We start from the raw sequence: 56504 nt of genomic DNA, 5'->3' as shown, positions 1-56504 counted from the left end.
TCCACAGCATGCGCTTGTGCATCCAGTGGCTCTCCTCGTACTTGACGAAGAAGTTCCGCCAGAAGCCGCCGCGCACGAAGGGGCTCAGGGCGTCGGCGGGCGGGGCGTCCGCGTCGTGGGCGGCGGCGAGCTCGCCGAGCGCGTGCATGCGGCGCTGGGCGCCGAGCGGCAGGGCCCACTCCCCCATCTCCGTGTAGCTGGCCGTGGGCAGGTAGGCCGAGCCCAGGGGACCGCGCGCGTCGAGCGTCTCCGAGAAGCCGGCCAGCGTGACCTCGGGCGCGTCGGCCAGGGCAGCGAAGAGGGCGTCGAGATAGCCCTCCTCGTAGCAGAGCGCGTGGGTGCTGCTCCAGACGCCGAACTTCTCGCCGTCGTCCATGAGCACCGCCAGGTCGCGGCCGGCCAGCGCGTCCAGCGTGCGCAGGTGCGCGAGGATCTCGGGCACCGGGTGGAAGGGCACGAGATAGCGCAGGCGCATGGACACGGGGAAGACGGCCAGCCGGTGGCCCTCCTCCTCGGTCAGGTAGTACCCGCCCAGCGCCTCGTTCGCGAAGCCCGTGGCGAGGAAGTGGCTGTCGTCGAGGGCCACCCAGTCGAGGCCGTGCTCGGCGAGCAGCTTGGGCAGGTGCGGCTCCCAGATGCGCTCGGCGAGCCAGAGGCCCCGCGGCCGCCGTCCGAAGCGCCGCTCCAGTTCGCGGCACATCGTCTCCACCTGCTGATGGCGGTCGCGCTCGGGCAGCGTGGTGAGGATGGGCTCCCAGTAGCCGCCGCCGACCATCTCCACCTGGCCGCGCTCCACCAGGGCCCCCAGGCGATCGAGGTAATCCGGCGTCGCGCCGCGGTGCCATTCGAGCAGCGGGCCCGACACGTGGACCGCCATCTTGATCGACGGATGGCGCTCGAGCGTGTCGAGGAAGGGCCGGTAGGCGCGCTCGTGGGCGTCACGGATCACGTGATCGAAGTTGCCCACGGGCTGGTGGTCGTGGATGCCGAGGATGAGGGTCGCCATGGTTCTCCGCTCAGGCGTGGTCGCCGGCGAGCAGGCTGCGCAGGGTGCGCGCCGGCCCGCCCGGGAAGGGCTGGTGCAGGATCTCGACGCCGGCCGCGGCGAGGTCGTCGAGCCGGGCCAGGGTGGCCGCGCCGGCGCGCAGGTCCTCGGCGAGGGCGCGGCCGCCGGCCTCCCGCAGCCCGATGATGACGAGCCGCGCCACGGCAAGCCCCGACGCGAGGAGCCAGCGCGCGCCGCCCGGGGCGTCGGTCAGCCAGAAGTCCCCCGGCGCCGGCGCCGGCGGCGGCTCGCCGCCGGGCGCGAGGAAGCGAAGCGCCGCGTCCAGCTCGGCTCCCGCCTCGGCGTAGAGCGCGCGGCCGCGCGCGTCCGCCAGCGCGGGCGAGACCAGCAGCACCCGCGCGGGACGGAGCACGGGCGCCCAGCCGTGCAGGATGCGGCCGTGGAGGAGGCGGTCGTCCAGATGCAGGTCCACGGCGATCCTAGAGGCTGGGGGGCGTGAGCTCGCGGATCGCGTTCTGCCCCCGGTGGATGATGCCGCGCACCAGGGCCGGCGCGGGCAGCTCGTGGCGATGCGCCAGGTAGTAGAGCAGGGTGGGCAGGTTGACGCCGCTGATCAGGTGCAGGCCGGGGCGTCCGACGATCTGCGCCAGGCAGGCCGTCGCGCAGCTGCCGCCGAAGTAGTCCGTGAAGATGACGCCGCTCTCGCCCAGCGCGTCGACCCCCTCGGCCACCGCCGCGGCCAGCGCCGCCGCCGACAGCCCCGTGTTGGAGATCGCGCGCATCTGCGACGCATCCCCGTAGATGCCCGCGAGCGCCTCGAGGTAGGCCTCGCCGAGGTTGCCGTGACAGACGATGAGAGCGGGGATCATGCGGACTCCAGCGCGAGGGATCGCGGCGGATTGTCCGGCCCGGAGGCCGCCAAGTCAAGCGTCTTGCCGGCGGCGGGCCTCACTCCTCGTCGTGCTGGAGGTAGTGGAAGACGCGCGCTTCGTTCTGGCGGGCCAGGTCCTCCATGATCTGCCGGTTGAAGCGCTCGGCGGGGCTGAGCCCGTAGACCTTGAGCATGTGGTTCATGGCGATGGTCTCGGCGATCACGGTCACGTTCTTGCCCGGCACGATGGGCAGGATCACGTGGGGGATGTCCACGCCCAGCACCTGGCTCGTCTCGTACTCCAGCCCCACGCGGTCGTAGTGCTTGCCCCGCTCCCAGAGCTCGAGGCGGACCTCCACCTCGATGCGCTTCTGCACGCGGATCGCGCGGATGCCGAACATCTCGCGCACGTCCACCACGCCCACGCCGCGCACTTCCATGAAGTGCTTGAGGAAGTCGTTGCCGCGGCCGATCACCGTGGCGCCGCGGCGGATGAGCTGCACGACGTCGTCCGCCACCAGGCGATGGCCGCGCTCCACCAGGTCCAGCACGATCTCGCTCTTGCCGATGCCGCTGGGTCCCGTGAAGAGCAGGCCGACGCCGTAGACGTCGGCCAGCGAACCGTGGATGTTGCCGCGCGGCGAGAAGTAGTCCTCGAGGTAGCCGCCCAGCGCGCGCAGGAAGCCCGTGGTGCGCTGGCCCGTGCCCATGAGCGGCACGCCGCGGGCGTTGCAGAGCGTCACCAGCTCGGGCATGGGCTGCTGGCCGCGCGTCATGACGATGCAGGGGACCGGCGCGCAGAAGAGATGCTCGAGCGCGGCGGGCAGGTCCCCGGCGGGCAGCCGCTCGAGGTAGCTGAACTCGGCCCCGCCGAGGATCTGCACGCGCTCGGCCTGATAGCGCTCGACGAAGCCCGTCAGCACGAAGCCGGGGCGGTTGAGCTCGGGCACGGTGATGTCCGTGGCCGAGACCGCCGAGTCGCTGTACAGCTTGAGGTCCAGGAGCTCGGCGGTCTCGTGGAAGAGCTTCTCCACCGGCAGGCTGCGGTTGACGATCTCCACGCGGCGCTACTCCGCCGACCGGATCACGCCGTAGCCGCCTTCCTTGCGGCGATAGGCCACGGAGAGCAGGCCCGCCTCCGCGTCGGCGAAGACCCAGAACTCGTCGCCGTGCACTTCCATGCGGCTGATCGCCTGGCTCGGCGTGAGGCGATCCAGGTGGATGAACTTCTCCTTCACCACCGGGTAGTCGGCGCTGGTGTCGGGCTCGAGCGCGCCGAGGATGGTGATGGTGCCCACGTCGAGCATCTCCTCGCCGGCCTTCGCCACGCGGCGGCGGCTCAGGTTGCGCGTCTTGTACTTGCGCACCTGGCGCTCGAGCTTGTCGGAGAGGCCGTCGATGGCGGCGTAGAGATCCTCGTGGTCCTCCTTGCCGGTGAAGTCGGCGTGCTTGGCGTGCAGGGTGGCTTCCGCGATGGCGCGGTGCTTCTCCACGCGAAGGAGGATGTTGGCTTCCATGATGCCGTCCAGGAACTTCTCCAGGCGACCGATCTTGTCCTCGGCGTAGCTGCGGATGGCGGGAGTCAATTCCATCTTCTTGGCAGTGACGGCAATCTGCATCTTCACTCCTTTCCGAACACCACGAAAAAACCCGACAGCGAGGTCGGGCGGAATGGGGCATCGGGCACTGGCTGCGGGACCTTGCGGGCGCGGCGAGGGAACAAGTCCACCTCCGTGCGGGCCGGGCGGCGCGGGCCGCCGAGTGCCCCGAACATAGCAGCGCTTGCCCGAAGCGGCAAGCGCTAGAACTCCTTGCGCAGCCGGGCGGGCAGGACCCCCAGCTGCTCGCGATACTTGGCCACCGTGCGGCGGGCGATCTTGAGGCCCTCGTCCCGCAGGATGTCGGCGATCTTCTGGTCGCTGAGCGGCCGCTTGGCGTCCTCCTTGGAGACGATCTCCTGGATGCGGCTCTTGGCGGCCTTGGCGCTGACCTCGTCGCCGTCCTCCGTGCTCAGGGACGACGAGAAGAAGTACTTCAGACGGAAGATGCCCCGCGGGGTCTGCACCGTCTTGTTGTTGGTCACGCGGCTCACCGTGGACTCGTGCATGCCGATCTTGCTCGCCACCTGCTGCAGGGTGAGCGGCCTGAGCGCCTGCGGCCCCTTGTCGAAGAACTCGCGCTGCTCCTCGATGATCGCGGCCATCACCTTGACCATGGTCGCCCTGCGCTGCTCGACCGTGCGGATGAGCCACTGGGCCTGGTTCAGCTTGCCCTGCACGTAGTCCTTGGTCTCCTTGCTGTGCGAGCCGAGGTACTCCTTGTAGCTGTCGGCGATGCGCAGGCGGGGCAGGTGGCGATCGTTGAGGTAGATCACGTACTCGCCGTCGACCTCCTCCACCACCAGGTCGGGAATGATGTACTGCGGCTCGTCGCTCGAGAGCTCGAGGCCGGGCTTCGGGTCGAGCTCGCCGATCGCCCGCGCCGCGTCCTGCACCTCGTCGACGCCGAGCTTCAGCTTGCGCGCGATCTCCTGGTACTTGCGCTGCATGAGTTCCTGGAAGTGGTCGCGGATGATCTGCGCGACGAGGCTGTCGCCCTCGCCGCGGGCGGCCAGCTGCAGGAGCAGGCACTCGGAGAGGTCCCGCGCGCCGATGCCCGGCGGCTCGAGGCTCTGCACCAGCCGCAGCGCGGCGGCGGCGCGGCCGGGACTCACGCGGAAGACGTTCTGGATCTCGTCGAGGCCGATGGTGAGGAAGCCCCGGTCGTCCAGGCTGCCGATGATGTACTCGCCCATCTCCAGCAGCTGGGGGTCGGCCTCCATCATGCGCAGCTGCCGCAGCAGGTTCTCGCCCGCCGACTGCCGGCTCACGGGCACCCGCTCGACGAACTCCTCGGGCAGCTCCTCCTGCTCGCGGTACTGCATGTCGAAGCCATCGCTGAACATGTCGTCCCAGCTGTCCAGGTTCCCCGCCTGCGGCTCGCTGACGGTCTCGCGCTCGAGCCGATCCGGCTCCTCGTCCTCCTCGTCGAACTCCAGCAGCGGGTTCGTCTGCACCTCCGCCTTCAGTTCCTGCTCCAGCTCCAGGGTGGGCAGCTGGAGGAGCCGCAGCGCCTGCTGGAGGCGGGGCGTCATCACCAGCTGCTGCCGCTGGGCCAGTTTGAGTTGGATCTTCATCTCCATGATGCGGTTCCTTCGCTAGAGGTTGAAGCTCTGGCCGAGGTAGACCTGCCGCGCCGTCTCGTCCTGCACCAGCTCCTGGGCGGTGCCCGCGCGGATGATCTTGCCCTCGAACAGGATGTAGGCCCGATCCGTGATGGTCAGCGTCTCTCGCACGTTGTGGTCGGTGATGAGGATGCCCAGGCCCATCGTCTTCAGCTGGCTGACGATGGACTGCACGTCCCCCACCGCGATGGGATCGATCCCTGCGAAGGGTTCGTCCAGGAGAATGAAACGGGGGTCGGTGGTGAGCGCGCGCGCGATCTCAACGCGCCGCCGCTCGCCGCCGCTGAGCTGATGCCCGTAGCTGCGCCGCAGGTGCCCCACGCGCAACTCCTCGAGCAGTCGCTCCAGCCGGGCGCGCTGCTCCTGCTTGCCGATGTCGAGCGTCTCGAGAATGGCCTTGAGGTTGTCCTCCACCGTGAGACGCCGGAAGACCGAGGCCTCCTGGCTCAGGTAGCCCAGGCCCAGGCGCGCCCGCTTGTACATGGGCAGCGTGTGGATGACCTTGTCGTCCAGCGTCACTCGCCCGCGGTCGGGGCGGATCATGCCGACGATCATGTAGAAGGTCGTCGTCTTGCCCGCGCCGTTGGGACCCAGCAGCCCCACCACCTCGCCCTGCTTCAGCTCGAGCGACACGCCGTCGACGACGCGCCGCCGGCCGTAGCTCTTGACCAGGGAATCGCCGCTGAGGACGGCCGCTTGCCGGGTCTCAGTCAAGACCGTCCTCCCCGCGCTGGACGATGACGCCCTGGGGGTCTCGCTGGATGTGGAGGTGCTCGAGATTGCGGTCACACTCCATCTCGTAGCCGGTGTAGAGGTTCTCGCCGTGGCGCACCTCCACGTAGGCGTCGGTGTGAAAGATCTCGCGCTCGCGATCCCAGTGCAGGATCTCCGTGCGCAGTTCGTAGTCCTGAGCGCTCACCACGTGCACGTTGCCCAGCGCCGTCATCGCGCCCGTCTGCTGGTCGATGAGCCCGGAGTCGGCGGTGAGCGTCGAGTTCAGCGCGCCGGTCTCACCGTACATATCGACACTGATCCCGCGGGACTCAAGCCGCTTTGCCTTGCCGAAGAGCAGCGCCTGATCCGCCCGGAAGATCCAGGCCAGCCGCCCCGAATCCGAGTCCGTGGTGGTGAAGTCCCAGAGCACCTGGTCCGGCACCTCGCCCGGGGCCGACAAGGACGGTTGCTCCGTCTCCTCGTTGCAGCCCAGGCCCAGCGCCATCGCCAGCGCGGACAGCGCCAGCAGGCGGCGGAAACCCGGCCGGCGGTGGCCGGCGGAGCGGACGGAATCCCGGTTGGGCGCACGGGTGGCCATTCGGTCTATATCCTTTACTTGTAACAAGATACGGACAATAGCCGTCGCTTCTTCCGGGATATTATGATGGAGGTAGACCCTTGTCAAGCAATCCATATGCCAGGAATTACGGGAAGTTTCCGGAAATCCCGCACCCTCACGCGCCGCGATCGGGAGCCGGGCCGCGAGGGGCGAAACGATGTCAACGGGTTGGGAGACAGCGGCTTAGCTGAGGCCGGCGCGGAGAATGTCGTGCAGGTGGACCACGCCCACGGGACGGCGCCCGCCGTCCACCACCACGAGGCTGGTGATGGGCCCCGGCCGATTGCCCTCCATGAGGCGAAGCGCGTCGGCCGCCAGCACCTCCGGGCCCACCACGCGCGGGCTGCGCGAGGCGAAGCGGGCGACGGGCGCGTCGAGCAGCGTGTCCGGCGCGGGGCCGTCCCCGTCGACGAGGACGCGCTTGAGGTCGCCGTCGGTCAGCACGCCCAGCAGCGGGCCGCCGGGGGTCTCGAGCACGCAGGTCATGCCCAGGCCGCCGCGGATGATGACCAGCAGCGCCTCGCGCAGGGTGGTGCCGGCGTCCACCACGGGCAGGCGCTCGCCGGCGTGCATCAGGTCGGCCACGCGCAGGCTGAGGCGGCGGCCCAGCACTCCGCTCGGGTGCAGGCGCAGGAAGTCCTCGGCGCCGAACCCGCGACGGGCCAGCAGGGCCACGGCGAGGGCGTCGCCCAGCACCATGGCGGCGGTGCTGCTGGTCGTGGGCGCGAGCCCCAGCGGACAGGCCTCCTCGCTCACGCTGGCGTCGAGCAGCACGTCCGCCGCGCGGGCCAGCGGCGAGTCCGGGTTCCCGCAGATGGCCACCAGCGGACAGCCGCGCTCGCGCAGGAAGGGCAGCCAGCCCTGGAGTTCCTCCCCCGCGCCGCTCTTGGAGATCATCACGCAGACGTCCTCGTTCCGGAAGAACCCGAGATCGCCGTGCGTGGCCTCGGCCGCGTGCAGGAAGGCCGCGGGCGTGCCCGTGCTGCTCAGGGTGCTGGCCAGCTTGCGCGCCACGTGCCCGCTCTTCCCGATGCCGGTGACGACCACGCGCCCACGGCAGGCCAGCAACAGGTCCACGGCCGCGGCGAAGCGCGCGTCGAGGCGCGCGCGCAGGGCCGCGAGCGCGGCGAGCGCCGCGTCCACCACCTCGCGGCCGCGCTCCAGGTCGCTCACGCCCTCGCCGGCGTCCGGCCTGCGCCCCTCAGCCACGGGCGGCCTCCTCGTCGCCGGCGGGGCCACGCCCCTCGATGAAGGGCGCGACCAGCGCGTCCCACTCGCCCCGCGCGCGCAGAATGCCCTCGATCGCCTCGCGGACGGCGCCGTGGCCGCCCCGCGCGCTCAGCACCCAGTCGCAACGGGCGTGCAGCTCGGTCGCGGCGTCGGCAGGGCAGGCGCCCAGACCCGCCGCGCGCATGCCCGGCAGGTCGAAGAGGTCGTCGCCCACGAAGAGCGCCTCGCCTTGGGCGACGTCCAGCGCGTCCAGGAGCTCGCGGACCGCCGCGCCCTTGTCGATGCGGCCCAGGCGCAGCTGCGTCACGCCCAGGCGCTCGGCGCGCTCGCGGATCTCGGGGTGGTCGTTGCCGCTGCAGAGCGCGAGCGCGAGTCCGCCGCGGCGGGCGAGGTAGACGCCGAAGCCATCCTTCACGTTCCAGCGCCGGCTGCGCGGCTCGCCGCCGCCCAGGCTGCCGTCGGTGAGGACGCCGTCCACGTCGAGGATGAGCAGCCGCACGCGCGCGAGGCGGGCCTGCAGCGCGCCCGCGCTAGGGCCGGACATCGCCCGCCTCCATGGCCTGCCAGAGCCGCGCGAGCTCGCGCAGCAGCGCGCCCGCGCCCTCGAAGTCGAGCTGCGTGGCGGCGTCGCTCTTCGCGCGCGCGGGCTCCGGATGCACCTCGAGGAAGAGTCCGTCCACGCCCGCGGCCAGGGCCGCGCGCGCGAGGGTGCGCCCGAACTCGCGCGTGCCCCCCGACGAACCGCCGCCCGCGCCGGGCTGCTGCTGGCTGTGCGTGAGGTCGAAGATCACGGGATGTCCCGCGGCGGCCAGGCGCGGGAAGGCGCGGAAGTCCACCACCAGGTCGCGGTAGCCGAAGCTCGCGCCCCGCTCGGTGAGCAGCACGCGCTCGGCGCCCGCGCGGCTCACCTTCTCGGCCGAGTAGGCGAGGTCCTCGGGCGCCATGAACTGGCCCTTCTTGACGTTCACCGCCAGCCCCGTCGCGCCGGCCGCCTCGAGCAGCGGCGTCTGCCGGCAGAGGAAGGCCGGGATCTGCAGGCAGTCCACGTAGCGCGCCGCCAGGGCGGCCTCCTCGGGGTGATGGATGTCCGTGAGCGCGGGCAGCTTCGCCGCGCGGGCGGCCTCGGCGAGCAGGCCGAGCGCGTCTTCCGCGCCGAGGCTGCGGAAGCTGTCGGCGGCGAGGCGGTTGTCCTTGCTGTAGGAAGCCTTGAAGATCAGCGGCCAGCCGATCTCCGCGGCGAGCGCGGCCAGAAACTGCGCCGTCTCGCGCAGCATCGCCTCGCCCTCGACCACGCAGGGGCCGGCGATGAGCAGAGGCCGTGGCCCGCCCACCTCCGCGCCGCCGATGCTGAAGCGCTTCATGGTTCCTGGCGGGCGGGCACGTCGCCGAGGCGGCGCGCGCGCGCCGCGGCCACGAGCGAGCGGAAGAGCGGATGCGGACGGCCCGGCCGGCTCTTGAGCTCGGGGTGGAACTGGCAGGCCACGAAGAAGGGATGCTGGGGCAGTTCGATCATCTCGACGAGCTGCCCGTCGGGCGAGAGGCCGGAGAACACCAGCCCCGCGCGCTCGAGCTTCTCGCGGAAGCCGTTGTTCACCTCGTAGCGATGGCGGTGCCGCTCGCTGATCGAGGCCTCGCCCCCGTAGCACTCCGCCGCGCGGCTGCCCGGCTGGAGCTGACAGGGATAGGCGCCCAGGCGCATCGTGCCGCCCATCTTCACCATGCCCTTCTGCTCCTCCATCAGGCAGATCACGGGGGCCGTGCACTGCGGGTCGAACTCGGTGCTGTCGGCGCCGGGCATGCCCGCGGCGTGGCGCGCGTACTCGATCACCGCCGCCTGCAGGCCGAGGCAGATGCCGAGGAAGGGCAGGCCGCTCTCGCGCGCGAGGCGCACGGCGGCGATCTTGCCCTCGACGCCGCGGTGGCCGAAGCCGCCGGGGACCAGCAGGCCGTCCACGCCCTCCAGCGCCCCCTTGGCAGCGGCCGCGTCCAGGCGCTCGCTGTCGATCCAGCGGATCTTCACGTGCACGTCGTTGGCCTGGCCGGCGTGGATGAACGACTCGATGATGCTCTTGTAGCTGTCCAGGTGGTCGACGTACTTGCCCGCCACGCCGATCGTCACCGCGTCCGGCGCGCCGATCACCCCGTTGACGAAACGGTCCCACTCGGCGAGCTCCGGCTCGGCCGCCTCCAGCCCCAGCAGCTCCACCACGCGCTGATCCAGTCCCTCGGCGTGCAGGCGCAGCGGCACCTCGTAGATCGACTCCACGTCGCGCGCCTCGATGACGTCACGCGCGGCCACGTTGCAGAAGAGGCCGATCTTCTCCTTCACGTCCTCGTCCAGCGGCCGCTCCGTGCGGCAGATCAGCAGGTTGGGCTGGATGCCGATCTCGCGCAGGTCCTTCACGCTGTGCTGCGTGGGCTTGGTCTTGATCTCATGCGCCGCGCTGATGTAGGGCACCAGGGTGAGGTGCACGTAGAGGCAGTTCTCGCGGCCCTTGTCGAAGACGAACTGGCGGATGGCCTCCAGGAAGGGCAGGCCCTCGATGTCGCCCACCGTGCCGCCGATCTCCGTGATCACCACGTCGAGCTCGGGATCGCGCTCGGCCAGCAGCAGCACGCGGCTCTTGATCTCGTTGGTGACGTGCGGCACCACCTGCACCGTGCGGCCCAGGAAGTCGCCGCGGCGCTCCTTGGTCAGGATCGCGTCGTAGATCTGCCCCGCGGTGACGTTGTTCGGCCGGCCCAGGCTCTGATCCAGGAAGCGCTCGTAGTGGCCCAGGTCGAGGTCGGTCTCGGCGCCGTCGTCGGTGACGAAGACCTCGCCGTGCTGGAAGGGGCTCATGGTGCCCGGGTCGACGTTGAGGTAGGGATCGAACTTCAGCATGGTCACGCGCAGGCCGCGCTGCTTGAGCAGCAGCCCCAGCGACGAGGCCGCGATGCCCTTGCCCAGCGAGGAGACCACGCCGCCCATGACGAAGATGAACTTGGTCTTGTGACTTCGGCTCACGGTCCCCCCTGCGTCGTGAAATGGCCGGAAACAAAAAACCGGGCGTCACGCCCGGAAGCTCATCCTAGGCGCGCTCCAGGAGCTTTGCAACGACTTTCAGGTCCTCGGGCGTGTCGACGCCCGGCGCCCAGTGCTCGCCCGTCTCCACCCAGATCGGGATGCCCGCCTCGAGCGCCCGCAGCTGCTCCAGACGTTCCGCGATCTCGCGCGGCGAGGGCGGGAGCGCGACGAAGCGCGCGAGCGTCTCGGCGCGGTAGAGGTAGATGCCGGCGTGCAGGTGCAGCGTGCAGTCCGGCGGGGGCGGGCCGTCGAGCTGGCGGCGGAAGTCGCGGGCGAGACCGTCGGGCGCGCGCAGCACCTTCACGCGATCGGGCGCCTCGAGGTCCGTCGGGCGCAGCGGCACGCCCACCGTGCCCATGGCCAGGCTGTCGTCCGCCTCCAGGCGCGCGATCAGCGCTGTGACCGCGTGAGTATCGAAGAGCGGCTCATCGCCCTGGAGATTGAGGACGTGCCCGGTCCAGTCCGCCGCGGCCTCCGCCACGCGGTCGCTGCCGCTCGGATGCGCGCCGTCGGTGAGCCGGGCGTCGAAGCCGAGGGACTGGACGTGCGCGAGGATCTCCGGATGGTCGGTGGCGACGCGCAGCGCGGCGACGCCCGCGAGACCCGCCGCCCGCTCGCAGACGCGCTGGATCAGCGTTTTGCCCGCCAGCAGCGCGAGCGGCTTGCCGGGGAAGCGGCTCGAGCCCATGCGGGCCGGAATCACGGCGAGCGTGGCCACGTCCCTCCCAACGAAAAACGGCGGGCCGCCGGGCCCGCCGCCGAAACTGTCCGAACCCGCGGCCTAGGCGACCGGGGTGACGTTGACGACCTTGCGGTCCTTGCCCTTGCGGGCGAACTCGACGGTGCCGTCCACGAGGGCGAAGAGCGTGTCGTCGCTGCCGCGGCCCACGTTCGCGCCGGGCAGGAGGCGGGTGCCGCGCTGGCGGACCAGGATCGAGCCCGCGCTCACCAGCTGGCCCGCGAAACGCTTCACTCCCAAGAACTTGGGGGCGCTGTCTCGCCCGTTACGGGAGCTGCCGACGCCTTTCTTGTGTGCCATCTCGACTCTCCTTCCGCCGGCTAGGCGATCCCGGTGATCCGGATCTCGGTGTAGGGCTGACGATGGCCCTGGGTGCGGCGGTACTTCTTGCGCCGCTTCTTCTTGAAGACGCGGATCGTGCGCTCGCGGCCGTGGCCGACGATCTCGGCCTTCACGCTGGCCCCGTCCACGTAGGGGGTGCCCAGCTTCATGTCCGCGCCCTCGCCGACCGCCATAACCTGATCGAATTCAACGGTTTCCCCAACGGCCTGGCCGATCAGGGGCACCCGCAGCACCTGGTTGGTGCTCACCTTGAACTGCTTGCCGGCCATCTTGACGAGCGCGTACACGGCCGTTCCTCCTCAGAATAGGCGACCAAAGCGTTTTGAATACTAAACTTCCGGCCCCGTGTCAAGGGGGCTGCGGCCCTTTGCCGCGCTAGCGGCTCACCGCCGCCACCAGATCCCGGCCCGTCTCCAGGGCCGTGATCTCGTGCTGCTCCCGGTGGAGGCGCGGGTCGTCCAGCAGGTGCAGCTCCACCTTGTGCCCCTCCTGGATCTCGCTGAAGACGTCCAGGCGGCTCTGCCGGATGAAGTGCGCCAGCACCGGGTTCACCCGGATCTGGTACTTCCGCTCCCGGCAGCGCGTGGCGATGCGGCGGATCGTGGTCTCCAGCTTGTTGGTCAGGCTGTCCACCGACATGATGTGCCCCCGCCCCTCGCAGTAGGGGCAGTCCTCGCTGAAGATGTGCAGCAGCGCCGGGCGCACGCGCTTGCGGCTCATCTCCACCAGGCCCAGCGGGCTGATGTCGAAGACCTTCGTGCGCGCGCGGTCCTGCCGCACGGCCCGCTTCAGCTCGGCGACGACCTTCTTCTTGTCCTCGTCGCTCTCCATGTCGATGAAGTCGATGACGATGATCCCGCCGATGTCGCGCAGCCGCAGCTGGCGGGGAATCTCGCGGGCGGCCATGAGGTTGGTCTGCAGGATCGTCTCGGCCTGGTTGCGCTTGCCCACGTACTTGCCGGTGTTGATGTCGATGGCCACCAGCGCCTCGCTGTGGTCGAAGACCAGGTAGCCGCCGCGCTTCAGCCAGACCTGGCGCTGCAGGCTCTTCTCCAGCTCGGTGCGGATGCCGAAGGCGTCGAAGATCGGCAGCTCCTCGCGATAGTAGAGCACCCGGTTCTCGAGCTCGGGCGCAAAGGTGCGCACGTACTCCACCAGCTGGGCGTGCTCGCCCTCGTGGTCGATGAGCAGGCGCTTGACCTCCTCGTTGAAGACGTCGCGCACCAGCCCGATGACCAGTCCCACCTCCTCCCGCAGCCGCGCCGGCGCCTTCCGGCCACGGCCCCGCTCCACCAGCTCCTGATAGCGCTGATGCAGGGAGCGGATGTCCTCCTCCAGCTGCTCCTCCTCCACGCGCTCGCCCGCCGTGCGCACGATCACCGCGTGGCCCTTGGGTCGGCAGCGCTGCACGATCCGCTTCAGGCGCGTCCGCTCGTTGCGGTCGAGGATCTTGCGGCTCACGCCGATGTAGTCCATGCCCGGCATCAGCACGCAGAACTTCCCGGGCAGCGAGAGCTGCGCCGTGAGGCGGGGACCCTTGGTGCCGATGGGTTCCTTGGTGACCTGGACGACGACCTCGTCGCCCTTCTTCACCTTGCTCTCGATGGGCGGGTAGCTCGAGGGCTCGCGGCGACGGCTCCCGCCACCGCGGCTGCCGCGCTCGTCGTCGGCCTCGAGATCGCGCAGGCGCTCGCTGCCCGGCCCGTCGTCGCCCCAGGCGAGATCGGAGACGTGCAGGAAGCCCGCCTTCTCGTAGCCGATGTCCACGAACGCCGCCTGGATGCCGGGCAGCACGGCCTTGACGACGCCCTTGTAGACGTCGCCCACGATGTGCTTGCTGTCACCGCGCTCCACCAGGTACTCGACCAGCTCGTGGTTCTCCACGATGGCCACGCCCACCTCGGTGGCGCCCACGTGTACGAAGATCTCCCGTTGCATGCCATCCCTTCGCGCAACTGCGCAAGGGGGCCGCCCGCCGCGACTGCGGCGATTCCAACAACCGACGGGATTGCGGCGCGCGGCCGCCGAAGCGACCGCGCGGCTCTGCTAGGGCAGCGGTTCCACGGTGATCATCACCCGGCGCACACCTTCGGGGAACAGCCAGCCCTCGTAGAGGATCTGCTGTCCGTTTGGAGTGAATCGCGGGTAGAGCTCCTGGCCCGGGGCGTTGGTGACGCGTGTCACCGAGCCCGCGGCGTCCATGAAGTAGATGTCGGAGCTCCCGTGGGCGCTCGAGCTGTAGACGATGCGATCCCCGTTGTCCGAATAGGCGGGGAATGCCTCGAGCGCAGCGCTGCTGGTGAGGTTCTCATCGCTGAGCACGATCACCGTGTCCGCGGTGGCTTCCAGGGTCAGGCGATGGATATCGCCACCCACCACGTAGAGCAGATCGCTTCCCGTCGGGTTGAAGAAGGGCTGGCGGCCCCTGTCGTCGGTCAGGTTGATGGGCGTCGCCGTGCTGTCGGGTAGCCCGTCCGCGCCGATTCTCACAACCCAGATCCCGTTCTGCGCGAAGTCGGCGTCCTCATCGGAGATGCCGTCCTCGTCGTCATCCAGCGTGGGATCGTAAGTAGCCTTGCCCAGGGCCCGCAGGTTGCTGTGCTTGACCTCCGGGTCCTCCAGATCGCCGAGCGTGTCTTCGGAGGTGATCGGTCCCCCGTCGTCCAGCTCGTCACCGGGAACGCCAGGGTAGCCGTCCCCGTTCATGTCGCCTGGCTGGTCCTCGTCGAAGAGGCCGTCGCCATCGTTGTCCAGAGAGTCCAACGGATCCTCGTCGACGAACCCGTCGCCATCGTTGTCGATGCCGATGTAGGGGTCTTCGTCGATGAGGCCGTCGCCGTCGTTGTCGACGCCGTCGATCGGGTCCTCGTCGGCGAGGCCGTCGCCGTCGTCGTCGAAGGGCGGATCCTTCGGATCCTCGTCGAAGAGGCCGTCGCCATCGTTGTCCAGGGAGTCGAGGCGGTCCTCGTCGATGCGGCCGTCCTCGTCGTCGTCCCAGGCGGGCACGTAGTTCTGCATGCTCCACGCCAGGGAGTAGACCGGCGGGTCCACCACGAGCATGGACGCCACCTCGAGATCGTCGAAGTCGACGCCATCGCCCTTCCCGTCATCGTCCTCGCCGAGGATGCCGGGGGCGCCGTCGTCGGGAAGCCCGTCGCGGACCACCTCGATGGCGCCGACGGGATCCTCGCCCACGAGCTCGTCACCGTCGTGATCGTAGCTTTCGAGCAGCGAGTCCGCGTAGGCCAGCCAGCGCACGCCGCCGAGCACGGGCGACACCGCGGCGTGAAGCCCGCCGGAGAACTTCCAGGCCGTGCCCACCTTGCGCTTGGTGTACCAGTACTGCCAGTTGGGCGCGCGGCCCGCGTCCGTCGAGAAGTCCTTCAGCGCCGGGTCGTATTCGTTGACGATGTCCCCGGTGTGCCCGCCGGTGGCGTCGAGCGGCGCGACGGTGGACGCGATCTGCGCCGCCGTCCCGTAGGCCATGGAGTAGAAGATGCGATCGCTGGTCGGGTCGTAGAAGAGCTGGCGGGGACCCGCGAAGAAGACGCCCGCGGGGTCGCTGGGAAAGTGGCTCGCTCCCTCGGTGACCTCGTACTCCCCGATCGTCGAGAACTGCGTCTGGTCCGTGCGCGTGTAGTGGATGGTGGTGTCGTTGGAGTTGGGATACTCCTCCACGGTGTCGTAGCTGTCGTAGAGGCCGTCGCCGTCGCTGTCGGTCAGGACCAGCCGAAAGATGTCGCCGCTGCCTTCGAAGAGGCAGCTGTAGGCGATGGCCAGCTCGCTCCCGGTGTCCTCCAGGGCCACCGGCGCGCCGGCGTCCAGGTTCAGGGTGAGCACCTTCGCCTCGGTGAGGGGCGCGGGCGTGGACGGACGGGTGCCACCCTTGTTGTCGTCGCACGCGCCCACCAGGCCCAGCAGCGCCAGGGCGATCAGGCCGAGGGCACTGGACGAAAGACCACGCTTCATGGAAACCTCACTTCTCACTATGAGGGCCCCGAGTGGGCCCCGCTGAGGGCCCCGGACGGTGGCAGGAGACGGCGAAGGCCTTGTAAATCGGGAGTTTGCGGCTACCCTCGGCGATCCTGGATAGCACTCCCGACTGGGGCTGTCAAGTCTGCACCCTCGCGTCGGCGTCCGGCGCCGGACGTACAGGGGTGAAGATGCCCGATCGCCGTGGCCCGCGCAACCCGTTTTTGCCGAGGGGCTTGCCGCTTCCGAATCAGCCGCGGAAGCGGTAGCCGACGCCGCGCACCGTGCGCACGATGCTCCCGCCCTCCGGCAGCGCATCGAGCTTGCCGCGCAGCCGGTTGACCAGCACGTCCACCGCGCGCTCCGTGTTGCTGTGCTCCTGGCCCCAGACCAGGGTCTGCAACTGGTGCCGGCTGAAGGTCTCGTCGGGCCGGCTGGCCAGCTGATACAGCAGCTTGAACTCCAGCGCCGTCAGCTGCACGGCCTCGCTGCCGTTGCGGCCTACACTCAGCCGCTCCGGCTGGATGACGAACCCATCGACCGTGATGGCCGCCGCCCCGTCGCCCGCACCGCTCTGGTGCCGCCGCAGGAGCGCCCGGATCCGCGCGAGCAGCTCCGGGATGTCCACCGGCTTCACCATGTAGTCGTCGGCGCCGAGATCCAGCCCGCTGACCTTGTCCGCGGGCTCGCCCAGGGCGGTGACCATGATGATGGGAACGCCATCCGTGGCCGCGCTTCCGCGCAGTTCGCGGCAGACTTCCAGCCCGCTGCGGTCCGGCAACACGAGATCGAGGATGATGAGATCGGGCCTCTGCGCACGCGCCGACGCCACGCCGGCAGCCGCGGTCCGCTCCACGTTGGCGCGGTATCCGGCCGCCTCGACGCTCTCGGCAAGCATACGCAAGGTACTCCGATCGTCCTCGACGATCAGTACACGCTCGTTGGCCATGTTGTCCCCCGGTTCGAAGCGCGGCGAGTCTAGCAGCCGACTATCAGGCCTGCAACCCTTCACTCAGTGTTGATACCGAATCTCGATGTTTTGTCACAGCCCTGATACACTTTTCCCCGCTAAGCGGACTTCCGGGTCCCGGATCTCGGGGATCTTGACCCTCCACCGCGCCGGCTCTACCTTGAGCCCTGCCCGGCCGTCACGGACAGGTCGCAGCCCCGAGAAAGGAAGCCATGCCCACGCTCTTCGACCGCGCCATCGCCGGCGTCCTGCCGGCCGTCCCGCGTCCTGTGGTTCGCAAGGTGTCCAGCCGCTACATCGCCGGCGAGAGCTTCGACGACGTGGTGCGCATCGCCCGGGAGCTCCGCGGCGCGGGGCTGCGCTGCACCATGGACATCCTCGGGGAGAACACCCACTCGCCGGAGCAGGCCCGCCAGGCCGCGGCCGACTACCTGGCCCTGGTGGACCGCCAGGCCGAGGTGGACGTCGACCGCAACGTCTCCATCAAGCTGAGCCAGCTCGGCCTCGCCCTGGACCGCCAGCTCTGCCTCGACGGCATGCGCGGCATCGTCGCGCGCTCGGCGGCCCTGGGCGGCAAGGTGCGCATCGACATGGAGGACAGCAGCCTCACCGACGACACGCTCTGGGTCTACCGCAGCCTGCGCGAGGAGTTCGCGAACGTGGGCGTCGTGCTGCAGGCCTATCTGCACCGCACGCTGGCGGACGTGGCCGCGCTGGCCTCGCTCTCCCCCGCGCCCGACTACCGGCTCTGCAAGGGCATCTACGTGGAGCCGCCCGAGGTGGCGATCCAGGACCACGCGGGCATCAACCGCAACTTCCTCGCCGCGCTCGGCGCCATGTTCGACGGGGGCAGCTACGTGGGCATCGCCACGCACGACGAGGCGCTGGTGGAAGGCGCGAAGGCCATGATCGCCGAGCGCGGGCTCGGCCCCGACCGCTACGAGTTCCAGATGCTGCTGGGCGTGCAGGAGCGCCTGCGCGACCGCATCGTGGCGGAGGGACATCCCCTGCGCGTCTACCTTCCCTACGGCAGGGAGTGGTACGCCTACTGCATGCGGCGGCTGAAGGAGAACCCGAGCGTGGCGGGCCACGTGTTCCGGGCGATGTTCGGCCAGGGCTAGTCCGGCGGCAGGGCGCCGGCCATGGCCGCCAGCTCCGGACCGAGATCCTCGCTCAGCGCGCGCGAGCCGGGCAGGCAGGCCGCGACGCGCAGTCCCGCCAGCGCCAGCAGCCGGCGCACCGCCGGCGTCTTCTCGGGATCGGTCAGCGGCAGGCAGCGCAGGAGCCAGGCGCCGTCGCGCCGCCTGAGCGCCGCGAAGAAGTGCTGGGGCTTCGCGCTCTCGGCCGCGAGCAGCTCGAGCAGCAGGTCCTCGCCCTCCCGCTCCAGGTAGCAGGCCATGAGCCTGAGGACGCCCGTCTCGTCCCGAACCGTGAAGGGCGCGAGCGCCGCGTGCAGCGCGGCGGGCGCGACGGGCTCTCCTCCTTCGACGCGCAGATGCGGCATCTCAGTCCTCCTCGCTGTCCCTGCCGCCCGCCGGGACGCGCAGCCCCAGGCAGGCCAGCAGCACCGACGCGTAGCTGCCCGGGGGCAGCGTCACCGTGAGCTGCGCGCCCTCGTCGTACGCCTCGAGCGACGCCTCCAGCAGCGGGATGCGCAGCGGACGACGCCCCCCCCGCAGCTGACGGCCGAACTCCTCGCGCCAGCCACCCAGCGCGAGCTCCCGCGCCTCGAGTTCGCCCGCGGCGTCCGCGGGCAGCAGCATCTGCCGGCCGGGCAGCGGACCGCTGGCGCTGATCTCGAGCCGCTCCGCGCGCGGCGCCTCGGCGGACAGATCCTCCACGCGGAAGACCGCCCCCTTGGCGTGGATCCAGGCGAGGTCGCCGTCGAGCAGGCCGGGGCCCGCCGCCGCGCGCGCCGCGCAGACGCGGTTGAAGAGCGACGACTGGAAGGCGCTGTGCAGGAAGCGCTGGGCGCGTCCGCGGCGGGCGTTCGGCGTGCCCAGCAGGGCGCGCCCGCGCTGATGGTTGTCGCCTTCGAGTCCGAAGCGCTGGGGACCGAAGTAGTTCGGCATGCCGGTGGCGACCAGCGCGTCCAGCGCCTCGCGCAGCGGGCCCAGCGGCGCGCTCCCGCGCAGGAGGAGCCGGAAGCGGTTCCCGCGCAGATGACCCAGGCGCAGCTTGTTGCGATGCGGGCTCGCGCCCAGGAGCCGCAGTCGCGGGTCCTCGAGCGCGTCGAGACGGCCCTCGCTCTCCCGCCGCGGCACGGACAGGCGCTGCCGCGCGGTGGCGTTGCGGTCCTTGCGCCCCGCCCAGCCGACGCTCGCCGCCGGCAGTCCGAGCCGCGCCGCGATCAGCGCCGCGAGGCCCGGGGTGTCCAGCTCCCGCTTCTCGATGTCCAGGTAGAGGTGCTCCCCCTCGCCGCAGGGCTCGTAGAGGGGCAGCTCCTCCACGTGGAAGCGGTCGGCGTCGGCCGGGTATTCCAGCCCGGCGCCGGGGCCGTCGGCGGGAAAGGGCAGCGACTGCCAGGGGTGCCAGGGACCGTCGGCGGACACTAGGACTCCTCCCTGCGCAGGCGGAAGCGGTGGATGGGCCGTCCCTCCAGCCGGTACTTCGCCTCGAAGTGCGTGTTGGGCAGCGCATCGGCCGGCCAGTCCATCGCCGCGAAGCCCGGCGGCGCCGCCAGCAGCGCGGCGATCCGCGCGGCGTAGCCGGCGTGGTCCGTGGTCACGCGCAGCTCTCCGCCCGGGGCGATGGCGCGCGTCGCCTCCGCGAGGAAGCGCGGGCCCAGCAGCCGCCGCTTGTGGTGCCGTCGCTTGGGCCAGGGATCCGGATGGTAGACGTGCAGCGCGGCCAGGCTAGCATCCGGCACCTTGCGCGCGAGCAGATCCATCGCCTCGGCGCAGACGATGCGCAGGTTCTCCGGGCAGTCCTCGTGCTTCTGCATCCGGCGCTTGGCGTCGCGAAACCACTTCCGCGACAGCTCGACGCCCACGAAGTCCGTCGCGGGCTGCGCGCGGGCGCTCTCGAGCAGGAAGCGGCCCTTGCCGAAGCCGAGCTCCAGCTCCACGGCGGCGCTGCGCCCAAACAGATCCGCCCAGTCCCAGGGACCGGGACGCGAGGCCGGAATCTCGGGGTCGAACATGCGGAGCCTCCACCGTGGGCGCGACCTGGCTTATACCAGAGGCGGCGGCCGTCCTCAAGCCGCTCGGGTTCGCCGCTTGCGCCGGGACGCGCGCTCTGCCACCCTGTGCGCACCCTCCGCTGCAGCCGACCGGGAGCGCGCGTGTCCGAGTTCTTTCACATGGTGCTGGCCGGCAACATCGGCGCGGGCAAGACCACGGTGAGCCGCCTGCTGAGCGAGCGCCTGGGCTGGCGCAGCTACGTCGAGCGCGTGGACGACAACCCCTTCCTGGCCGACTTCTACCAGGACATGTCGCGCTGGGCCTTCGCCCTGCAGCTCACCTTCCTCGCCAACCGCCTGGAGGACCACCGCCTCATCGCCGAGCGGGCCGAGAGCGCGATCCAGGACCGCTCCCTGCACGAGGACGCGCTCATCTTCGCCCGCAACCTCTACGACTCCGGCCGCATGAGCGAGGGCGAGTGGCGCACCTACCGGCGCCTCTACACGCAGATGCTCGCCCTGCTGCGTCCGCCCGACCTGCTGGTCTACCTGCGCCGTAGCCTGGCGGGGCTGCTGAGGAACATCCGCCAGCGCGGGCGGGACTACGAGGCGGACATCGATCCGGCCTACCTCGAGCGGCTGAACGCCTACTACGAGGAGTGGATCGCCTCGCGGCCGAGCGAGCGCATCCTCGTGGTGGACGCCGACGCGCTGGACTTCGTGGACGGCTCCGCCGACCTCGAACTGCTGGCCGCCCAGGTGCTGGCGGCCTGCCCGCAGCGCGAGCTCTTTCCCTCGGCCCAGGCGTCGCCGCTGGCCGTGCCCGCGGACGCCCGCTTCGCGCTGCTCGAACCCTGACGCCACGCAATGACCGCTTGGTCCGTGGGCGGCGATGGTCTACACTCAAGTCCCCACTCCCGCCTTCGTCTTCCCCGGAGGCCTCATGGCAGCGCCCTATGACGCGCGCGTGCTCCCGCGCAGCGAGCACACGCTTTCGCGCAAGGACATCGACCCCGACGCGCTCAAGATCCTCTACCGGCTGCACCGGGCGGGCTACCAGGCCTACCTGGTGGGCGGCGGCGTGCGCGATCTCCTGCTGGGGCGGGTGCCCAAGGACTTCGACATCGGCACCGACGCCACGCCCGAGGAGATCCTCGATCTCTTCCGCAACAGCCGCGTGATCGGCCGGCGCTTTCCCATCGTGCAGGTGATGTTCGGCCGCGGGCGGGTGTTCGAGGTGGCCACCTTCCGCGCGCTGGACGAGAGCGAGGACGACGACCCGTCCCTCAGCGATCAGGACAGCCTCGAGGAGAAGGCGCGGCTGGAGGCCGAGGCCGACCAGCTCGACGGCGACGAGGACGCCCCCCCCTCCCCCGGCGACGATGACGACGACGAGGAGGAGGACGACGACGCGGAAGACGAAGAGGTCTCCGACGACGACGAGGACAGCGAAGACGAGGCCCCGCCCGAGCGGCGCCGCCGCGGCCGCCGGAGCTACGACCGCGGCCGTCACCTGCTGGAGTTCGCCGACCAGCGCTACGGGACCCCCGCCGAGGACGCCCGCCGGCGCGACCTCACCATCAACGGGCTCTTCTACAGCATCGGCGACTTCAGCGTGATCGACTACGTGGGCGGACTCGACGACCTCGCCGCCGGCGTCATCCGCAGCATCGGCGACCCCGACGAGCGCTTCCGCGGCGATCCCGTCCGCATGATCCGCGCGCTGCGCCACGCCGGCCGCACCGGCTTTCGCATCGATCCCGAGACCTGGGACGCCATCGTCCGCCACCGCGCGCTGCTGGCCGACTGCAGCAAGGCGCGCCTGCTCGAGGAGTTCTATCGCGACCTGCGCGGCGGCGCGGCCCTGCCCAGCCTCCGCCTGATGCGGGAGACGGGCGTGCTGGCCGAGCTGCTCCCCGCGCTCGACCAGTTCCTGCCCGCGGTGGCCGAGGGCGAGCCGCTGCCGCTGCCCTGGCGGCGTCTCGAGCTGCTGGACGCCTGCGTGGCCCAGGGCGAGGACTTCGACAACGGCCTCCTCCTCGGCCTGCTGCTCGCGTTTCCGCTCCTGGACACCCTCGAGGCGCAGGAGGCGTCCGGCAGCCGGCCCGACACCGGCCGCGTCGCCTACCGCTTCCTCAAGCCGCTCACGGCCCGGCTGGGCGTGGCGCGCCGGGATACCGAGCACCTCTTCCTCATCGCGCTCAGCCAGCGCCGGCTGGCGCGCTGCCTCGAGGGCCATCCCGTGCCCGGCTTCTTCCGCAGCAAGCCCTACTTCCCGTCGGCCTACCGGCTCTTCGAGCTGGACGCCCAGGCGCGCGGCCTGACGCCGCCCCCGCTGATCTTCGGCGCGGGCAAGCGCCGGCGCTCGCGGCGTCGTCGGCGGCGGCGCTCCGAGCGGACCTAGACGTGGACGCAGCGCCGCTGGGCCCCGACTTCTTCGCGCGCCCGGTCCTGCGCGTGGCGCGGGACCTGCTCGGCCGCCGCCTCGTGCGCGTGCTGAACGGCGAGCGCCTCGCCCTGCGCATCGTGGAGACCGAGGCCTACGCCGGCGCGGACGACCCCGCCAGCCACGCGCGCGGCGGGCCCACGGCGCGCAACCGCGTCATGTTCGGCCCGCCCGGCCACAGCTACGTCTACCTGGTCTACGGGCTGCACCACTGCCTCAACCTCGTCTGCGAGCGGGAGGGCCGCGCGGCCGCCGTGCTGCTGCGCGCCGGCGAACCGGAAGAGGGGCTGGAGCGCATGGCCGCGCTCCGCGCGGGCCGTCCTCGGCGCGACTGGGCCCGAGGCCCCGGCCGCCTCTGCGCGGCCCTGGGACTGGACCTGCGCCACGACGGCCTCGCCCTCCCCCATGCCGAGCTATGGCTGGAGCCCGGCCGCCCGCCGGGGCGCGGACGCGTCGAGGCCGGGCCGCGCGTGGGCGTCGACTACGCGGGCGAGGCGGCCGGCTGGCCCTGGCGATTCAAGGAGAAGGCGAGCCCCTGGACGAGCCGCCCCTAGCGCTGGGCGCCGCCGCTAGAGCGAGGTCTCGCTGCGTTCGATCACGACGCCGCGCCGCGCCAGCTCCTCCAGCACGCGCGAGGGCGGCACGGCGAGCTCGAGCGAGTGGGCGCCCGCACCGGCGCCCTCCCCCGCGGCGATGAGCTGCAGCACCACCGCGGCCGGGAAGGCCGTGGTGCGGCGCATGGCGGAGAGCCCGGTGAGACCGTCATACCAGTCGATCATCTGGTAGCGGCGGCGGCAGGGCCCGTCCGGCCCGACGCCTTCGGCTTCGACGCGGAAGACGACCACGTCGCGCACGTCCTCTTCCCAGAGCGCGCGGGTGAGCAGCGCCGCGGACAGCGCGCGCGGGCTGACCGGCGCGCCCGCCACGGCGACGGGCGCCTCGTCGAAGAAGCCGAGCGTCTTGAGGAGGCGGATCTTGTCCACGTGGCCCGGGTAGCGGACCGTCTTGTAGTCGAGATTGCGGACGCGGCCCTTCAGCGTCCAGGGCAGCGTGCTGGTGCCGCCGAGCGTGGCGAAGGCCTCGCAGCGGCCGATGGGCGCGGGGAAGTCGAGGCTCTCCACGTCCTCGAGGGTGGGCACGGTGGCCAGCTCGCCGTCGCGGAGCAGGATGGCCTCGCCCATGTACTCGTTGATCAGCCCGTGGACGCTGAAGAAGAGACTGTAGTCCAGGGGCGGCCGCGGGTGTTGCGGCAGCCCGCCCACGCGGATGCGCAGCGCGTCCACTGCGCGCATCCCCTCGATGGCGGCCATGCAGACGGTGGCGGCCAGCCCGGGGGCGAGGCCGCAGTCCGGCACCAGCGTGGCGCCGCTCGCGCGCGCCAGCGGGTCCAGCTCGAGCGTCCGCTGCACGATGGCCGTGTTGCCGCCCAGGTCCACGTAGTGGACGCCCGCGCGCGCGCAGGCCTCGGCCACGGGCAGGTTGAGGAAGTAGGGCAGCGCGCTGAAGCAGGCGTCGGCGTCGGCCAGCAGCGGCGCGAGGGCGGCGGGGTCGGCGAGATCGAGCGCCCGGGTGACCGCGCCGCGCTCGCCAAGGGCGGGCAGCGCGTCCTGGCAGCGGGCGAGGGCGGCGGGGTCGGCGTCCACCAGGGTCAGCGCCGTGGCACCGCCGTGGACGAGCAGGTCGTAGGCCGCCGCGCTGCCCTGCAGGCCGGCGCCGAGCACGAGGGCGCGCATCAGTCGAAGACGCTGGTGTTGATCTTGTAGTACAGCCACACCATGAAGAGCGAGGTGGCCGTCACCATGCCGGCCACGACCCAGGTGTTGACCTTGGAGTAGTGCACGCTGACCACGTCGTCGCGGGGGATCGTCGTGTCGACGAAGTACTCGGACACGCCGTCGTCGATGCGCTCCACCGTCTCGAGCAGGTAGTTGCCCTCCTCGGTCTCCGTGAGCGACTGCGCGAGGTAGACGATCCCGTTCTTGTCGACGATGCGGATGTTGCCCACGCCCGACTCGGCGAGCTCGGCGGCGGCGTCCTCGGGGTTGACCTCCATCGTGCGCATGCACGCGCCGGTCGTCAGCAACATCAGCAGGGTCAGCCCGACCCCTACCCAGCGTCTCGTCATGGTACTCAGGCACTCCTCATTGTCGTACCCGGGGCCGTACCCGGGGTCGTGCCCGGGGTCGTCTTCGGGTCCTTGTCCTGGGGCGGCGGAACTCTAGCACGGGGGCCGGGGCACCGCAAGTCGCCCGGTCAGAGGTCGCGGTCCAGCCGGTGCTTGCCGCCCTGCGCCCGCACGGGCACGGGGTAGTCCCCGCTGAAGCAGGCGGTGCAGAAGCCGTCGGGACTCTTGGCGCAGGCGAGCATGCCCTCCATGGACAGGTAGGCCAGGGAGTCCACGCCCAGGAAGTCGCGGATGCCGTCCACGTCGAAGCGCGAACGGATCAGCTCCTTCTTGGTGGGCATGTCGATGCCGTAGAAGCACGGGTGCGTGATGGGCGGCGAACTGATGCGCAGGTGCACTTCCTTCGCGCCGGCGTCGCGCAGCAGACGCACCAGCTTGCGCATGGTGGAGCCGCGGACGATGGAGTCGTCCACCACCACCACCCGCTTGCCGCGCAGCACGCCGCGCACCGGGTTGTACTTGATGAGCACCCCGGAGTCGCGCACGCTCTGCTTGGGGCTGATGAAGGTGCGCCCCACGTAGTGGTTGCGAATCAGCCCGAACTCGAAGCGGATGCCGCTTTCGAGGCTGTAGCCCAGCGCCGCGCTGTTGGACGAGTCGGGCACCGCGATGACGAAGTCCGCCTCCACCGGGTGCTCCCGCGCGAGCTGCTTGCCCAGCTTGCGCCGCACCTTGTCGACGTTCTCCTCGAAGACGATGCTGTCCGGCCGCGCGAAGTAGACGAACTCGAAGATGCAGCGCGCCGCCTCGCCCGCGCTCTGGACGATGGTGCTGTGCAGGCCGTTCGCGTCGATCATGATCAGCTCGCCAGGCACCACGTCGCGCAGGTACTGCCCCCGCACGATGTCGAAGGCGCAGCTCTCGCTCGCCACCAGCCAGGCGTCGCCCAGCCGCCCCACGCAGAGCGGCCGGAAGCCGTGGGGATCGCGGTAGGCGAAGAGCCGGTCCTTGGCCAGGATCAGCAGGCTGAAGGCGCCCTCCAGCCCGTCGACGGCCTCGCCGATCATGCCGCGCAGATCCTCCCGCTCCGAGCGCGCGATGCGGTGCAGCACCACCTCGCTGTCGCTGGTGGACTGGAAGATGTGCCCCTTGGCCTCCATCGCGTCGCGCAGCTCGAGCGCGTTGGTGATGTTCCCGTTGTGCGCGATGGCCAGCCGCCCGGCCTTGCAGTCCACCACGATGGGCTGCGCGTTCACCAGGCTGACGCGTCCCGTGGTGGAGTAGCGGTTGTGCCCGATGGCCAGGTGGCCGTTCAGCTTGCTCAGGTTCGTCTCGTTGAAGACGTTCCCCACCAGGCCCATGCCGATGTGGCTGCGCATGTGGGCGCCGTCGCTGGCCGTGATGCCGCTGGATTCCTGCCCGCGGTGCTGGAGCGCGTAGAGCCCGAGGTAGCAGAGCTCGGCCGCGAGCTCGTGGCCGAAGATGCCGATGATGCCGCACTCCTCGCGGGGACGGTCCTCGAGCACGCTCACGCGGAGACCTCCGCGGGCGCGGGCGCGAGGGCTAGCAGACGGCCCTCCTGGTAGTGCGGATTCAGCAGCAGGCCCTCGCCCCGACCCCGGCTGACGGCCAGCGCGGCCGCGAGCCCCCCCGCCTCGGCCGCGTTCGCGGCCGCGAGCCGGAGCTCCCAGAAGCTGCCGGTGTGAAGCGCAGTCAGCGCCACCGCGGGAGAGAGGCGAGCGGCGCTGGCGGCACGGAGCGCGTCCGCGGCGCCGCCCTCGTCCGTCACCCAGAGGCCCAGCTGCCAGGACGACAGCGCGTCGGCCGGGCCCAGCGGACGCGGAAGCGGCGCGGGCAGCGCGTCGCCGGCGCCGAGGGCGTCCGCGGCGAGCCAGGTCAGCCGCTCCTTGTTCGGATTGTAGTAGGCGCTGCTGCGCTCCAGCTCCGCCGCGAGCGCGGACTGGCAGACGGCCGCGTCCGCGCCTTCCACCGTGAACCGCCAGAGCCGGTGCCGCGCGAGGCCGAGCAGGCGGTCCCCCCAGCCCAGGCGCTCCACGAGGGTGAGCCAGGCCGTCTCGCGCACGAGGTCCACCGTCTTCAGCGTGACGAGGAGGTCAAGACGCATGGCGCTCCTCACCACTCATGGGCTTCAGGGTCTGGCCGCGCCGAGTCCCGCGGGCGGCGTCCACCATGGCGGCGAAGAGCGCGTGGCCCGGTCCGGGTCCGCGCAGGGCGGGCCAGTCGCCGTCGGCCGCGCGGCGGCGGACGCCCCAGGCGCCCTCGAGCATCGCCGGCACCTGGCCCAGCCAGGCGGCGCGCTCGGGGTGGGGCATGATCGCCAGCACGTTGCCGGCCCGGTTGCAGAGCGCCGCGGCGTCGAGCAGGCTGCCGTTGGGATTGCGGGGCCAGCCGCCGGCGTCCTCGCCGGCGGGACCGGCGTAGCGCAGGGCGATCTGCCCCGCGGCGGCGAGGTCCGCGAAGAGCGTCTCGCTGCGCGTGGTGAAGCGCCCCTCGCCGTGGGCGAAGGGGAGGGGCAACACGTCGCCCGCCAGCGGCGCCAGCCAGGACGGCGTCCGCTCGGCCACGCGCAGATGGCTCCAGTCCGAGTAGTAGCCGCTGCGCCCGCGCATGCGGTTCGGCGCGAGTGCGATCTCCACGGCGCCGGGCGCGAGGCCCGGCACGAAGCCGGCCTCCACCAGCACCTGCGCGCCGTTGCAGATGCCGAGGACGGGCTTGCCCGCCTCGGCCTGGGCGAAGAGCGCGTCCAGCACCGGTTCCTTGGCGGCCACGGCGCCGGCGCGGATGCGGTCCTGATAGCTGAAGCCGCCGGGGATCAGGTAGAGGTCGAAGTCCGCCAGGCGCGCGGGGTCCTCGTTCCAGCGCAGGATGCTGGCGGTCGCGCCCGCCGCCTCGAGGGCGCGGGCCGACTCGTACTCGCAGTTGACGCCGGGGAACTGCAGGACCGCGGCGCGGGGTGCGTTCGTCATGCGTCGCCTCCGGCGGTCCCGTCCAGTGTGAAAAGACCCGGCAGCGTGCCCTGCCAGGCGCGGCGCAGGGAGTCCAGCGCCAGCTCCACGCGGGGCGCGCCGTCCACGGCGAGACGCAGACGGCCGTCGCCGGTCACGCGGCCCTGGGCCAGGGGGGTGAGGCCGGCGCCCGCGCAGGCGGCGAGCAGGGCGTCCAGGCGCTCGGGGACGACCTCGAGCAGGAAGCCGCCGCTCTCGCCGAAGAGCGTCGCCACGGCGTCGAGGCCGCCGGCGGGCAGGTCCAGCGCGATGCCCAGGCCGAGCGCGCCAGGGCGGCGGCCGAGCATCATCTCGGCGGCCGCGACGGCCACGCCGCCCTCCCCCACGTCGTGCGCCGCGCGCAGCCAGCCGGCCTGCGCCGCCTCGATCACCACGCGGGCCTCGGCGCGCACGCGGGCGAAGTCCGCGGCCGGCAGCGCGCCGCCCGAAGAGCCCAGGATCACGCGGTGGTAGGCGCCGCCGCCGAGGGCGTCCTCGCGCGCGCCGATGAGCAGCAGCGGATCGCCCTCGCGCGCGAGCTGCTGGCCGGGGACGCGGGAGACGTCCGGCACGCGGCCCGCCAGCGCCACGATCGGGCTCGGCGGAATCGCCGCGCCGCGGGCGCTCTCGTTGTAGAAGCTCACGTTGCCGCTGATGACGGGGATCGGATTCCCCGGCGCCAGGCCGCGCTCGTCCTCGGCCAGGCGGCCGATGCCACGGCAGGCGTCGCCGACGCCGCGCACGCCCTCGACGAAGGCGCCGAAGGGCCCGGGCTTCTCGGGGTTGCCGTAGTTGAGGCAGTCGGTGAGGGCCAGCGGCCAGGCGCCCTGGCAGGCCAGGTTGCGCACCGCCTCGCAGACGGCCAGCGCGCCGCCCAGGTAGGGATCGCGCTCGCCGTAGAAGGGGTTGCCGTCGCAGGTGATCGCGAAGCCCAGCGGGCTGTCCGCAAAGGGGGCGCTCACGCCGCTGTCGCCCTCGCCGGGGCGCAGGCAGGCGTGGCCCTGCACCTCGCCGTCGTAGTGCTGGTAGAGGTAGCTGCGGTCGCAGAGGTTCGGGTCGGCGAGCAGCGTGAGCAGGTCCGCGCCGAGCTCGCGGCCGGGCTCGTGCGCGGGCGCGGGCGGCGCGGTGGGCGCCGGCCGGCTCTCGCGGGCGTAGCGGATGCCGCTGGTGACCACCTCGACGGGGGCGTCGCAGAGCACGTCCTCGCCGCGGGTGAGCGTGTAGCGGCCGTCTTGCGTCACCTCACCCACCACCCGCGCGCAGGCGCCCCGGTAGACGTGGGGCAGGTCGAAGTCCTCGTTGTAGATCGCCAGCACGCGCGCGCTGAAGCGGCGCGGCACGGCGAGCCCGTAGCGCTCCTGCGTCTCGCTGCAGGCGATGACGCGGCTGGCGAGGCGCTCGTCCGAGACCGACACCTTGTCCAGCCACACGCGCATGCCGAAGCCGCCGGCCTCGGCCAGCTCGCTGGACACGCAGGCGATGCCCCCCGCGCCCAGGTCCTTGAAGCCGATGGCCACGCCCTCGGCGCGGGCGAGCGCGAGCACGGCCTTGTTCGCCTCGCTGAGCACGCGCTTGAGGAAGGGATCGGGCACCTGCACCGCGCCGCGGTTCTCGACGCTGGCGTCGAGGATGATGCTGGCGAAGGCCGCGCCGCCGAAGCCGGACTCGTCCGTGGGCTTGCCCACGAGGATGAAGTCGTAGGGCTCCGCCGCCGCCTCGGCGGGCACGCGGCTGCGCACGATCTCGTCCTCGGGGACGAGCCCCACGGCCACCACGTTGACGAGGCAGTTGTCGTCGTAGCCGGCGTGGAAGACGAGGTCGCCGCCCAGGTTGGGCACGCCCAGCGCGTTGGCGTAGTGCCAGATGCCGTCCACCACGCCCGCCATGATCTCGCGGCTGCGCGCCGCGTGCGCGCCGGCCGGATCGCCGAAGCGCAGCGGGTCGAGCACCCCCACCACCGTGGCGCCCATGCAGTAGACGTCGCGCACGATGCCGCCGATGCCCGTGGCCGCGCCCTCGAAGGGCAGCACCTGGCTGGGGTGGTTGTGGCTCTCGTGGCTGAGCACGAGGCACCAGGAGCGGCCGTCGGCCTCGCCCAGGCGGACGATGCCGGCATCTTCCACGGGGCCGAGCACCACGTCGGGGCCCTCGGTGGGCAGGTGGCGCTTCAGGTGCTCGCGGCTGCTCTTGTAGGAGCAGTGCTCGCTCCACATGGTGTCGAAGAGGGTGAGCTCGGTGAGCGTGGGGTCGCGGCCGAGGAGTTCCGCCACGCGGCGGGCTTCATCGGTTTTCAGCGTGAGCGCTTGCGTGGAGAGGGTCTTCTCCAGCTCGGCGTCGGAGAGTCGCCGGACGTCGATCACCGCTTCCATCGAGGCCGCCTGCCGCCCACGAGGCTGAGCAAAATGGGGTTTCCTAGGCTGGGAAAGCACATATACTAGGCAAGTCCCGCTGAAAGTCCAGACCTTTTCCATCCCCACTTGCGAGGGCGAGCATGGACGCACACAAGACCATCCAGAGCGTCTTTCACATCCTGGGCATCCTGGTGATCCTGGGTTTCCTGAGTCTGCAGGCCGGCAGCTGCATGCTGCTGGTGGGCGCCATGAGCGCGGGCGACGAGAGCCCCAGCACCCACAAGACGGCCAAGGACAGCTTCGCCTTCGGCGACGAGAACGCCGCGGCCACCTTCCTGCGGGTGCCGGTGGCCGGGGTGATCAGCGCGGAGCCGGACGAGAACGTCATCGGCATCCGCAGGGCCTCGCTGCTCGAGTCGGTGCAGACGCTGATCGACTACGCGCGGGACACGCAGAGCATCGACGGCCTGCTGCTCGACATCGACTCCCCGGGCGGCGCGGTGGACCCCTCGGACGTGCTCTACCGCGAGCTGCGCCGCTTCCGCGAGGAGACGGGCAAGCCCGTGGTGGCGCGCATGAACGGCGTGGCGGCCAGCGGCGCGTTCTACATCGCCATGGGCGCGGACAAGATCCTCGCCCACCCGAGCTGCCTGACCGGGTCCATCGGCGTGATCATGCAGAGCTGGAACGGCGCCGGGCTGCTGGACCGCTTCGGCGTGGAGCTCGTCACGCTGACCAGCGGGCCGAACAAGGACCTGCTCAACCCCGGCAAGCCCGTGAGCGCGGAGCATCGCGAGATCCTGCAGGGGATCGTGGACGACGCCTACGTCTCCTTCGTGGACGCCGTGGCCACCGGCCGCGACCTGGACGCCGCGCGCGTGCGGGAGATCGCCGACGGGCGCATCTACACCGCGCGGCAGGCGCAGGAGCTGGGCCTCGTGGACGCCGTGGGCTACCAGCCGGAGCTGCTCGACATGCTGCGCGAGGTGGCGGACGCTGAAACGGTCGAGGTGGTCGACCACGCGGCCCCCACCCAGCTCTGGGATCTGCTGTCCAGCCTGGAGGGCGCGGTGCGCGGGGCGCGTCCCACGGCGGCCATCGAGCGCCGCCTGGACCAGCTCGCGCCGTCGCCCGGGCTCTACTACCTCTGGCCCGGCTTCTAGACGACGCGGCAGCGCAAAAGGCAACGGCCCTCCCGCCGGGGAGGGCCGTCTGCTTTCTCCGCAAGGCCTCGGTACCGCTCGCGCTACGCTGTCACTCCAAAGATGGACGCGGTCCGGGGCGCCGTCAAGCTGGCAGGCCTAGAAGTGGTAGACGCCGTGGATCGTGAGCTCGTTCGAATCGCTGACGATGTTGAAGCGGCCCTCGACGCAGATTTGCTCGTTGACGTGATAGCCGCCGCCGATCACCAGGCCGAAGTCGTTGTTGTTGTCGTCGTAGGAGCCGAACCCAAAGCCGTCAGGACCCGTGTAATCCGCGCTGAAATGCCCCATGTAGAGCCCGAGTCCACCAAGACCGTAGAGAGGGCTGTCGTACTGGAAGGTGTACTCGGCCAGCGCCACGATGGGAATTACGCGGTAGCTCCAGTCGTAGTCGCCGAAGCTCTTGCCGCCGAACTTGATGAAGCTCACCTCGCCGCGGAAGTTGAGCTGCTCGTTGTGGGGCACCAGCATGCCGATGCCGCCCCCGAAGCCGTTGCCGGCGGCGTCGCTCCAGTCGCCCGTGGGTAGGGCGAAGATGCCCTGGGCGTAGAAGGACTTCGCCTCCATGTCCAGCGCCAGGGCGCTGCCGGCGCTGAGGGCGAGGATGAGAAACACGAGCACGATCTTGCGCATGTGACGAGCCTCCGTGGGCTGGGGTTGGGATTGCCGAGGCGAGAGCCTAGCCCAGGCCCCCACGGATGGGAAAGCAAATGTTTGGCCAGGAGAGGCCGGCATGGGCGGTCAGCCCAGCACGCGGGCGAAGATCGCGTCCACGTTACGGAGTTGATGGTCCAGATCGAAGCAGGCGCGCACCCGCGCCTCGCCCAGGGCGGCCACGATCCCCTCGCTGGCCAGCGCGGCGTCCAGGAACTGCGCGTCGCTGTTCCAGATGCCGTGGGCGGCGCCCTGCACCAGCGCGTAGGCGTCCTCGCGGCTGAGTCCCGCCTCCGCCAGCGCCAGCAGCAGCACCTGGCTGAAGATCAGCCCCTGGGTGCGGTTCAGGTTGGCCATCATGTTCTCGGGGTAGACGAGCAGGCCGTCCACCACCGGCGTGAACTTGGCGAACATGTAGTCGAGCAGCAGGGTGGAGTCGGGGATGATCACGCGCTCCACGCTGGAGTGCGTGATGTCCCGCTCGTGCCAGAGCGCCACGTTCTCCAGCGCCGCCACCGCGTTGCCGCGCAGCACCCGCGCCAGGCCGCTCACCCGCTCGCTGGTGATGGGATTGCGCTTGTGCGGCATCGCGCTCGAGCCCTTCTGGCCCTTGGTGAAGGGCTCCTCCACCTCGAGGATGTCCGTGCGCTGCAGGTTTCGCAGCTCGGTGGCCATCTTGTCCAGGCTGCTCGCGATCACCGCCAGCGTGGTCATGTACTCCGCGTGGCGGTCCCGCTGCAGCACCTGGGTCGACACGGGCGCCGGCCTCAGCCCCAGCCGCGCGCAGACCTTCTCCTCCACCACCGGATCCAGGTGCGCGAAGGTGCCCACGGCGCCGGAGATCTGCCCCACGGAGATCGTGTCGATGGCCGCCGCCAGCCGCTTGCGATTGCGGCGCATCTCGTCCACCCAGAGCAGCAGCTTGATGCCGAAGGTGGTGGGCTCGGCGTGGATGCCGTGGCTGCGGCCGATGCAGGGGGTCCGCTTGAACTCCAGCGCGCGGCGCTCGAGCACGGCGAGGAGCGCGTCCACGTCCTCCATGAGGATCTCGCCGGCCTCCTTCATGGCCATGGCGAGTCCGGTGTCCAGCACGTCGCTGCTGGTCATCCCCAGGTGGACGTAGCGCGCCGGCTCGCCCACGTGCTCGGCGACGTTGGTGAGGAAGGCGATGACGTCGTGATTGGTGACGCGCTCGATCGCCTCGATGCGCTCGACCTCGAAGGCCGCCTTGGCGCGGATGGCCTTCGCGGCCTCCGCGGGAATGCGCCCCAGCTCGGCCTGGGCCTCGCAGGCCAGTATCTCGATCTCCAGCCAGCGGGCGAACTTGGCCTCTTCCGTCCAGATCGCGGCCATGCGCGGCCGGCTGTAGCGCTCGATCATGCGAGTCCTTTCGCGGGCGGCAGGGCGCTAGCCGCTGCCGGGCGGCGTGGCATCTTGGGGGACGTCGGCGTCCTTGTAGCTCTCCAGGGTCACGGTCAGGTCGAGCGACTTGCCCTCGCGGTAGACGGTGAGCTTCACCTTGTCGCCCACTTCGTAGCGGGCGAAGATGCGGTTGCCGTCCGCGAGGTTCGCCACGGCGGAGCCGCCGATGGCGGTGACCACGTCGCCGGGGCGCAGGCCCGCGTCCTCGGCCGGCCCGCCGCGGAAGACCGTGGTGACGAAGATCCCGCTCCGCACGTTCAGCCCGTAGTGCACCACGTGGAAGGGCTTCAGGTCCGTGCCCTCGAATCCCGCCCAGGTGTCGCGCACGCTGCCGAACTTCTCGAACTCGTTGAGGATCCACACGACCTTGTTGATGGGCCGCGCGAAACCGATGCCGAGGCTACCCCCGTCTTTGGTGAAGATCAGCGTGTTGATCCCCACCACCTTCCCCTGGCTGTCCACCAGCGGACCGCCGCTGTTGCCGGGGTTGATGGCCGCGTCGGTCTGGATCATGTCCGAGTAGAGGCCCTCGCCGCCGGCGCTGACCTCGCGGTGCAGGGCGCTCACCACGCCCACGGTGACGCTGGGGCGGATGTCGTTGAGCTGGAAGCCGAAGGGGCTGCCGATGGCGATGACCCACTCGCCGAGCAGCAGGTCGTCGCTGTCGCCGAGCTCGGCGTAGGGCAGCTGCAGGTCCTTGGGCAGCTGGAGCTGGAGCAGGGCGATGTCGTGCTTGGTGCTGGTGTCCAGCAGCTCGGCGGGGAAGCTGCGGCCGTCGCTGAGCGTGACGCGGATGCGCTTGGCGCCGTTCACCACGTGGTTGTTGGTGACCACGCGGCCGAAGGGGCTCACCAGCACGCCGCTGCCCTGGCCGGGCACCTCCTGCTCGTAGACCCGCGGGCGTCCGAAGAACTCGAAGTACTCGAAGATGCTGCGCGGCTGGGCGACGTACTTCTGCACCTGCGTCACCTGCACCGACACCACGGCCGGCGCCACCTTCTCCGTGGCCGTCACGATGGCGCTGCGGCGGCTGTCCTCGACGCCGTCCGCGCCCGCGGCCGCGCGGGCGAAGCCCTCGTCGCCCATCTCCAGACGGAGGCTGGCCAGCTGCTGCAGCAGCAGGTCCTGGGCCTCCCGGCGCAGCAGCGTCGGCGCCTTGACCACGAGGAAGAGCACCACCGCCAGCGCCGCGATGGACAGGCCCGTCAGCAGGCCCGTGAGCACCGGGACCCAGCGTCCGCCGCGCGCGCGGGGCCGTCCGCCGCCGTCCAGCAACTCAGCCCTCCTTCCGGGCCTGCCAGTCGGCCAGGAAGCGCTCGATGCCGCTGTCGGTGAGCGGGTGCTTGATCAGCTGCGCGATCACCTTGTAGGGGATCGTCGCCACGTCGGCGCCGAGGCGCGCGGCCTCCACCACGTGCATGGGGTGGCGCACGCTGGCCACCAGCACCTCGGTGGTGTAGCTGTAGTTCGTGTAGAGCTGGACGATGTCGGCGATCAGGTCCATGCCGTCCTGGCTGATGTCGTCCAATCGCCCCACGAAGGGGCTCACGTAGGTCGCGCCGGCCTTGGCCACCAGCAGCGCCTGGGTCATGGAGAAGCAGAGGGTGGCGTTGGTCTCGATGCCCTCGGCCTTGAAGGTCTTGATCGCCTTCAGGCCCTCGAGCGTGGTGGGCACCTTGACCACGATGTTGTCGGCGATGGTCATCAGCTCACGGCCCTCGCGCAGCATGCCCTCGGCGTCCAGCGCGATGACCTCCGCGCTCACGGGACCGGGCACGATGCTGCAGATCTCCGCGAGGATCTTCCGCGGATCGCCCTTCTCCTTGGCCATGAGGCTGGGGTTCGTGGTGACGCCGTCCAGCACGCCCATGGCCGCGGCCTGGCGGATCTCCTCGACGTTGGCGGTGTCGATGAAAAAGCGCATCCCCTCGTCCTCTCGTTGTTGGGGCGTTGCGGGCCGAAACGGCCGGCGCGGGCAGTATAGGCACGGAGCGCGGGTCCGTCCAGAGCCCGCGCCCCCCGCTCAGGGACCCGGCTCCCCCGCCGGGTCCAGGAAGCGCTCCGGGTACTCCACCGCCCGGAGGAAGAGCCCCTGGGGCGGCGCCGTCGGCCCGGCCAGCCGGCGGTCGCCGCTGGCCAGGATCTCGGCCACGCGCTCGGGCCGCCAGCGCCCGCGTCCGATCTCCACGAGGGTGCCCACCACGATGCGCACCATGTTGTGCAGGAAGCGATCGGCGCCGATCCGCAAACGGAGCTCGCCCGCCTCGGGTTCCCGGCCGTCGAGCGCGAGCTCGCGCAAGGCGCAGCGGCTGCCCTTGGCCGCGCCCTCGCGCGTGGAGAAGCCGCGGAAGTCCGTCCCTTCGCGCAGAAGCGCCAGCGCCTCCTCCATGGCCTCCACATCGAGCCGCCAGCCCAGCTCCCAGCGCAGCCGGCGCAGCGGCGCGCAGTGCCCGAGCCCCAGCCGGTAGACGTAGAAGCGCGCCGTGGCCGAGAAACGCGCGTTGAAGTCGGCCGGCGCCTCGTGCAGGCGAAGCGGCGTGACGTCCTCCGGCAGCAGACCCTGCAGGCTCCCCAGCAGACGCCGGGGAGATTGACCCGGACGGACACCTGTGGGAACAGTGAAACTCGCGCACTGCGCCAGCGCGTGCACGCCGGCGTCCGTGCGCCCCGCCCCCTGCACGGCCACCGGCTCGCGCGCCAGCACCGCCAGGGCCCGCTCGAGCTCGCCCTGCACCGTCCGGCGGCCCGGCTGGCGCTGCCAGCCGTGGAAGTCCGCGCCGTCGTAGGCCAGCACGAGGCGGTAGGTCGGCATCAGGCGCTCCCCCGCTGCATCCAGAGGAGGCCGAGCAGCGCGGCGGCGGCCAGCAGCGCCGGCAGGAACTCCACCGGGCGGGGACGCGGACGCGCCCGCCCCGCCCAGCGGTCGGGAAAGCGGCGCAGGGTGAGCGAGTCGGCCAGGGCGTCCCCGCGGGCCAGCAGATTGCGAAAGAGCGGCAGCAGCAGCGACGGCCAGTGCGCCGCGCGCCACCCGTGCCGGCCGCCGCGGGCGCGCCAGGCGCGCTCGAGCAGCCAGGCTTCACGCAGGGTCAGCGAGAGCCAGGACAGGGCCAGCAGCGGCGCGAGCCAGAGCCGCGCGAGCCGCGGCGACGCGGGCAGCCGCGCCATGAGGGCGGCCGGGTGGAGCCGCGTGAGCGTTAGCGCCGAGATGAGGATCCAGAGCGCGAGGCGCAGCGCGAGCTGCAGGCCCTGGCTCCAGCCGGCGGCGGCGAGGCGCCAGGGCCAGGGACCGTCGCCGAAGCCCCGCCAGTCCAGCGCGCGCAGCAGGGGCAGCAGGACGAGCAGCGGCAGGAAGCCGAGCAGCACGCGCAGCGCGTCCACGCGCGGACGGGGCAGCAGCAGGAGCGCCGCCAGCGCGACGCCGGCCGGCAGGAGCTGCGCCGGCGGTCCGGCCAGCGCGAGCGCGAGCGAGAGCAGCACGAAGCCCAGGAGCACGGGCCCTGGATGCGGCACCCGTGCCGGCAGCTCGGCGGGCAGGGGCGAGGGCGCGAAGGCGCTGCGCTTCATCGCGGGATCTCCGCGACGAGCCGGCGCAGCGCGTCCACCAGCCCGGTCCACGAGAAGCGCTCCCGCGCCGCGGCGAGGCCCGGGCCAAAACTCTCCGCGAGTGTGCCCGTTGTCATGCGCGCGAGCGCGGCGGCGAGGGCGTCCACGTCGTCCGGCGGGACGAGCAGGCCCGTCACGCCGTCCTCGATCTGCTCGGGCAGGCCGCCCACGCGCGTCGCGATGACCGGCCGCCCGCAGGCGAAGGCGATCTGCGCGATGCCGCTCTGCGTGGCGCTGCGATAGGGCTGCAGCACCACGTCCGCCGCCGCGAAGTAGTCGGCGACCTCCTCGTTGGCGACGTAGCGGTCGACGATCGTCACGCGGCCCTCCACGCCCAGCTCGCGGATCAGCGCGTCGGTCTGCTCGCGCGGCTCGTAGAACTCGCCCACGATCCAGAGCGTCGCCGCGGGCACGCGGGCCAGCGCGCGCAGCGCGAGGTCGAGGCCCTTGTAGGCGCGCACGTAGCCGAAGAAGAGGGCGACGCGCGCCTCGGCCGGCACGCCGAGGGCCGAGCGCGCCGCGGCGCGGCTGCGCGCGGGGCCGTCGTCGCTGAAGGCGCCGTAGTGCGGATGGGGATGCACGGCCAGCCGCGCGCCGGGCAGGAGCGCGCGGAGCACGGCGGCGTCGCTCTCGCTGTGGACCAGGAAGGCGTCCGCGCGCCCGAAGGCGTGCAGCGCGAGCGCCCGGTCCACGGCGCGGCGCTCGTGGGGCAGCACGTTGTGACAGAGCAACACGCGCCGGCAGGACGGCCGCCGCCGCCCGAGGCCCGCCAGCACGCCCCCCACGGCCGGCCCGAAGAAGGGCTGCCACCAGTGGACGACGAGCGCGTCGGGCACGCCGGCCGCCACCGCCGCGGCCGTGCGCCGCCAGCTCAGCGGATCGAGCGGGGCGAGCAGGCGCGGCGCGTCGGCGCCCGCGGTCAGGGGGCGGGCGCTCTCGTCGTACTGGGTGCGGCCGGGGAAGAGCAGCCGCGGGTAGAGGCGGCGATAGTTGTAGGCGGCCACGGCGTCGGCGCCGTCCGCGGCGAGACTGCGGGCCAGCAGCGCGCCGTAGTGCGCGATGCCGCCGCGGTAGGGATGCAGGGGTCCGACCAGCGCCCAGCGCATGGACGGCTAGCGCCCGCCCACGGCCATCTCCGCCACCCGCAGGGTGGGAGAGACGACCGCGCCCAGGCTGGGATCCAGATCGTTCGCGACGCCGTCCACCGCCCCCAGGATCGCGTCGAAGTCGCCGGCCACCGTGACTTCCCGCACGGGCTGGGCGATCTCGCCGTTCTCGATCCACAGGCCGGTGCAGCCCTGGGACCAGTGGCCGCTGGTGGGCTGGAAGCCGCCGCCCATCATGCCGGTCACGTAGAGGCCGCGCTCCGTCTCGCGGATCAGCTGCTCGGGGCTCTTCTCGCCGGGCTCGAGGTAGAGGTTGCTCGGCGCCACGCCGCCGCCCCAGACGCCGTGGCCGGTGGCGGGGCTGTCGAGGCGCCGCGCGCTCTCCAGGTCGGTGGCGAACTGCCGCAGCGTGCCGCGGTCCACGAAGGCCAGACGGCGGCAGGGCAGGCCCTCGCCGTCCCAGGGCCGGCTGCCGAGACCGCGGGGGCGCAGGGGATCGTCGACGAGGGTCAGGTGATCCGAGGCCACGCGCGAATCGAGGCGCTGGGACAGATAGCTGCGGCCGCGCCAGACGAGGTCGCCGCAGAGGCAGCGGAAGAGCATGCCCACGATCCTGGCGGCCATGCGGGGCTCGAAGATCACGGGGTAGCGTCCCGTGGGCGCGGCGCCGGCGTCCAGGCGGCGGAGCACGCGGCGGGCGGCCTCGGCGCCCAGGGTGGAGGGGTCGTCGAGATCGTCGAAGTGACGGCTCCGCTTCGCCCAGCCGTCGGTGACCCGCTCGCCGGCGGCGTCGCGCGCCACCGGCATCACCGAGAGCGAGAACTGGCTCGAGCGGAAGCGTCCCTCGAAGCCGTTGCTGGTGAGGTAGAGCAGCTCGCCGTCGCCGGCGGCGAAGCCGGCGCCCTGGCTGTTGTCGATGCGCGGGTCCGCGTCGAGGGCGGCCTGCTCGACCTCGCGCGCCAGCTGGATGCGCCGCGCCGTGTCGGGACCGCCGCTGGCGTCGTGCAGATCCAGCGCCGCGAGTTCGCTGGCATAGCGCTCGGGCTCGGGCAGCCGGTGGTGCTCGTCCGGCGCGCAGGCGCCGGCGAGGGCCACGGCCTCCGCCGCGAGGGCGTCGAGGTTCGCCGGATCGGGCTCGGTGACGGCCACCACGGCCTTCTTGCGGTCCTTGTAGACGCGCAGCAGCAGGCTGCGGCTCGTGGCCTCCTTGAGCACCTCCAGCTCGCCCAGCCGCAGCTGTGCGGTGAATTCGCGCCCCCACTCGAGACGCAGGTCCGCCTCGTCCGCGCCCGCGCGCCGCGCGGCCGCGAGGGCCCGCAGGGCGATGTCGCGCTCTTCCATCCGCTGCCCGCTCATGCGCCACCTCCCGTGGCGGTGCCGCCCACCGTGATGCTGTCGATCTTGAGGTGCGGCAGCCCCACGTTCACGGGCACGCTCTGTCCCCGCTTGCCGCAGGTCCACATGCCCGGCGAGAGGGCGAAGTCGTCGGCCACCATGGACACGCGCCCCATCACCTCCGGCCCGTTGCCGATGAGCGTGGCGCCCTTGACCGCCGGGCCGATCTCGCCGTTCACGATGAGGTAGCCCTCGGTCACGTCGAAGACGAAGTCCCCGCGCGCGATGTCCACCTGCCCCCCGCTGAACTGCCGCGCGTAGAGCCCCTGGGGCGTGGCGGCGAGGATGTCCTCCAGGCTGCTCTCGCCCGCGCGCAGGTAGGTGTTGGTCATGCGCGGCATGGGATGGTAGCGGAAGGACTCGCGCCGGCCGTTGCCCGTGGGCGCCACACCCATCTCGCGCGCGCTGAGCCGGTCGTGGAGATAGCCCACGAGCACGCCGTTCTCGATGAGCACGGTGGGCTCGCTGAGCGAGCCCTCGTCGTCCACGTTGATGGCCCCGCGGTCGCCGGCGAGGGTGGGGTCGTCCACCACCGTGCAGAGCTCGCTCGCCACGCGCTCGCCCACGCGGCCCGAGAACTTGGACGTGCCCTTGCGGTTGAAGTCGGCCTCCAGGCCGTGCCCGACCGCCTCGTGGAGCAGGATGCCGCTGGCCGCCGGGCCCAGGACCACCGGCATGGGGCCCGCGGGGGCCTCGCCGGCGTCCAGCGCCAGCAGCGCCAGGCGACGCGCCTCGGCCGCCACGCCGGCCGCGGGCGTCCGCTCGAAGAACTCCAGGCCGGCCCGGCCCCCCACGCTCGCGTTGCCACTCTCGCGGCGGCCGTTCCGGGCGGCGAGCACGCTGCAGCTCAGGCGCAGCAGCGGCTGACGGTCGCGCGCGAGCACGCCGTCCGAGGTGGCCACGAGGAGGTCCCGCAGGCTCTCGCTGTAGCTGGCCTGGATGCGCTCCACCTCGCCGCCCGCGGCCTCCTCCTCCAGCGCGCGCAGCAGGCCGATCCGCGTCTCGAGGGTCTCCTCGTCCAGCGCGCGGCGCAGGGGATAGCGATCGGGCAGGGACAGCGGCGCGAGGGCGGCGGGCGGCGGCGCGGGCGCGCCCGCCGCGATGTGCGCGGCCGTCTGCGCCGTCTCCAGGAGGGCCCGCTCCGACCAGTCCTCGCTGTAGGCGTAGCCCGTCTGCGTGCCGGCGAGCACGCGGATGCCCACGCCCCCGCCCACGCTCAGCCGCGCCTCGCGCACGCGGCCTTCCTCCCAGCGCAGCACACGGTGCTGCTCCCGCTCGGCGAAGACGTCGGCGTAGTCGCCGCCGCGCGACAGCGCGCGCTCCAGCAGGCGGCGCAGCAGGTCCGCGCCCAGGGCGTCGATGGGGTTCACGGGGGTGCGGGCGTCGTGCATGGTGCTCCCTCGGGTGACGGACACGGGCGCAGGCCGAAGCTACGCCGATGCGCGGGCGACGTCAAACGCCGAGCTGCGCGCGCAGATCGGCCAGCGCGCGGCGGTGCGCGTCCCAGGCCAGCGGCGGCGGCGCGTCCAGGGGGTGCCAGGCCACGGCGTCGGCGTCGTCGCCGGCCACGGGCTCGCCGCCCGCGTGGTCGGCACGGTAGACCACCAGCAGCGCGTTGTGCCGCGGGTCGTCGTAGGCGGAGTAGACGCCCACCAGCGGCCCCAGCGCCGCCGCGAGACCGGTCTCCTCGGCGAGCTCGCGCAGGGCGCAGGCGGCGATGTCCTCCTCCCACTCCTGGAAGCCGCTCGGCAGGGACCAGAGCCCGGCGTGCGGTTCGTGGGCGCGGCGCACCCAGAGCAGGTCGCGGCCGCGCAGCAGCATCACCGCCGCCGCGGGCACCGGATTCGCCCAGTCCACGGCGCCGCAGGCGCAGGCGGGCCGCGGGCGCCCGCCCAGCTCCTGCAGCGTCAGCGCTGCGCCGCAGCGCGGACAGAAGCGCCAGCCGCTCACGCGCCGCCCCTGCCGGAGGCCGGCGCGCTGCGCAGCCGGTAGACGCCCTTCTCGCGCTGCATCCACTTGCCCATCACCAGCTCGCGCCGCCAGAAGCAGTAGTCGGAATGGAAGCGCTCGATGAGCGCGTTCACCTCGGGCTCCGGGTAGTCGCGCCCCGCCTCGAACTTGGCGGCCAGCCAGTCGAGGATGACCACGCGCTTCTTGCGCTGGGCCGGGATCGCCGTGATGCGCCCGCGCGAGAGGAAGGTGTCCAGCACCTTGCGCGCGTAGGCGTCCTCGGGAAAGGGCCCCGCCCCGGCGCGGAGGTTGTCCAGGCGCAGCAGCTCGCGGCTCGCCTCGCGCAGGCGCTTCTCCTCGAGCCAGTAGACGCGGTACTGCTGGTCGCTCTTCACGCCGATGAGCCCCGCCCGCCGCAGCCGCGCGAGATGGTGGCTCACGGTGGCGGGGGTCAGCTCCAGCGCGCCGGCGATCTCCTCCACCACCGCCGGGCGGCTGGCGAGCAGACCGAGGATGCGCAGGCGCTGCTCGTTGGCCAGCGCCTTGAAGAAGTCCATGCTGCGCTCCAGCGCCTCGCCGAGGGCGGGACTCGCGGTGGACGGCGTCTGCGGTGTCGACGGGCTCATGTGCGCCCTCCTTTTCATTTCGATGTCCGTGATAATATCAAGACGTCCCGCCGCGCGCAAGGGCGTCGTCCGCGCCTGGCCGCGGGACCTCGCGGCGAAGAATCGAATTGCGCCCCCGCGGCGTCTCGAACATCATTCAGCGTTCGCACTGGCACTACCCCTGCACGAAAGGCCACGCATGCGGCGCGCGATCCTGCTGGTCGGCCTGCTGAGTCTCGTCTCGCGGCCGGCCGCCGCACAGCCCCCCGATCACGGACTCGCCGGCAACGACGCCATCCTGCCCTCCAGCGGAGTGGCGGTTCAGGATGGCCTGCTGAGTCTCTATGCGAACCCCGCCGGCCTGGCGCTGCGCCCCGGCGAGTTCGGGCTGCTGTACTCCCTGGGCCTGCACGCCGGCACCGACGTGGACGCCCTCGGCCCGCAGTTCGAGACGCGCTTCACCGGCGACTGGAGCGCGGTGGCCGGCGGCCGGCTGGCCTTCGGCGTCGATCATCGCGACCTGCCCGCCGGCTACGCCTACAGCCCCGACGGCGCCACGGTCACCGACAGGCCGAGCAATCGCTACAGCCTCGGCCTCGCGCAGGGCTTCGAGTTCCCCCGCTTCGAGCTGCAGCTCGGCCTGGGCGCGGCCTACCGCTGGACGCGCAGCGACGCCTACGCCCTCGACGGCCTGTCCACCTGGGATCTCGGCGCGATGCTGCGCTGGCAGCGCTGGTTCTCCGTGGGCCTCTCCGCGCGGAACGTCGACCGGCCCCGCCTGCGCGGCCTCGAGCCCGGGGACAGCGGCTCCGTGGCGCCGAGCTACGTCTTCGGGCTGGGCTTGAGGCCGCGGCGCGACGGGATCAGCTTCAGCGTGGACGTCGCCCAGCGCGAGGTCGCGGACCGCTGGGAGTACACCAACACCGTGGGCGTCGACATGGACCTGGGCGGCCGCAGCCACCTGCGCTTCGACTGGAGCGACGACAGCCGCTTCGCCCTCGCCTTCAGCGTGGCCCTGGGACCCGGCCGCGCCGGCCTCGCCGTCGCCAACCGCTACGGCGAGAGCGAGGGCACGCGGCGCGGTTCGCTGGGTCTCGAGCTCAGCAACCGCGACTTCGCCCGGCCGCTCCTGCCCCGGCGGCACTTCCTCGACCTCACGCTCGCCGGGGCTCCGTCCGAGCGCGGCTCGACGCAGGACCCGCTGGACGGCACGGAAGCCATGCTGGACGCCCTCGCCCAGGCCCGCGAGGCGCGCGATCTCGCCGGCGTGCTGCTGCGCCTCCGGCAGCCCGCGCTGACACTGACCCAGCGCGAGGACCTGCACCGCGCGCTGCTGGACTTCCGCCGCCTCACCGGCCTCCCCGTGGTGGTCTACGCCCACGAGTACTCGGCCGAGGACTACTACCTGGCCAGCGCCGCGAGCGACATCCTGCTGGACGCCGACGGCCTGCTGCGCTTCGACGGCCTGGCGAGCGCCCCACCCGGGCGCGGCCCCACGGACACGGCCGCCCTGCCGGCCGCGCTCGTCTCCCTCGCCCCGCGGAACAGCGCGCCAGCGCGCCTGAGTGGGGTGTCCCTCTCCCCCGACGCCCACGCCGCCGACAGCACGCTCGCCGAGAGCTTCCTGCTCACCGTCGCGCGCGGCGTGGCCGAGGGCCGGCGGCTGCCCGTGGAGGACGTCCCCGACCTGCTCTCCCGCGGCCTTCTCAGCCCGGACGCCGCGCTGAGCCGTTCGCTCGTGGACGCGCTCGTGCCCCCGGACTCGCTCGGCGAGTGGCTGGACGCGGCGAAGTCCCAGCGGCGGCTACTGGACTGGCGCCGGTTCGCGCGTCGCGACTACGCGCGGCGGCGCTGGGGCCTGGATCCGGCGTTCGCGGTCATCCACGTGGACGGCCTGCTCGTCGAGGGCGAGGACGGCCTCGGCCTCTTCGGGCCCGAGACCGGCAGCGAGGCCCTCGCGCGCCGCCTCGCCGCCGCGCGACGGGACCCGCGCATCCGCGGCGTCCTGCTGCGCGTGAACAGCGGCGGCGGCAGCGCGCTGGCCGCGGAGAGCATGCGGCTCGAGCTGCGTCGCACGCGACGCGTCAAGCCGGTGGTGGTGAGCATGGGCGGCGCCGGCGCCGGCGGCGCCTACCTGCTCAGCCTCGATGCCGATCGCATCCTCGCCAGCCGCAGCACCGTGACGGCCGGCATCGGCCTCTGGGGCGGCCGCCTCGACAGCGCGGCGCTCGCCGACCGGCTGGGCCTTCCGCTCACGCCGCGGCTCGCGCCCGACGGCCGCGCCGCCCTCGGCCTCACGCCGGGTCCGCCCGCCCTGGAGACCCGCGAGCGCGAACAGCTCGAGGACGAGCTGGCGCGGCGCTACCAGGACTTCGTGGCCGTCGCGGCCGAACGGCGCTACATCAGCGAGCCCGAGGTGGACCTCATGGGCAGGGGGCGTCCCTGGAGCGGCGCCGACGCGCTGCAGAACGGCTTCGTCGACGAGATCGGCGGCAAGCACGCGGCGCTTGCCGCGCTGCGCCGGCTCGCGCGGGTCGCGCCGGGCCAGGAGATCCGCCTGCAGCCCATGCCCGCGCCGCCGGCCCGGCCCGGCCTCTGGCGCCGGCTCCTGCGGCGCGAGCGGCAGCGGGCGACCGGGCCCGGGCTGCTGCCCGCCCAGGGCGAGAGCCTCGCCGCCTGGACGCTGCGCGTGGACCCCTTCCCCGACGCGGCCGTCCTCTCCCTCGACGCCAGCGGCCTCGCGGCCGTTAGCCGGGCGCCGCTGCGGTGATCTGGCAGCGACGTCAACTGCGCGTCGGACCCGCCCTCGCCGACTTCCTCGAGGAGCGTCTGCTGATCGCGGGCTGGGAGAGCCTCAGCGTCGAGCGCGAGCCGGGCGCCGCGGAGGCGCTGCTCTCGATCTACGCGGAGACGGCCGACGCCCTGCCCGGTCCCGAGCAGCTCTCGCGCTGGCTGGCCGAGGCCCTCGACGCGGGCCTCGCCGAGGCGGGCGCGCCCTTGCGCTGGGAGGAGGGCAGCGTCGCGGAGGAGGACTGGGACGCCGCCTTCCGCGCGCACTTCTCGCGGCGCACGGTGGCGCCGGGGGTGGAGATCCTGCCGAGCTGGGAGCGTGACGCCAGGCCGCCGGCCCCGGTCGCCCCCGGAGCGCCGCTGGGGCTCGTGATCGAGCCGGGACAGGCCTTCGGCACGGGCGAGCATCCCACCACCGGGCTCTGCCTCGAACTGCTGCGCGAGTGGATGGCCGCCCGCGGCCACGCCGCGCCGCGCGCGCTCGACGTGGGCAGCGGCACCGGCGTGCTCTCCATCGCCGCGCGGCTCTGGGGCGCGGGCGCCTGCCGCGGCTACGACGTGGACGGCGCCTGCATCGTCAACAGCTACCTCAACGCCGACCTGAACGGGCTGGCCGGCGCGCTGGACTTCGTCTGGGGCGAGCCGGCGGGGCTCGAGGCCGGCGCGTGGGAGCTGCTGCTCTGCAACCTCTTCCTCGCGCCCATCCTGCGCCTCTTGCCGCGGCTGGATGCCGCGCTGGCCCCGGGCGCCGGCGCCCTGCTCTCGGGCTTTCTCGTCGAGCAGGCGCCGCGCATCGCCGAGGCCGCCGCCGCCCGCGGCTGGCGCCTGGAGGCCGAGCGCGAGCGGGACGGCTGGGTGGCCCAGCGCTGGGCCAAGCCCGGCCTCTGAGCCCCGCTGTCCGCATTCGAGGACGCGCTGTGCTCCAGGCGAGGCAGTTCGGCAGTCGCAGGCCGCGGTGGCCCGAGCGCGTCGGGTCCAGAAAACCCTTACCAGGGGCCAGATTGCGCGATTTGCACGCCGTGCGGGCGATTGGCATCCGTCTTGATTAGACAGGGGCAGCAGGGGTAATCCGGGAAAGTAGCCTTCGATCGCTTGGGGCTACTTTCCCTTTTTTATGGCCCCCCGTTCGGCCTCCAGCCGGACGTTGACCCCCGCCCGCTCTCCCCCTAAGTTCCCCGAGGCGCCGCGCGTCGCGGTCGCCTGCCCAGCGAATCGGGGAGTCGCCATGCCGCGCCGTCCGCATCCGCGCGCTCTCGCGCCAGCTCTGCTCGCCCTGCTGCTGCTCGCGGCCGTGGCGCCCAGCGTCCTCGGCGCGGCGGCCGCCGCGCGGAACACCCGCGTCGCGACGATCCTCGTCCGCGGCCTGCAGCGCGTCGACCGCGAGCGCCTGCTCGCCGATCTCGAGCTGAGCGAGGGCGGCCCCTACGCGCCGGGCCTGGAGCAGCGCGTGGAGCGACGCGCCACGGACCTGCCCTACCTGCGCAGCCTGCAGGTGGAGAGCCGGCCGGGAACCCAGGGCGTGCACCTCCTGCTGAAGGTGCGCGAGGCCCGGGTCTTCCGCGTCGCGCCCACGGTGTTCACGCTGGACGACGGCGATCTCGACGGCGGCCTCCGCCTCACCGGCATCGCCCCGCTCGGACGCGGCGAGAGCTGGGAGGGGCTCGTGTTCGTGGGCTCGTTCACCGAGGCGAGCCTCCGGATGGACGGCCTGCGCCTCGGCGCGCGACTGCCCCGTCTCCACCTCGAGTTCGGCGTGAGCGACTACGACGACCCCTTCCGCCTGAGCCAGGTCACGCGCTGGTGGAGCCTCGCGGGGCCGGGTTTCCGCCTGCCCGGCGGAGCGGGCCTCGTGCTGCTCGGCGGCTGGGAGCGCATGGACAGCGCCCCGCCCGTCGGCCGCGATCCGGACGGCAGCGAGGCCCACGGCCTCTTTCGTCTCGCGCTGGAGCAGCCCCTGCCCGGCCCCGAACTTGCTCTTTCCATCGAGGCCGAGTTGCGGTCCCCGACGGACGAACGCGGCTACGCCCACGGCGTGGCCGCCCTGAGCGGCGAGGGCCAGCTCGGCCGCTGGGTCCTGCAGGGCCGTGTCGCCGGCGGCATGGCGCAGCACCGGAGTCCCGTCAGCGAGATCTACTTCATGGACGCCTGGCGCTGGCTCCACCTGCCCGAACGCGGCAAGCTGCCGGCGCGCGAGTTCCAGTTCGCACGCTTCAGGGCCGATCTGCCGCTGCTGGGCCTGCCCGTCCGCCTGCGTCGCGGCGCGCCGCCCGAGACGGTGCGGCTCGGGCCCTATGTTCTGCTGGAAGCCGCGCGCTTCCGGGAGTATCGTCGGGCGGGCGCGGACGGCGCCGGCGACTGGGGTTTGGGACTGGGTGCGCTGCTGCCCGGGCGGCCTGGCCTGAGGGCCTCGCTGGGTGTTCAATGGAGTGACGCGGGCGAGCCCCGCACCCTGTTTTTGCTGGAGGAACGCTGATCGTGCTTCGACTGCGGCCGGCGCTGTGGCCGGCCATCCTGCTGTTCGCGCTGAGCGCCTGCCGAGAGGGCGCCGCGCCTGACGCCACCGTCGCGACCGTCGACGCGGAAACCGCCCTGGCGGCCGCCGTCGACGCCCCCCCGCTCTACCCCGACCGCTTCGCGCCCGCAGGCCGCAGCGAGACGCTGCGCTTCGGCCGTGGGGACACCCTCGACGGCCTGCTGCGTCGCGCCGAGATCGCCCCCGAACAGCGCGCGGCGCTCTGCCGCGCCGTGGCCGCGGTCTTCGATCTGGGGAGCTTCCGCGAAGGCCGCGAGATCGTCCTGCGCTGGGATCGCAGCGGCGGCCTGCTCGGCCTCGACTACGCGCTGGACTACGTGAGCGATCTCTGCGCCTGGCGCCGCGGCGACGGCTTCGCCGCCGAGCGCTTCACGGCCGCGCTGGACTGGGAGCCGCGCGTGGTCACCGCCAGCGCCACGCCGTCCTTCTACGAGTCCCTCACGTCCCAGGGCGAGGACGGCGATCTGGCCACCCGCGTGGCCGACCTCTTCGCCGGCGAGGTGGACTTCTTCTTCGACCTGCGCCCCGACGATCGCATGGAGATCCTGGTGGAGACGGCCAGCCGCCCCGACCGCGCCGGCGCGCGCACGCGCGTGCTCGCCGCCTGGATGCGCGTGGACGGCGAGCGCCGCGGCGCCTATCTCTTCCCGGACGAAGACGGCGTCCGCCACTACTACCACGCCGACGGCGGCTCCCTGGAGCGGCAGTTCATGCGCGCGCCGCTCAACTACACGCGCATCAGCTCGGGCTTCTCCCACAATCGCCTGCATCCGGTGCTGGGCGTGCACCGCCCCCACCTGGGCGTGGACTACGCCGCGCCCGTGGGCACGCCGGTCATGGCCACCGCCGACGGCACCGTCGTCCGCCGCGGCCGCGGCGGCGGGGAGGGACGCTTCGTCACGCTGCGCCATCCCGGTCGCATCGAGACCACCTACATGCACCTGTCCAGCTTCGCCAAGGGGACCGCGGTGGGGCAGCGCGTGAAGAAGGGTCAGGTCGTCGGCCGCGTGGGCAGCAGCGGGCTGTCCACGGGACCGCATCTCGACTACCGGATCAAGGTGGACGGGCGCTACGTCGACGCGCGCAACTTCCGCTCGCGCCCGGCGGCGCCGCTCGAGGAGGCGCGCAAGACGGTCTTCGCGGAGCAGGTGGCCCGCTACGACGCGCTGTGGTCGAACCTCGCGCCGCCCGTGGCCGAGACCGTGGCCGTCCCCGACTTCTTCCGCCAGTACGACAGCAGCGACACCAGCGAGTAGAGCCCCCAGGCCAGCGGCGTGGCCCAGCCGCCGTGGCGCGCGTAGAAGCTGGCGCGCGCGGGGCGCGGGAGCGTCGCCACGAGCAGGTCGCGCGTGTCGGTGGCCAGCCGGCCCAGCAGGTGGCCGCGGGCGTCGAGGATCTCCGTCACGCCGTTGTTTCCGCAGCGCAGCACCGGCAGGCCGTTCTCGGCCGCACGCATGGGCGACAGCGCCGCGTGCAGCTCGAGGGCGAGGCGCGTGGCGAACCAGCCGTCGTTGCTGATGTTCACCAGCAGCTCGGCGCCGTCGGCCGCCGCGCGGCGCGCGCTGGCGGCGAAGCCCATCTCGTAGCAGATGAAGATGCCGCAGCGCAGCGCGCCGCCCTCCAGCACGCGCACGCCGGGCCCCGGCGTGAAGTTGCTCTGGCCCAGGTCGATGTCGAGCCCCGGCGCGAGCAGGTCGGCCAGCGGAATCTCCTCGCCGAAGGGCAGCAGCTTCACCTTGCTGTAGGCCCCCTCGAGCGCCCCGTTCGCCGCCACCAGGACGGCGGCGTTGCGATAGGCGTAGCCGCCCTCGCCCCGCGGCGAGAGCCCCTGATACCCGGTGATGAGATCCGCCCCCAGCTCCAGCGCCGTCCTCCGCAGCGCCCGCTCGGCGTGCCGATCGTAGAAGAGGCTGACGGGAAAGGCCGTCTCGGGCCAAACCAGCAGACTCGCGCCGCGCTCCACGGCCTGCTCGCCGAGCTCGTGGTAGATGCGCAGGTTCTCCATCCGGAAGCGGGGGTCCCACTTGTCGGCCAGCGCGACATTGCCCTGCAGGGCGGCCACGGTGACCGTCGCGTCGCCGGCCCGCTGACTGGGGATGCAGGCGAGCGCCAGCACGAGGGCGGCGCCGCCGAGAAGGCCCGCGCCCACGCGCCGCGCCGCTCCGCGACCGACGAGGAGTGCGGCCGCGCCGGCCTGCGCGCCCACCATCAGAAAGCCGAGGCCGAGTCCGCCCACCCAGCCCGCCGGCGCGAGCAGACCGCCCACGGCCTGGGTCTGCGACAGGTGCACCCAGCTGAAGGCGAGCACGCCGCTGCCGCGCAGCCACTCGAGGGACGTCCACAGCGGCGGAGCGAGGAGCAGCGCCCACGGACTTCTGCGGCGCAGTCCCGCATAGACGCGAAAGAAGAGCCAGGGGTAGAGGCTCAGATACAGCACGAAGAAGACGAGGCCCGGCCAGAGCAGCCAGGGCTGGGTCATGTCGGCGGCGGGCGACAGCGCCGTGAGCCAGTGGAAGGTGGCGAAGCCGAAGACGAGGCCGAAGGGCAGGCCGAGCCAGCGCCCCGCCACACGGCCGCAGGGCGCCCAGCGCTCCACCGCGGCGAAGAGCGGTAGGAGCGCGAGCCAGCCCAGCGCGTTCAGCGCCTCGGGCGGCAGGGCATAGCGGTAGAGCAGGGCGGCGACGATCCCCGCCGCCGCGAGTCGCAGGCGCATGGCGTCCCTCCGGGGCGGCAGTGTAGGGCGCGCGCCGTCCCGCGCCAAGGCTCAATCCGACGGACGGCCGGCGCCGGCCGCCGCCCCCCGCGCCACGCGCTCCATCCCGAGGCGCTTGAGCTTCTTGAGCAGGCCCTGACGGCTGAGGCCCAGCGCCCGCGCGCTGCGGCTGCGGTTGCCGCCGTAGCGTCCCAGCACGTGGCGGATCATGCGCTGCTCGAGGTCGCGCTGCGCCTCCGCGAGCGTGAGCGAGGCCAGGCTGGCGGGCAGCGGATCCTCGCGGCTGCGGAAGAGCGCGTCGGAAAGCATCCAGCGCTCGAGCCGCGACGACTCGCCGTAGAAGGCCAGCACGCGGCCGATCTCGTTCTCGAGCTCGCGCACGTTGCCCGGCCAGCCGTAGCGCTCCAGGGCGTCCACGGCCTCGGGCGCGATCTCCCGCATGGGCAGGTCGTAGAGCGCGGCGCGCTCGGCGAGGAAGTGGCGGGCGAGGACGCCGACGTCCATGGGCCGCTCACGCAGCGCCGGGATGCGCAGGCTGACGCCCTGGATGCGGAACCAGAGGTCGAGGCGAAAGCGGCCGGCGCGCACGCGCTCCTCCATGTCGTGGTGCGTCGCGGTGACGAGACGGAAGTCCACGGCGCGCAGCCGGTTCTCCCCCACGCGGCGGATCTGCCGGTCCTGCAGCACGCGCAGCAGGCGGACCTGCAGCATGGCGCTGAGGTCGCCGACCTCGTCGAGGAAGAAGGTCCCGCCGTTGGCCACCTCGAAGAGGCCCACGCGCTCCTCCCGCGCGCCCGTGAAGGCGCCGCGGCCGTGGCCGAAGAGCTCGCTCTCGATGAGCGTATCCGTGAGCGCGCCGCCGTTCTGGGCGACGAAGGCGCTCTCGGCCCGGGGGCTCAGGCGGTGCAGCGCGCGCGCGAAGAGCTCCTTGCCCACCCCCGACTCGCCCTGCAGGAAGACCGGCGTCTCCGTGCGCGCCACGCGGCGGAGCTGCGCGAGCAGTCCGGCCAGCGGGCTCTCGGCATGGTAGCGGATGCCCTGGAACTCGCGCGTGGCGGCGTCGTCGAGCGTTGCGTCCGGCACGTCCGAGCCGTCGAGCTCGCCGAAGAGGCCGGCCAGCCACTCGCGGCGCGTGGCCAGCGCCTCGGCTTGCCGGCGGCGGAGACGTCCCACGACCCAGGGCCGCTGCGCGCGCGGCCCCAGCGGCCAGACCCAGTCCAGCTCGGGGCGGCGGGGCGGCGCGTCGCCGGCGAAGTCGAAGCAGAGCTGCGGGTCGCCCAGACCGCCCTGGGGATGTTCGAGCAGGAGCGGCGGTGCGGCGGCCTCGTCCAGTCGCGCGAGGCCTGGGTGCGGCGCGCCGATGCGCCCGAGCAGGAAGCGGGGCGGCTCGCCCGGCCGCTGCTCCACGAGGTCCCAGCGACTGCCCGGCAGTCGCGTCTCCAGAAAGGCCAGGAGCGGACGCGCGCCCTGCCCGGTGCTCTGTGTTGCGGGGAAGTCGGCCCACATGCGCATGCTCCCGTCGCCGGTGGTGATCGGTGGGACCCGGACCTTGCAAGGGGCATTCCGCGCGGCGGGCGCGCCGTTGCGGGCAATTCGACGGCCGTGCGCCCGCGCCGTGACGGTGGCGCGGACAGGGCGGCGGGAAGGCGTCGGGAAAAGGACTCAGTCGGCGAGTTCGACGGGGCCGTCGCCGGCGACGATCTCGCCGATCACGCCCAGCCAGTCCGGCAGCGCCGCGGACTCGAGCGCGGCGAGCTGCCCGGGCGCGACCACGAGGACGTAACCCACGCCCATGTTGAAGACGCGGTACATCTCGTCGCGTTCCACGCCGCCGGCCTCGGCGATCAGGCGGAAGAGCGGCGGCGCGGTCCACGCGCCGGTGCGGATGCGGGCGCGGCAGCCGGCCGGCAGGATGCGCGGGATGTTGTCGAGAAAGCCGCCGCCGGTGAGGTGGGCCATGCCCTTGAGCGTGACGCCCGCGGCCTCGGCGCGCTCCACGTGGCGCAGGTAGCTGCGGTGCACGGCCAGCAGGGCGTCGGCCAGGGGGAGGTCCAGGCCAGGCGGCACGGCGTCCAGCGCGAAGCCCGCCTTCTCGAGCAGGACCTTGCGCGCGAGGCTGTAGCCGTTGGTGTGCAGGCCCGTGGAGGCCAGGCCGACGATCAGGTCGCCCGGCGCGATGCTCCGGCCGTCCACCAGGCGCTCGCGGCTCACGACGCCGACGATGCAGCCGGCGAGATCGTACTCCCCCGCCGCGTACATGCCGGGCAGCTCGGCCGTCTCGCCGCCGATGAGGGCGAGACCGTTCTCGCGGCAGGCCGTGGCCATGCCGCCCACCACGGCCTCGAGCACGCCGTCGCCGAGCTTGCCCGTGCCGAAGTAGTCGAGGAAGAAGAGCGGGCGGGCGCCCTGCACCAGGATGTCGTTCACGCAGTGGTTGACCAGGCAGGCCCCCACCGTGTCGTGACGCCCCGTGGCGAAGGCGATCTTGAGCTTGGTGCCGACGCCGTCGATGCTGCTCACGAGCACCGGCGCGTCGAAGCCCGAGAGATCGAAGAGCCCGCCGAAGGCGCCCAGCTGCGAGAGCACGCGCGCGTTCCAGGTGGAGCGGACGGACTCGCCGGCGCGCTTCAGCGCCCGGCTGGCCTGATCGATGTCGACGCCGCTGTCGCGATAGCGCATGGGGCCCCTCCTGCTCGCGGGGCCCCATGCTCGCCCATCGGGCGTCCAAAAGCAACGCCCTACTTCAGCAGCGTCGCCTTGCCCGTGCGCAGCTCGCCGCCCGCCTCGAGGCGATAGAGGTAGACGCCCGAGCCCAGATCGCGCGGCGCCCAGCGCACCTGCTGCTCGCCCGCGCCGAGCACGCGATCCACGGGCCTGGCCACCTCGCGGCCGGCGGCGTCGTAGATCGTGAGCCGCACGGGACCCGCGGCGGCCAGGCTGAAGCGGAACTCCGTGCTGGGATTGAAAGGATTCGGGTGGTTGCCGGCCAGTCGCAGCGCGGGCGCCGCGTCCCCGGCCGCGGTGGGATCGGCGAACTCCGCGATCACGATGCGCCGCGAGAGCGCGCCGCCCGCGCCCTCGCAGCGATAGGTCCCGTAGTCGGCGGCGCCCACGCCGGCCAGGGTCAGCGTGCTCGACGTGGCGCCGGGAATCGTCGCGCCGTCCCGCGTCCACTGGTAGGGCCCCGCGGGCAGGTTCGCGTAGAGCGCGAACTGAGGCACGTCGATGCCGCCGCCGGCGCCGATGAACTGGTCGGCGTCCCCGTCGACCTCCACCCGCGCGTTGTTCCAGACACCGCGGTTCTCCGCGTCCGCGCGCAGGATCACCGTGAAGGCGCCGCCGTTCTGGGTGATCAGGCCCTCGTTGTCGAGGCGATCCACCATCTCGGCGCTCACGCTGTTGAACGCGCGGTTGACCAGGGTGTCCACCACGGTGACACCGCCGGTGAAAGGAGTGTTGGCGCCGATGGTGAAATAGCCCGCAAGCCGGGCGTTGTCGACCCCGACCCGCAGCAGGCTGCAGTTCGCGCCCACCTGGCGGAGCGTGTTGCCGTTCGCCAGGAGTTGCCCGTCGAAGCTGGTCCAGATCGTCCCGAAGCCCGTGAGGGTGAGGTCGCAGCCGGCACCCAGCACCACGGTGCTGACGCCCACGCCGATCTGGTCGCTCGTGGTGACCGGCGTGTCGACGTAGAGCGTCTCGCTCCCGAACTCGGCAAGAAAGAGGTTCACGGCGAGCGGCGGACTTCCGCCCGCGCTGAGGTGGTACTGCCCGCCATAGACGAAGTCCACTTGGCTGTTGGCAAGGATGCCGTTGTTGACGAGGTCGCCGGTGAGCAGGATGGAGAGCCCTTGCCCGCTCGCATTGCGGATCTCGCCCAGGTTGAGCAGGGTACCGGTGACGTGGGCAATGTTGAAGCCCCCCGAGGCGTAGGGCTCGAGCACGCCCTGGACCGTCAGACCGCCCGTGAAGGCGACGTCGCTGCCATAGACGTTGAGCGTGCCGTCCAGGACGGCCTGGTCCAGCGTGCAGGCCGCGAGGATGGCCGCGCTGCCCTGACCGATGACGGCGTTGCCCGCCGCGCGGATCTCGCCCGCGATGAAGCCGAACTCCACGGTGAGCGGGCAGTTCGCCCCCAGAACCAGCGGCACGGCGCCCATCTCCACGCTGCCGGTGATGGCCAGCGGCGTCGTGGCGAAGAGCTTGCCCGCGGCGCCCGGCGCGGGATGCAGGTTCGAGGAGAACACCGAGCCGGGCGCCATGGCGATGGACCGATCGCCCGCGCCGGTGATGCGGGTCTCGTCGAGCAGCCAGTCACCCTCGTTCGCGATGCTCCCGCCCACCTCGATCGCGAAGGCGTAGATGTTGTCGCGCAGCGTGCCCTGGTTCAGGACGTCGCCGCTGGCCGAGACCTTGCGCAGGCTGTTGTTGGCGTTGGTGAGCTCGCCGGCCGGCAGCACGGTGAGCGCGTGGCAGGGCGCGGTGGCGACGCCGACGGCCACCGGGCCGGCGATGATCACGTCGTCGGTCGCGACGGGGGGCACGCCGCCCACCCAGGTGCTGCCGATGCTCCAGAAGCCGCCCGACGTGGTGGAGGTGATGACGTCGGCGCCGGCGGGCGCCGAGGCCGCGAGAAGACCGGTAGCGATGAGGACGTGTGCGACGCGCATGGGGACCCCCTTGGTTGCTGGGGCGTGTCGTCGCCTAGAGTCTAGCAGGAGGACGCGGGAAAGTGAACGAATTGTGCTATTCCGCGATTCCGGGGCCCTGTTGGCAGGTTGGGCCTAGTAGTCCTGGAGGGCGTCGTAGATCTCCACCGGCAGCTCGTCGCCGATGAGCACCAGCTCGCCCCGGCCGTGCAGGCCTACGAGGGCGTCCACCACCTCGGGATCGAACTGCGTGCCCCGGTGGCGCTTGAACTCCTCCAGGGCCTCCTCCACCGAGCGGGCCTTGCGGTAGGAGCGGGTGCTGGTCATGGCGTCCAGCGTGTCGCAGACCTGCAGGATGCGCGCCTCGAAGGGAATCTCCTCTCCCTTGAGGCCATCGGGATAGCCGCGGCCGTCGGGCCGCTCGTGGTGGTACTTCACGATCTGCGCCGACTCGTTGAGGAACTTGAGCCGCTCGATGATCTTGGCGCCGATGGCCGGGTGGGCCTTCATGGCGCGGTACTCCTCGTCGGTGAGCTTGCCGTCCTTGGAGATGATGTCGCCGCTCACGCCGATCTTGCCGATGTCGTGCAGCAGGGCCGCGTACTCGAGCAGCTCCATGCGCTTGGACGGGATGCCCAGCGCCCGCGCCAGCATCAGCGCGTAGCGGCTCACGCGGTAGGAGTGGCCGTGGGTGTAGGCGTCCTTGGCGTCGAGCGCGCTGGTGAGCGCGGTCAGGGTGGCGATGTGCGTCTCCTTCATGTCCAGGTAGAGGCGGTAGGCGTAGCGAAGGAGCAGCAGCGGGATGATGAACAGCGCCAGCGTCCAGGGCGCCGTGAAGCGGTAGACGAGGATGATGATGGCCGTCAGCGGCACGAAGGCCACCAGGTGCCGCAGGTTCCAGAAGTAGTTGCTGCGCCAGATGCGCAGCGGGTTGCGGCCGTCGCTCAGCCCGATGATCGTGCTCACGAGGGTGGTGTTCACCAGCCAGTGGACGATCCCGCAGACCACCAGCGGCACCAGGAAGAGCGGGCTCGTCAGCCGGTCGCTGTAGGGCAGCGCCTGGAAGGCCATGCCCGCCACGCCCGTGGACAGCGCCAGCACCGGCACGTTGAAGAAGATCTTCTCCAGCGGCCGGCGGTTCACCAGCCCCTCCACCACGATGGCGCTCACCGCCTCCATCCAGGCGGCGGGAAAGGGCCCGAAGATCACGATGGACGCGAAGGTGATCGGCGTGGAGACGCTGATCGACGCGCCGCCGTGCGGCAGCGTCACGTTCACCAGGTCGGCGATGACCACCAGGAGGATGAAGATCGCGTACTCGAGCCAGCGCCGGGGGTCCAGGTCCTGGGACCAGAAGTAGAGCGCCACGTAGCCGAGCAGGCTGACCCCGAAGTAGTAGGCGATGAAGGCGCGGCTACGACCGCTGAGAAATGTGGCCACTGCCCTCTCCCGGACGGAGCTGAAGCCGGTGCGATGCGGCGGCTACCACCAGGTCTTGGTCAGTAAAAGATCGCCAAAGAACAGATCGATGATGAGCTTGAACATGGCGTACCTCCTTCGCGTTGCGCTCGATTCGAGTTTCGCTTCGCTGGAGGGTTTCGCTTCGCTGCTCCGTCATCGCACCGGCAGAGCATGGTTGACCAGGACCCGGAAGGGTGTCAACCGAATGTTCCCTTTCTGCAAGGGAGTCGGCGTTGGGGACCGTTTGGCCTGGAAACTAGGTGATGTCGAAGTCGAGCGCGTCCCGCAGGACCCAGCGCCCCACGAGACGGTTCGTGGCGGCCAGGGTGGCGAGCACGGCCGCCTGGCGGGGGTCCTGCCGGACCACGGCGGAGCCGCTGTAGCTGGACAGCACGCGCTCCTCCACCGCCTCGAGGTGCACGACGAGGACCTCCTCGCGGCCGAAGCGCAGCCGGTCGAAGCGGGGCGTGTCGAAGTTCATCGCCGTGTCGAAGAGCATGAGCAGGGCCTCGAGCGTGGCGTGGATGACGGCGGCCAGATGCCCGTCGGGCGTGTCGGCCGCCTCCATCTCGCCCACCGCACCGCGGTCGCCGCGGCTGAGCTCCACCGACGCGGTGACGCGC

At 72.1% G+C, this 56504-nt stretch carries 53 protein-coding genes and 1 pseudogene (2 of these 54 only partly in view); 10 read left to right on the top strand and 44 right to left on the bottom strand.

Annotated elements, in window-relative coordinates; translation table 11 throughout:
* The 18 genes from H6693_00730 to H6693_00645 all read right to left on the bottom strand — a co-directional run.
* Positions 1 to 1006, bottom strand: the 5' end (the start) of a protein-coding gene (locus tag H6693_00730; GenBank protein ID MCB9514702.1) for a DUF1926 domain-containing protein. Its footprint begins 1130 nt before the window's first position; the window shows 1006 of its 2136 coding nt (coding positions 1-1006); the start codon lies at positions 1004 to 1006; the stop codon falls past the left edge of the window.
* Between the two features lie 10 nt (positions 1007 to 1016).
* Positions 1017 to 1478: a hypothetical protein gene (locus H6693_00725; GenBank protein MCB9514701.1), complete on the bottom strand. Its 462-nt coding sequence runs from the start codon at positions 1476 to 1478 to the stop codon at positions 1017 to 1019.
* Positions 1479 to 1485: 7 nt separating this feature from the next.
* Positions 1486 to 1875, bottom strand: coding sequence for a hypothetical protein (locus tag H6693_00720; protein ID MCB9514700.1), 390 nt, complete (start codon positions 1873 to 1875; stop codon positions 1486 to 1488).
* A 79-nt stretch (positions 1876 to 1954) separates the two neighbouring features.
* Entirely contained in the window at positions 1955 to 2938 is a 984-nt protein-coding gene (gene hprK / locus H6693_00715) for an HPr(Ser) kinase/phosphatase (protein MCB9514699.1), read from the bottom strand.
* 6 nt (positions 2939 to 2944) lie between these two features.
* Positions 2945 to 3496: a ribosome-associated translation inhibitor RaiA gene (gene raiA / locus H6693_00710; GenBank protein MCB9514698.1), complete on the bottom strand. Its 552-nt coding sequence runs from the start codon at positions 3494 to 3496 to the stop codon at positions 2945 to 2947.
* 182 nt (positions 3497 to 3678) lie between these two features.
* On the bottom strand, positions 3679 to 5058 hold the full coding sequence (gene rpoN / locus H6693_00705) for an RNA polymerase factor sigma-54 (GenBank protein ID MCB9514697.1): 1380 nt from the start codon (positions 5056 to 5058) through the stop codon (positions 3679 to 3681).
* A gap of 15 nt (positions 5059 to 5073) precedes the next feature.
* Positions 5074 to 5814 (bottom strand): LPS export ABC transporter ATP-binding protein, encoded by a 741-nt coding sequence (gene lptB, locus H6693_00700; protein MCB9514696.1) that lies wholly within the window; start codon positions 5812 to 5814, stop codon positions 5074 to 5076.
* Complete coding sequence (gene lptC, locus H6693_00695) at positions 5807 to 6412, bottom strand: LPS export ABC transporter periplasmic protein LptC (protein ID MCB9514695.1); 606 nt, start codon at positions 6410 to 6412, stop codon at positions 5807 to 5809. The genes lptB and lptC overlap by 8 nt, the downstream gene beginning before the upstream one ends.
* Positions 6413 to 6616: 204 nt before the next feature.
* The gene (locus H6693_00690; GenBank protein ID MCB9514694.1) at positions 6617 to 7642 is read right to left on the bottom strand and encodes a KpsF/GutQ family sugar-phosphate isomerase; all 1026 of its coding nucleotides are present in this window, start codon (positions 7640 to 7642) and stop codon (positions 6617 to 6619) included.
* Entirely contained in the window at positions 7635 to 8207 is a 573-nt protein-coding gene (locus H6693_00685) for an HAD hydrolase family protein (GenBank protein ID MCB9514693.1), read from the bottom strand. Before H6693_00685 ends, H6693_00690 begins: the two co-directional genes overlap by 8 nt.
* A complete protein-coding gene (gene kdsA / locus H6693_00680; protein MCB9514692.1) occupies positions 8194 to 9024 on the bottom strand; it encodes a 3-deoxy-8-phosphooctulonate synthase in 831 nt (276 codons plus the stop codon). The genes H6693_00685 and kdsA overlap by 14 nt, the downstream gene beginning before the upstream one ends.
* Positions 9021 to 10634, bottom strand: a complete 1614-nt coding sequence (locus tag H6693_00675) for a CTP synthase (GenBank protein MCB9514691.1) — start codon at positions 10632 to 10634, stop codon at positions 9021 to 9023. Before H6693_00675 ends, kdsA begins: the two co-directional genes overlap by 4 nt.
* A 100-nt stretch (positions 10635 to 10734) precedes the next feature.
* Positions 10735 to 11448 (bottom strand): 3-deoxy-manno-octulosonate cytidylyltransferase, encoded by a 714-nt coding sequence (locus H6693_00670; protein ID MCB9514690.1) that lies wholly within the window; start codon positions 11446 to 11448, stop codon positions 10735 to 10737.
* 63 nt (positions 11449 to 11511) lie between these two features.
* A complete protein-coding gene (rpmA, locus tag H6693_00665; protein ID MCB9514689.1) occupies positions 11512 to 11769 on the bottom strand; it encodes a 50S ribosomal protein L27 in 258 nt (85 codons plus the stop codon).
* Positions 11770 to 11789: 20 nt separating this feature from the next.
* A complete protein-coding gene (gene rplU, locus H6693_00660; protein MCB9514688.1) occupies positions 11790 to 12098 on the bottom strand; it encodes a 50S ribosomal protein L21 in 309 nt (102 codons plus the stop codon).
* A gap of 88 nt (positions 12099 to 12186) precedes the next feature.
* On the bottom strand, positions 12187 to 13749 hold the full coding sequence (locus H6693_00655; GenBank protein ID MCB9514687.1) for an Rne/Rng family ribonuclease: 1563 nt from the start codon (positions 13747 to 13749) through the stop codon (positions 12187 to 12189).
* Positions 13750 to 13857: 108 nt separating this feature from the next.
* Positions 13858 to 15780 (bottom strand): PD40 domain-containing protein, encoded by a 1923-nt coding sequence (locus H6693_00650; protein ID MCB9514686.1) that lies wholly within the window; start codon positions 15778 to 15780, stop codon positions 13858 to 13860.
* Positions 15781 to 16033: 253 nt separating this feature from the next.
* The gene (locus tag H6693_00645; GenBank protein ID MCB9514685.1) at positions 16034 to 16732 is read right to left on the bottom strand and encodes a response regulator transcription factor; all 699 of its coding nucleotides are present in this window, start codon (positions 16730 to 16732) and stop codon (positions 16034 to 16036) included.
* Between the two features lie 233 nt (positions 16733 to 16965).
* Between H6693_00645 and H6693_00640 the strand changes: the two genes are divergently transcribed.
* A complete protein-coding gene (locus tag H6693_00640; protein MCB9514684.1) occupies positions 16966 to 17874 on the top strand; it encodes a proline dehydrogenase family protein in 909 nt (302 codons plus the stop codon).
* On the opposite strand, the gene H6693_00635 is transcribed toward H6693_00640, so the two are convergent.
* The 3 genes from H6693_00635 to trmB are packed head-to-tail and all read right to left on the bottom strand — an operon-like array spanning position 17871 to position 19895.
* Positions 17871 to 18257: a hypothetical protein gene (locus H6693_00635; protein MCB9514683.1), complete on the bottom strand. Its 387-nt coding sequence runs from the start codon at positions 18255 to 18257 to the stop codon at positions 17871 to 17873. The genes H6693_00640 and H6693_00635 overlap by 4 nt on opposite strands.
* A gap of 1 nt (position 18258) precedes the next feature.
* Positions 18259 to 19305 (bottom strand): tRNA pseudouridine(13) synthase TruD, encoded by a 1047-nt coding sequence (gene truD / locus H6693_00630; GenBank protein ID MCB9514682.1) that lies wholly within the window; start codon positions 19303 to 19305, stop codon positions 18259 to 18261.
* Complete coding sequence (gene trmB, locus H6693_00625; GenBank protein ID MCB9514681.1) at positions 19305 to 19895, bottom strand: tRNA (guanosine(46)-N7)-methyltransferase TrmB; 591 nt, start codon at positions 19893 to 19895, stop codon at positions 19305 to 19307. Before trmB ends, truD begins: the two co-directional genes overlap by 1 nt.
* Positions 19896 to 20036: 141 nt before the next feature.
* Here trmB and H6693_00620 point away from each other — a divergent pair, with 141 nt between their 5' ends.
* The 4 genes and pseudogenes from H6693_00620 (at position 20037) to H6693_00605 (ending at position 22874) form a co-directional block, all read left to right on the top strand.
* Complete coding sequence (locus H6693_00620; protein MCB9514680.1) at positions 20037 to 20732, top strand: deoxynucleoside kinase; 696 nt, start codon at positions 20037 to 20039, stop codon at positions 20730 to 20732.
* Positions 20733 to 20817: 85 nt separating this feature from the next.
* Positions 20818 to 21153, top strand: a pseudogene (locus H6693_00615) (polynucleotide adenylyltransferase PcnB).
* Positions 21154 to 21387: 234 nt separating this feature from the next.
* Positions 21388 to 22278 carry a CCA tRNA nucleotidyltransferase gene (locus H6693_00610; protein ID MCB9514679.1) on the top strand — a complete coding sequence of 297 codons (891 nt, stop codon included), beginning with the start codon at positions 21388 to 21390 and terminating at the stop codon, positions 22276 to 22278.
* A 2-nt stretch (positions 22279 to 22280) separates the two neighbouring features.
* A complete protein-coding gene (locus H6693_00605; GenBank protein ID MCB9514678.1) occupies positions 22281 to 22874 on the top strand; it encodes a DNA-3-methyladenine glycosylase in 594 nt (197 codons plus the stop codon).
* 15 nt (positions 22875 to 22889) lie between these two features.
* Here the strand turns inward: H6693_00605 and H6693_00600 are convergent, their stop codons facing one another.
* The 6 genes from H6693_00600 to purL all read right to left on the bottom strand — a co-directional run bounded on the left by H6693_00600 (position 22890) and on the right by purL (position 29819).
* On the bottom strand, positions 22890 to 24053 hold the full coding sequence (locus tag H6693_00600; protein MCB9514677.1) for a saccharopine dehydrogenase NADP-binding domain-containing protein: 1164 nt from the start codon (positions 24051 to 24053) through the stop codon (positions 22890 to 22892).
* Positions 24053 to 24445 carry a hypothetical protein gene (locus H6693_00595; GenBank protein ID MCB9514676.1) on the bottom strand — a complete coding sequence of 131 codons (393 nt, stop codon included), beginning with the start codon at positions 24443 to 24445 and terminating at the stop codon, positions 24053 to 24055. Before H6693_00595 ends, H6693_00600 begins: the two co-directional genes overlap by 1 nt.
* Before the next feature lie 128 nt (positions 24446 to 24573).
* On the bottom strand, positions 24574 to 25971 hold the full coding sequence (locus tag H6693_00590) for an amidophosphoribosyltransferase (GenBank protein MCB9514675.1): 1398 nt from the start codon (positions 25969 to 25971) through the stop codon (positions 24574 to 24576).
* A gap of 2 nt (positions 25972 to 25973) precedes the next feature.
* Positions 25974 to 26570 carry a hypothetical protein gene (locus tag H6693_00585; protein MCB9514674.1) on the bottom strand — a complete coding sequence of 199 codons (597 nt, stop codon included), beginning with the start codon at positions 26568 to 26570 and terminating at the stop codon, positions 25974 to 25976.
* Positions 26560 to 27432 carry a phosphoribosylformylglycinamidine synthase I gene (purQ, locus tag H6693_00580; GenBank protein MCB9514673.1) on the bottom strand — a complete coding sequence of 291 codons (873 nt, stop codon included), beginning with the start codon at positions 27430 to 27432 and terminating at the stop codon, positions 26560 to 26562. The genes H6693_00585 and purQ overlap by 11 nt, the downstream gene beginning before the upstream one ends.
* Positions 27429 to 29819 carry a phosphoribosylformylglycinamidine synthase subunit PurL gene (gene purL, locus H6693_00575; protein ID MCB9514672.1) on the bottom strand — a complete coding sequence of 797 codons (2391 nt, stop codon included), beginning with the start codon at positions 29817 to 29819 and terminating at the stop codon, positions 27429 to 27431. The genes purQ and purL overlap by 4 nt, the downstream gene beginning before the upstream one ends.
* Positions 29820 to 29941: 122 nt before the next feature.
* Here purL and sppA point away from each other — a divergent pair, with 122 nt between their 5' ends.
* Positions 29942 to 30964, top strand: a complete 1023-nt coding sequence (sppA, locus tag H6693_00570; GenBank protein MCB9514671.1) for a signal peptide peptidase SppA — start codon at positions 29942 to 29944, stop codon at positions 30962 to 30964.
* A 138-nt stretch (positions 30965 to 31102) separates the two neighbouring features.
* On the opposite strand, the gene H6693_00565 is transcribed toward sppA, so the two are convergent.
* The 11 genes from H6693_00565 to H6693_00515 form a co-directional block, all read right to left on the bottom strand.
* Positions 31103 to 31636 (bottom strand): outer membrane beta-barrel protein, encoded by a 534-nt coding sequence (locus H6693_00565; protein ID MCB9514670.1) that lies wholly within the window; start codon positions 31634 to 31636, stop codon positions 31103 to 31105.
* A gap of 108 nt (positions 31637 to 31744) precedes the next feature.
* Entirely contained in the window at positions 31745 to 33037 is a 1293-nt protein-coding gene (locus H6693_00560) for an adenylosuccinate lyase (GenBank protein ID MCB9514669.1), read from the bottom strand.
* Positions 33038 to 33064: 27 nt separating this feature from the next.
* On the bottom strand, positions 33065 to 34354 hold the full coding sequence (locus H6693_00555; protein ID MCB9514668.1) for a trypsin-like peptidase domain-containing protein: 1290 nt from the start codon (positions 34352 to 34354) through the stop codon (positions 33065 to 33067).
* A 1-nt stretch (position 34355) separates the two neighbouring features.
* The gene (fsa, locus tag H6693_00550; protein ID MCB9514667.1) at positions 34356 to 35003 is read right to left on the bottom strand and encodes a fructose-6-phosphate aldolase; all 648 of its coding nucleotides are present in this window, start codon (positions 35001 to 35003) and stop codon (positions 34356 to 34358) included.
* Between the two features lie 99 nt (positions 35004 to 35102).
* The gene (gene truA, locus H6693_00545; protein ID MCB9514666.1) at positions 35103 to 35891 is read right to left on the bottom strand and encodes a tRNA pseudouridine(38-40) synthase TruA; all 789 of its coding nucleotides are present in this window, start codon (positions 35889 to 35891) and stop codon (positions 35103 to 35105) included.
* The gene (locus H6693_00540) at positions 35891 to 36643 is read right to left on the bottom strand and encodes a hypothetical protein (protein MCB9514665.1); all 753 of its coding nucleotides are present in this window, start codon (positions 36641 to 36643) and stop codon (positions 35891 to 35893) included. Before H6693_00540 ends, truA begins: the two co-directional genes overlap by 1 nt.
* On the bottom strand, positions 36640 to 37788 hold the full coding sequence (locus H6693_00535) for a glycosyltransferase (GenBank protein MCB9514664.1): 1149 nt from the start codon (positions 37786 to 37788) through the stop codon (positions 36640 to 36642). Before H6693_00535 ends, H6693_00540 begins: the two co-directional genes overlap by 4 nt.
* A gap of 6 nt (positions 37789 to 37794) precedes the next feature.
* A complete protein-coding gene (locus tag H6693_00530; GenBank protein MCB9514663.1) occupies positions 37795 to 39144 on the bottom strand; it encodes a TldD/PmbA family protein in 1350 nt (449 codons plus the stop codon).
* Positions 39141 to 40574, bottom strand: coding sequence for a metalloprotease TldD (gene tldD, locus H6693_00525; protein MCB9514662.1), 1434 nt, complete (start codon positions 40572 to 40574; stop codon positions 39141 to 39143). Before tldD ends, H6693_00530 begins: the two co-directional genes overlap by 4 nt.
* A 61-nt stretch (positions 40575 to 40635) precedes the next feature.
* Positions 40636 to 41133, bottom strand: a complete 498-nt coding sequence (locus tag H6693_00520; GenBank protein MCB9514661.1) for an NUDIX domain-containing protein — start codon at positions 41131 to 41133, stop codon at positions 40636 to 40638.
* Positions 41130 to 41759 carry a metalloregulator ArsR/SmtB family transcription factor gene (locus H6693_00515; protein ID MCB9514660.1) on the bottom strand — a complete coding sequence of 210 codons (630 nt, stop codon included), beginning with the start codon at positions 41757 to 41759 and terminating at the stop codon, positions 41130 to 41132. The genes H6693_00520 and H6693_00515 overlap by 4 nt, the downstream gene beginning before the upstream one ends.
* 178 nt (positions 41760 to 41937) lie before the next feature.
* Between H6693_00515 and H6693_00510 the strand changes: the two genes are divergently transcribed.
* The 4 genes from H6693_00510 (at position 41938) to H6693_00495 (ending at position 48317) form a co-directional block, all read left to right on the top strand.
* A complete protein-coding gene (locus tag H6693_00510; protein MCB9514659.1) occupies positions 41938 to 44508 on the top strand; it encodes a S49 family peptidase in 2571 nt (856 codons plus the stop codon).
* The gene (locus tag H6693_00505) at positions 44505 to 45416 is read left to right on the top strand and encodes a 50S ribosomal protein L11 methyltransferase (protein MCB9514658.1); all 912 of its coding nucleotides are present in this window, start codon (positions 44505 to 44507) and stop codon (positions 45414 to 45416) included. Before H6693_00510 ends, H6693_00505 begins: the two co-directional genes overlap by 4 nt.
* Before the next feature lie 337 nt (positions 45417 to 45753).
* A complete protein-coding gene (locus tag H6693_00500) occupies positions 45754 to 47001 on the top strand; it encodes a hypothetical protein (GenBank protein MCB9514657.1) in 1248 nt (415 codons plus the stop codon).
* A gap of 2 nt (positions 47002 to 47003) precedes the next feature.
* Positions 47004 to 48317 carry a M23 family metallopeptidase gene (locus tag H6693_00495; protein MCB9514656.1) on the top strand — a complete coding sequence of 438 codons (1314 nt, stop codon included), beginning with the start codon at positions 47004 to 47006 and terminating at the stop codon, positions 48315 to 48317.
* Here H6693_00495 and lnt read toward each other — a convergent pair.
* The 6 genes from lnt to H6693_00465 all read right to left on the bottom strand — a co-directional run.
* The gene (gene lnt, locus H6693_00490) at positions 48218 to 49774 is read right to left on the bottom strand and encodes an apolipoprotein N-acyltransferase (GenBank protein MCB9514655.1); all 1557 of its coding nucleotides are present in this window, start codon (positions 49772 to 49774) and stop codon (positions 48218 to 48220) included. The genes H6693_00495 and lnt overlap by 100 nt on opposite strands.
* A gap of 51 nt (positions 49775 to 49825) precedes the next feature.
* Positions 49826 to 51280: a sigma 54-interacting transcriptional regulator gene (locus H6693_00485; GenBank protein ID MCB9514654.1), complete on the bottom strand. Its 1455-nt coding sequence runs from the start codon at positions 51278 to 51280 to the stop codon at positions 49826 to 49828.
* 156 nt (positions 51281 to 51436) lie between these two features.
* Positions 51437 to 52453, bottom strand: coding sequence for a phosphoribosylformylglycinamidine cyclo-ligase (locus tag H6693_00480; protein MCB9514653.1), 1017 nt, complete (start codon positions 52451 to 52453; stop codon positions 51437 to 51439).
* 59 nt (positions 52454 to 52512) lie between these two features.
* Entirely contained in the window at positions 52513 to 54441 is a 1929-nt protein-coding gene (locus H6693_00475; GenBank protein ID MCB9514652.1) for a T9SS type A sorting domain-containing protein, read from the bottom strand.
* A gap of 114 nt (positions 54442 to 54555) precedes the next feature.
* A complete protein-coding gene (locus H6693_00470; GenBank protein MCB9514651.1) occupies positions 54556 to 55860 on the bottom strand; it encodes an HD-GYP domain-containing protein in 1305 nt (434 codons plus the stop codon).
* 277 nt (positions 55861 to 56137) lie between these two features.
* Positions 56138 to 56504, bottom strand: partial view of a hypothetical protein gene (locus H6693_00465; GenBank protein MCB9514650.1) — the 3' portion only. 446 nt of this gene lie beyond the right edge of the window; 367 of the gene's 813 nt are visible here — the last part of the coding sequence; the start codon falls outside the window, past its right edge; the stop codon is at positions 56138 to 56140.

Source organism: Candidatus Latescibacterota bacterium (assembly GCA_020633725.1).
Lineage (GTDB): Bacteria > Krumholzibacteriota > Krumholzibacteriia > JACNKJ01 > JACNKJ01 > VGXI01.
This window is presented reverse-complemented; position numbering and strand designations above follow the sequence as displayed.

Excerpts from the sequence above, each read along its gene's own strand:
- H6693_00720 (MCB9514700.1), bottom strand. The coding sequence starts at position 1,875 with ATGATCCCCGCTCTCATCGTCTGTCACGGCAACCTCGGCGAGGCCTAC.
- raiA (MCB9514698.1), bottom strand. The coding sequence starts at position 3,496 with ATGCAGATTGCCGTCACTGCCAAGAAGATGGAATTGACTCCCGCCATC.
- rpoN (MCB9514697.1), bottom strand. The coding sequence starts at position 5,058 with ATGGAGATGAAGATCCAACTCAAACTGGCCCAGCGGCAGCAGCTGGTG.
- lptC (MCB9514695.1), bottom strand. The coding sequence starts at position 6,412 with ATGGCCACCCGTGCGCCCAACCGGGATTCCGTCCGCTCCGCCGGCCAC.
- H6693_00685 (MCB9514693.1), bottom strand. The coding sequence starts at position 8,207 with ATGTCCGGCCCTAGCGCGGGCGCGCTGCAGGCCCGCCTCGCGCGCGTG.
- kdsA (MCB9514692.1), bottom strand. The coding sequence starts at position 9,024 with ATGAAGCGCTTCAGCATCGGCGGCGCGGAGGTGGGCGGGCCACGGCCT.
- H6693_00675 (MCB9514691.1), bottom strand. The coding sequence starts at position 10,634 with ATGGGCGGCGTGGTCTCCTCGCTGGGCAAGGGCATCGCGGCCTCGTCG.
- rpmA (MCB9514689.1), bottom strand. The coding sequence starts at position 11,769 with ATGGCACACAAGAAAGGCGTCGGCAGCTCCCGTAACGGGCGAGACAGC.
- H6693_00655 (MCB9514687.1), bottom strand. The coding sequence starts at position 13,749 with ATGCAACGGGAGATCTTCGTACACGTGGGCGCCACCGAGGTGGGCGTG.
- H6693_00650 (MCB9514686.1), bottom strand. The coding sequence starts at position 15,780 with ATGAAGCGTGGTCTTTCGTCCAGTGCCCTCGGCCTGATCGCCCTGGCG.
- H6693_00645 (MCB9514685.1), bottom strand. The coding sequence starts at position 16,732 with ATGGCCAACGAGCGTGTACTGATCGTCGAGGACGATCGGAGTACCTTG.
- H6693_00640 (MCB9514684.1), top strand. The coding sequence starts at position 16,966 with ATGCCCACGCTCTTCGACCGCGCCATCGCCGGCGTCCTGCCGGCCGTC.
- H6693_00635 (MCB9514683.1), bottom strand. The coding sequence starts at position 18,257 with ATGCCGCATCTGCGCGTCGAAGGAGGAGAGCCCGTCGCGCCCGCCGCG.
- trmB (MCB9514681.1), bottom strand. The coding sequence starts at position 19,895 with ATGTTCGACCCCGAGATTCCGGCCTCGCGTCCCGGTCCCTGGGACTGG.
- H6693_00600 (MCB9514677.1), bottom strand. The coding sequence starts at position 24,053 with ATGCGCGCCCTCGTGCTCGGCGCCGGCCTGCAGGGCAGCGCGGCGGCC.
- H6693_00595 (MCB9514676.1), bottom strand. The coding sequence starts at position 24,445 with ATGACGAGACGCTGGGTAGGGGTCGGGCTGACCCTGCTGATGTTGCTG.
- H6693_00585 (MCB9514674.1), bottom strand. The coding sequence starts at position 26,570 with ATGCGTCTTGACCTCCTCGTCACGCTGAAGACGGTGGACCTCGTGCGC.
- purQ (MCB9514673.1), bottom strand. The coding sequence starts at position 27,432 with ATGACGAACGCACCCCGCGCCGCGGTCCTGCAGTTCCCCGGCGTCAAC.
- purL (MCB9514672.1), bottom strand. The coding sequence starts at position 29,819 with ATGGAAGCGGTGATCGACGTCCGGCGACTCTCCGACGCCGAGCTGGAG.
- sppA (MCB9514671.1), top strand. The coding sequence starts at position 29,942 with ATGGACGCACACAAGACCATCCAGAGCGTCTTTCACATCCTGGGCATC.
- H6693_00565 (MCB9514670.1), bottom strand. The coding sequence starts at position 31,636 with ATGCGCAAGATCGTGCTCGTGTTTCTCATCCTCGCCCTCAGCGCCGGC.
- H6693_00560 (MCB9514669.1), bottom strand. The coding sequence starts at position 33,037 with ATGATCGAGCGCTACAGCCGGCCGCGCATGGCCGCGATCTGGACGGAA.
- fsa (MCB9514667.1), bottom strand. The coding sequence starts at position 35,003 with ATGCGCTTTTTCATCGACACCGCCAACGTCGAGGAGATCCGCCAGGCC.
- truA (MCB9514666.1), bottom strand. The coding sequence starts at position 35,891 with ATGCCGACCTACCGCCTCGTGCTGGCCTACGACGGCGCGGACTTCCAC.
- H6693_00540 (MCB9514665.1), bottom strand. The coding sequence starts at position 36,643 with ATGAAGCGCAGCGCCTTCGCGCCCTCGCCCCTGCCCGCCGAGCTGCCG.
- H6693_00535 (MCB9514664.1), bottom strand. The coding sequence starts at position 37,788 with ATGCGCTGGGCGCTGGTCGGACCCCTGCATCCCTACCGCGGCGGCATC.
- H6693_00530 (MCB9514663.1), bottom strand. The coding sequence starts at position 39,144 with ATGAGCGGGCAGCGGATGGAAGAGCGCGACATCGCCCTGCGGGCCCTC.
- tldD (MCB9514662.1), bottom strand. The coding sequence starts at position 40,574 with ATGCACGACGCCCGCACCCCCGTGAACCCCATCGACGCCCTGGGCGCG.
- H6693_00515 (MCB9514660.1), bottom strand. The coding sequence starts at position 41,759 with ATGAGCCCGTCGACACCGCAGACGCCGTCCACCGCGAGTCCCGCCCTC.
- H6693_00510 (MCB9514659.1), top strand. The coding sequence starts at position 41,938 with ATGCGGCGCGCGATCCTGCTGGTCGGCCTGCTGAGTCTCGTCTCGCGG.
- H6693_00500 (MCB9514657.1), top strand. The coding sequence starts at position 45,754 with ATGCCGCGCCGTCCGCATCCGCGCGCTCTCGCGCCAGCTCTGCTCGCC.
- lnt (MCB9514655.1), bottom strand. The coding sequence starts at position 49,774 with ATGCGCCTGCGACTCGCGGCGGCGGGGATCGTCGCCGCCCTGCTCTAC.
- H6693_00485 (MCB9514654.1), bottom strand. The coding sequence starts at position 51,280 with ATGTGGGCCGACTTCCCCGCAACACAGAGCACCGGGCAGGGCGCGCGT.
- H6693_00480 (MCB9514653.1), bottom strand. The coding sequence starts at position 52,453 with ATGCGCTATCGCGACAGCGGCGTCGACATCGATCAGGCCAGCCGGGCG.
- H6693_00475 (MCB9514652.1), bottom strand. The coding sequence starts at position 54,441 with ATGCGCGTCGCACACGTCCTCATCGCTACCGGTCTTCTCGCGGCCTCG.